Consider the following 56,161-nt stretch of genomic DNA (forward strand, 5'->3'; position numbering starts at 1 on the left):
TTTCGTCCATCGCCTTCAGAACGGGCACCTGGCAGCCAGGGAGAGACATCGTCCTAGATGCGGCGAGCCCGCTGGCGGCCACGCCCCGAATCGAATATCCCGAAAGCGATGATGCTGCTGTGCATCTTCATTGCGACGACAGCCGCGACCTTTCAGAAACCGTCCTGTTCCCGATCCTCGAGCGGCAGCGTGGCGGCATTGAGGATCTTCGGCTCACGAGCCTCGAAATGGAGGACGGGTCGACACTGTTTGCAGGGACGTACACGGCGGTCGGGGGACGAGGAATCGCCCAGGAGCTGCTCGCCACCCGAAACTTCATCGACTTCAAGATGCACCGGCTCGAGGGACTGATCGCCGCCTCGAAGGGAATGGCGCTGTTTCCCCGCCTGATCGAGGGCCGTTACGCGATGCTCGGTCGGCACGACAATGAGAATATTTGGCTTCTGCTGTCCGAAAACCTGCATCACTGGGACGGCGGCATCAGGATCGTAAACCCGCGATGGACATGGGAGTTCACACAGCTCGGCAACTGTGGATCGCCGATCGAAACTGCCGATGGTTGGCTCGTCTTCACGCATGGCGTCGGAGCGATGCGGGAATATTGCATCGGTGCGTGCCTTCTCGATCGATCGGAGCCCAGCCGTGTGATCGCCCGCACACGCCGGCCGCTGCTGCGCCCGTCCCCGGAGGAGCGATACGGCTACGTTCCGAACGTCGTTTATAGCTGCGGCGCGCTGCTGAGCGGGAACGACATATTGCTCCCATATGGCGTCGCGGACAGCTTCACTGCCTTTTCGACCTTGAGTCTTGATGCTCTGTTGGCCGCGATGGACTAGGCGGTAGCGCAGGGTGACGGCCGTCGCAGCCCTCCGGCTGACATGGGTCAGCCAGCCAGACGGCTTCACCGTTTACAAAGCACCACGTTTTCGGCGCCGCCGACGCGCGATCTCGTGGAGCTGCCTGCGTGCCGCACACCTTGCCCCTTTGCCTGCTCCGGTCAGCACTTCTGATTGCGCTTCCGCTTAGCGGTGCTGGCGCGCTTGCGCAGGACGGGAAGCCTCAGCAGCCGGTCGGGGAGATGTTGGACCGCGCGGGCAAGATTGTCGTGCAGCCCGCCCACGATGTGGGTGTCGCCAGGACCGAGATTCCGCCGGTGCTCCTCAAGGCCGCAGAGGATCCATATAGCGTGGAGAAGCTTGGAACCTGCCGCGAGCTCACAGAGGCGATCAAGGAACTGAGCAACGTCCTGGGCCCTGATTTCACCACTGCGCGCCAAAGGCGAGAAAATCGGGCCGGGAGAATAGCCGAAGCCGGCGGCAGGTCCGTGGTCAATGCCTTGATCCCCTTCCGCGGCATCGTCCGGGAGATAACAGGCGCCGCTCCCGCGCAGCGGCGCCTGAATGCCGCAATTGACGCGGGCTACGCCCGGCGTGGCTTCCTCAGAGGGCTCCATTACGCCCGCCACTGCCGCTCGAACTTCTAGAAGGGGAGGGGACGCCTTGCCGGTTTTCCGATTGGTGACAAAAACGGTCAGAAAACCCTGGGGCCGGCGGTCGCTTGGATCTGGGTTCGACGACGTAAGCGCGGGCGAGGAGCCCATCGGCGAGATCTGGTTTGAGGTTCCGCACGGGAGCGGCCTTGGTGAACCAGAGCTGCTGGTCAAGCACTTGTTCACAAGCGAGCGGCTCTCTGTCCAGGTTCATCCTGATGACGCCGCCGCGAAGGCGCACGGGCTCCCCCGGGGCAAGAGCGAAGCCTGGCAGATCCTCGAGGCAGAGCCAGGGGCGAGCATTGCCATGGGATTGCGCGAGCCGATTACGAAAGACCGGCTGCGCGCCGCGGCCAAGGACGGCTCGATCGTAGCTCTGCTCGATTGGAAGCCGGTAAGAGCGGGTGACTTCTGGTACGCGCCGGCAGGCACGATCCACGCTATAGGCGCAGGGCTCAGCCTGATCGAAATTCAGCAGAATGTGGACGTCACCTATCGGCTCTACGACTATGGTAGCAATCGCGAGCTCCATCTTGACGAGGCGGTGGAGGCTGCCTGCCCGGCGCCCTACGAGGCTCCATTCGCCCCATTCGAACTGGCGCGGGGCAGGCGCGTGCTTGCCGCCGGAGGGTCGTTCGTGGTGGAACGCTGGGCCGACACTTGTACCGGCATTCTGGCGCCGCGGCGAGGCGAGCCGGTTTGGTTGATACCCCTCCGGGGCGAAGCGGTCGTGGGATCGGAGCCGATTGAGCCCGGCGGCGTGTGGATCGTCGCTGGCGATGCCGGCGTCAACTTCACCGGCTCGTGCGAACTTCTCGTCGCCTATTCCGGCGGAGCGGTGCACGAGGCGCTCATCAGCTGATCCTGGAATGGACCGGCAGTCCTGAGGCGGGCTCCCCATCGAACCGAAAATGGCTTGGTGAAATGAGCTAGATCAGTGCCGGACGGAGGCCCTGCGCATAGCGAAGCCGATGATCCCGCCTCGGTGGGCTTCTCCAAGGATGGGCTTTGAAATGCCTGCTAGCCCGCTTCGCCGCGCCACAATCCTGACATTGCTTCTCGCGTGCGGGAATCCCGCGATTGCCCAGACTTCCACCGCTTCGTCTTCAAGCCGGACCGAAGGCCGCAGTGAGCAGTACAATGTGCCCCCGCCGCCTGGCTACAAGCCGTCTCCTGGCCGGTTCGTGCAGTCGGACCGCGAGCGTGAGGAGGATGATCGCTACAGCCGCGAAGCCGAACGGTGGGCGGCAGAAAATTGCATAGCGGACCGTCGGAGCAACGTCGCGGCAGGCGCGGTGATCGGCGGGCTGATTGGAGCGCTTGCCGGTTCAGGGCTCGCGGGTCGCTACGATAGAGCCCCGGCAACCGTCCTTGGCGCGGGTGCAGGCGCGGTCGCGGGCAGCGCCATCGCGAGGAACGCCAGCCCCGACTGTCCGCCCGGGTTCGTGGTCAAGGCAACGCCCGAGCCTTTCTATCCGCCACCCGTCTATCCGCACGTCTATGTGGCGCCGCCGTGGTATGATCCCTGGATTTGGTACGGGGGCCACTGGATCTACAGGCCCTATCCCTATCACCGATACTGGTACAAGCGCCACTGGCGACGCCGCTAAGTGCCGGAGGAGTCACAAGTCCTTGGTGTGCCTGAGCCGCTATGGCATGGGTTTGCCACTCCGGAGCATTTGGCCGAGAGCCTGGTCCGAGAGGTGTCGGGCATCATCACCGATCGTCTGAATACGGAAGGCGCCGCATTCGTCGCCTTTCCAGGTGGCAGGTCGCCTGCACGCGCCTTCGAGTTCCTTGCCCCGCGCGCGAGCGGGTGGCGTGGGGTCACGGTCATCCCCACCGATGACCGCCTCGTGCCGCCGGGCGACCGGCTGTCCAACTATGGTCTGCTGGAGAGATATTTCGCGGCGGGGCAAGCACAGCTCATCCCTCTCGCAAGACCACCATTCGATGATCCTGCCGCGGCGGCAGACGCAGCCGAGCTGAGGCTATCGGACCTGGCTTGGCCGCTGGATCTGGTCTGGCTTGGCTTCGGCTTGGACGGTCATGTTGCCTCGCTCCTCCCGGGACCCGACCTTCCCGTCGCGATGCGTTATCCTGACTGGAGGCGCATCGCCGGCGTCAGGCCGGTGCCGCTTCCGGCCGAGGCGCCGGTGCCCAGAGTGACGTTGACGCTGAGCGCCATTCTCTCGGCAAAGCGACTGCTGATTTTCGGCAGCGGCCGGGACAAGCTGGAAGTCGTCAAACGGGCCTTGGACGAGGGTGCGGAGTCGCAGATGCCGCTGGGCATCGTCTTAGCTAAAGCGAAGTGCCAGCCCGATCTGTTCTGGAGCCGATAGCGTTGAACTTTGCCGCTGGATCGGGCTCGGGCCGCGACATCTCTCGTGAGGGACCGGCTCAGTAAGCTCCTTGCGAAGACGCGTGGCAGCGAAATGCTGGGAGTCGTGGAGAAGATGTCGGGGCTCGCACCTTTTCCGAGCACTGACAAAGATCAGCGTTTCGCCGAGCCGGCACGCTTAGCTTGCCCAGGTCTTTGGAGCTCGATCGGCTCGCCGGAAGGCTGATCGAGCTGATCGACAGGAGATCCTGGATGCGGAGGTTCGTTTTCGTTCCAGCGTTGTTGCTGGCGGTCGCCTGCGACACGCGCAGTCACGCCCAGACGGCACCGCTGAATGCGGACGGTTCCGGTCGTCTGGAGTCGCAACGTGGCGCGCCCCCGAGCTTCGCCGATCTTGCCGCCCGTCTCTCCCCGGCTGTCGTGAACATCTCGACGACGTCGCGTGTCAGGGCGCAGCGAATGCCCGACTTTCCGGGCGGCTTTCCGTTTGGCGGCCTGTTTCCCTTTCCGGAGCTGGGCCGGCCGCCCGCTCCCCGTAACGCGACGTCGCTCGGATCCGGATTCCTCATTTCGGCAGATGGCTACGTCGTCACGAACAACCACGTCGTGGCGGGTCGCGGCGCGGGCGTGCAGGTCCAAGCGATCAAGGTCACGCTGACCGGCGGGCAGGAATATCCGGCTCGCGTGGTCGGGCGTGACGAAGCCTCAGACCTCGCTGTCCTCAAAATCGAAGCCAATAACTTGCCCTTCGTGCGCTTTGGTGACTCGCCGGGCGCGCGCACCGGCGACTGGGTCCTGGCAATCGGGAATCCCTATGGCCTTGGCGGCACGGTGACGGCCGGAATCGTGTCCGCCCTTCATCGGGACCTTCGCTCAGGGCCTTATGACAGCTTCATCCAGACCGATGCCTCGATCAACTCCGGCAATTCAGGCGGCCCGCTCTTCGACATGCAGGGCAATGTGATCGGGATCAACACCGCGATCATTTCTCCCACCGGGGGCAATGTCGGGCTCGGTTTCGCGATCCCGGCCGAGATCGCAAAGCCGGTCGTCGATACGTTGAGAGCCGGCGGTCGCGTCCGCCGTGGCTATCTCGGCCTCCTGCTGCAGCCTGTCACCGAGGATGTCGCTGCCGCGCTGGGCTTGCAGAAGGACCGCGGCGAAATCGTCGCGGAAGTGCAGCCTAACCTGCCGGCGGCGCGTGCGGGCTTGCAGCAGGGCGATGTCATCTTGCGCGTGAATGGGACCGAGATCACGCCGGAGAACTCGGTAGCCAGGCTCGTCGCAGCCGCTCCCGTCGGCTCGCGAGTAACGCTCGAGGTGCTTCGCGAAGGTGCCAGGAAAGCGCTGACGGCTGTGGTTGCCGAGCGGCCGGCAGAAGCGAGCCTCAACGGCGAGGACGAAGAATTCGACCTTGACGACGATGGCGAGAGTAAGGCGAGCGCCTCCGCCGGGCTGGGCCTTTCCGTCCGGCCGCTCACGCCCGCGCTTGCGAGCGAACTGCGGGTCGATCCTGGAACCCAGGGTCTCGTCATCGTGCAGGTCGATCCTTCCAGCGACGCCGCGGCGAAAGGGCTGAGCGAGGGCGACATCATCCTATCGATCAACCAGCAGGCTGTGCGGACCGCACAGGAGGCGGTGAGCTTGATCGCCGCAGCGAGGAAGGCGGGACGAAAGCAGGTGCTTCTGTTGGTGAAGCGCGGATCGGTGCCACCGCGCTTCGTCGGCATCGAGCTCTCCGGGAAGCCCTGAGAGATGGCGAGGGGAGGAGGACTGGCGCGCGGCACTTCTCCTCGCCTTGCGTGTTGGACGAGGCGGCTGATGCTTGCTCCGATCGGAATCGGACGCGACCTGCCGATCGATGCGCCGACGGAAAGTCCGCGCGCGAGGCCTCCGCTCGCTCCGCACTTCCGCCGGCTCTGTTTGTCGAACAGGAGGAATCGGAATGAACCTTGAGAAGTACACGGACCGCGCGAAGGGCTTTCTCCAGTCCGCGCAGACCGTCGCAATCCGGCTCAATCATCAGCGCATCACGCCGGAGCATATCCTTAAAGCCCTGCTCGAAGACGAGCAGGGCATGGCAGCCGGCCTGATCCGCGCCGCCGGCGGCAATCCGGACCTGGCAACCGGCGAGGTCGACGCTGCACTGGCCAAGCTGCCCTCGGTCACCGGAAGCGGGGCGTCCCAGCCTCCCGGGCTCGACAACGATGCCGTCCGTCTCCTCGATCAAGCCGAGCAGATCGCCCAGAAGGCGGGGGACAGCTACGTAACGGTCGAGCGGTTGCTGCTGGCGCTTACCCTTGCGACAGGCGCGGCGGCTGGCAAGGCGCTGGCGCGAGCGGGCGTGAAGGCGGAGGCGCTGAACGAAGCGATCAACCAGCTCCGCGGCGGGCGCGCGGCCGACACGGCAAGCGCCGAGGATCGCTACGATGCGCTGAAGAAATTCGCCCGCGACCTCACCCAGGCTGCCAGGGACGGGAAGCTCGATCCGGTGATTGGCCGGGACGAGGAGATCCGACGCACGGTTCAGATTCTGGCGCGTCGGACCAAGAACAATCCCGTGCTCATCGGCGATCCCGGCGTGGGCAAGACCGCGATCGTGGAAGGGCTGGCGCTCCGCATCGCCAATGGCGACGTTCCCGACACGCTCAAGGACCGCAAGCTGATGGCGCTCGACATGGGGGCGCTCATCGCCGGCGCGAAATACCGCGGCGAGTTCGAGGAGCGACTCAAGGGCGTGCTCGACGAAGTGAAGGGGGCCGAGGGCGACATCATCCTCTTCATCGACGAAATGCACACGCTGATCGGCGCGGGTAAGACGGAAGGCGCGATGGATGCCGGCAACCTCTTGAAGCCCGCGCTTGCCCGCGGCGAGCTGCACTGCATCGGCGCGACCACGCTCGACGAATACCGCAAATATGTCGAGAAGGACGCGGCGCTCCAGCGCCGGTTCCAGCCAGTGTTCGTCGGCGAGCCGACGGTGGAGGACACAGTCTCCATCCTCCGGGGCCTCAAGGAAAAGTACGAGCTGCACCACGGCGTGCGGATCACGGATGGGGCGATCGTCGCGGCGGCGACGCTCTCCAACCGCTACATCACCGACCGGTTCCTGCCCGATAAGGCGATCGACCTGATGGATGAGGCGGCAAGCCGGATCCGCATGGAGGTCGAATCCAAGCCGGAAGAGATCGAGACGCTCGACCGGCGCATCATCCAGCTGAAGATCGAGCGGGAAGCGCTCAGGAAGGAGTCGGATGCCGCATCCAAGGATCGCCTGACGCACCTCGAGCATGATCTCGCGCAGCTTGAGCAGCAGTCGGCGGAACTTACACAGCGCTGGCAGGCGGAGCGGGAGAAGATCCAGGCCGAGGCAAAGCTCAAGGAGCAGCTCGACCAGGCTCGCCTCGAGCTTGACCAGGCGCAGCGACGCGGCGACCTCGCCCGCGCTGGCGAGCTGAGCTATGGCGTCATACCGGGTTTGGAGAAGCAGCTGGCCGACGCTCAGACGGCGAGCCAGGGCGCGATGCTGCGCGAGGAGGTCACCGCCCAGGACATCGCGGCGGTCGTCTCCCGCTGGACGGGCATCCCGGTGGACAAGATGCTCGAAGGCGAGCGCGAAAAGTTGCTCCATATGGAGGAGGCGCTCGGCAGGCGGGTCATCGGCCAGCGGCAGGCGGTCACGGCGGTCAGCCGCGCGATCCGCCGTGCCCGCGCGGGCCTGCAGGATCCGGACCGGCCGATGGGCTCGTTCCTGTTCCTCGGCCCGACCGGCGTCGGCAAGACCGAGCTCACCAAGGCGCTTGCCGGCTTCCTGTTCGACGACGACAGCGCGATGGTCCGAATCGACATGTCGGAGTTCATGGAGAAGCACTCGGTCGCGCGGCTGATCGGCGCCCCGCCGGGCTATGTCGGCTATGAGGAAGGCGGCGTGCTGACTGAGGCGGTGCGGCGGCGGCCCTATCAGGTGATCCTCTTCGACGAGGTGGAAAAGGCGCACAACGACGTCTTCAACGTGCTCCTCCAGGTGCTCGACGACGGGCGGCTGACGGACGGACAGGGCCGCACGGTCGATTTCAAGAACACGCTGATCATCCTCACGTCCAATCTCGGTAGCCAGTACCTATCCAACCTGGCGGAAGGGGAGACGGTCGAGAGCGTCGAGCCGCAGGTGATGGAGGTGGTGCGCGCGCATTTCCGGCCGGAATTCCTCAACCGGCTCGACGAGATCATCCTGTTCCACCGCCTCGGCCAGGCCGACATGGGTCCCATCGTCGACATTCAGGTCGCGCGCGTCCAGAACCTCCTCAAGGACCGCAAGATCACGCTCGACCTCACGGATCGCGCGCGTGCGTGGCTCGGCCGCGTGGGGTATGACCCGGTCTATGGCGCCCGTCCGCTGAAGCGCGCGATCCAGCGATATCTTCAGGATCCCCTGGCGGACCTCCTCCTGCGGGGCGAGGTGCCGGATGGCTCGACCGTCACCGTCGATGAAGGCGACAGCGAGCTGACATTCTCAACCCAGGTATCAAGGCCTGCCGAGGCGCAGGCTGCTTGAAAGGGCCCATCGCGGCGGCGACCCGCTGCCGCGATGACCTGCAGCGAACGAGGATTCATCGATGGCCGAAAAGCGTCGGGTCGTCTGCCCCCATTGCGATGCCACCAACGCGGTGCCGGCCGACCGTGAGCCGCTCGTCGCAAAATGCGGGCGTTGTCATCAGAAGCTGTTCGAGGGCGCCCCTGCCGCTCTCGACGCTGCGCGAGCGCGCAAGCATATCCGCAATTCGGACCTGCCGGTGATCGTCGACTTCTGGGCGGCCTGGTGCGGCCCGTGCCGGGCGATGGCGCCGATCTTCGAACAGGCGGCGCGCTCGCTCGAACCGAAGGCGCGCTTCATCAAGGTCGATGTCGACGCAAACCCCGACATCGCGTCCGAGTACGGCGTCCAGGGGATTCCCGCGTTGCTCGCCTTCAAGAATGGCAATGTCGTCGCGCGCCAGGCTGGCGTCACTGATCTAGGCACGATGAGAGGGTGGGCCGAGCGGTTCAGCACCTAAATTCCAGTGCCGCGGCGGCTCGGTCTGCATCGGGTGCGGCAGTGCTGAGCGGCCGCCGCCTGGGATGCCGCACGATACAATGTCAGGAGCGGTCCCGCGCCAAGGTGACGTCGGGCCATCCCGCGATCGGCGCGTCGTCGAGCTGGAAGCGCTGCTTATTGACCGGCTCGGTATGAGCGCGCGGAGGCTCATGCACGTCGTAGGGCAAGTTCAATCGCTCGCAATATCGCTCTGCCGCCTCGCGGGTTGGAAAGCGAAGGTCGACCTGAACCAGAGGATCCTCACCACCGGTCCACCCCATCAGCCAATCTACAAACGGTTTCTTCCTTTGCGGGAAACTGAGCCTCCACTGCCCCTTCCGCGCGCGCCCGCCCTGGTTCGTGGCCGTTGGGAGCGGCTCGAGGACGGCCCGCGCATCCTCTGGAAGCGCGCTCAGGTAGCGGAGCCAGGAGCGGTCATCCTGCGAATTGCGGCCGGACCTCACCTCTTCATGGGCGATCAGCGGCCGTGGGCGCAGTTGCCGGCGCGAAACACGGGCAAGCCTCGCCCTGAAGCGGGCAGACGCTGCCGCGCGGGCCTTCGCGAGTCGCGCAATCATAAACCGTCTCCTTCCAAGTGCGCGCCACCGGCCTCTCGATGGCGCGCAATCTCTTAAGCCTGGGCCTGGTCCTTCTCGGTCGTGGATACCGGCTGGGCCGTGGTGGAAATGTCGAGTTTGCGTGGCTTCATCGCCTCGGGCACCTCACGCTTCAGCGTGACGGTCAGAAGCCCATTCTCCAGTGCGGCCGACTGCACGATGACGAAGTCGGCGAGCGGGAAACGACGCTCGAAGGAGCGCGTCGAGATGCCTTGATGCAGGTACGTGGCCTGGGGTTCTCCCCCGGGTTTGCGTCCGCTGACGGTGAGCATGTTCTGTTGCGCCACCACTTCCAGTTCGTCCGGTCGGAAGCCGGGAACTGCGACCGAAATACGATAGGTGCCGTCTGCGCGCCTTTCGATGTCGAACGGCGGGTAGTGCTCGGCCGCATCAGGCGCGGCATTGTTCATCAGGTCGAGAAGCCGGTCGAAGCCGACGGTAGAGCGTCGATAGGGCGCCAGATCTAGATAATTCGCTGCTCTCATCGCCAAATCCTCCTCGTGAGCAATTTGGACATCTGAGGCGTCGGAGAGAGAGCCGACGCCCTCTTGTCCTGCCGGGCCCGCAGAGGCACCCGGCACAATTTAGCTAGTACTGGTGAAGTCGTGTTCAAGACGGCGTCAGGCCGTTTGAGCGACATTTTCGCTTTCGGGCGCGAGCGCAAAGGATGCGGGAGCAGTGCGGCCGCGATGGCTGATTTATATCAGGGCGTTTCGAGCGGAGACCGGCGAGGCTTGGAGTATTCCGGTCATCAGTGGAGCGCAGCGTGCCGCAAGAGTCGGAGCAGAGCATTGTCCAAACCGTCCGGGCTCGGGAAGTCGTCGGCACCGTGCACAATCTCGAACTGCTCGAGAGCATGGTCGTCGCACTCAGCGCCGCGGGCTTCGACAAGAGCGATATCGACCTGATGGCCAGCCGCGAGGCGGTCCTAAAGAAGCTGCCGGCGATCTATGCTGATCCCATCTACCTGGCCGAGATACCTGAGCTGCCACGACGCGAGCTCGTAACGCGCGATGAAGGGACGACGGTCACGGGTCTGGTGTTCGGGACGTTGATCTCGCTTGCCGCGCTCGGGGCAGCTTTGCCGGTCGTCGCATCCGGCGGCGCACTCGCAGCGGTGCTTGCCGCTACGGCCGCCGGCGGCGCGGCCGGAGCGGGAATTGCGAAGGTCGTCCGCAGCGCAATCCTTGGGGGCGTTGGCGCGGAGGATTTGGAACGCGATTTGCGTGGGGGAGGATTGGTCGTCTTCGTTCGCGCGCGCGATGCCGCCGCGGAGGAAAGGGCTCAGCAGATCATGCGGAAGTCAGGAGCTCTCAACGTGCACGTGCACGAAATCGAGCTGAAGAAGACGCTGGACGAGTTGCCCCTTGCCACGATCCAACCCGATCCGTGGCTCGCCACTTAGTCCGCAGGGGCCTGGCGGCCCGGCGCGCTTGAGAAATCAGACCGGGGGGGCCGATCTAACCCTGAGCCCGTTGGGTCGTACCTCGGGCGTTTGGCCGTAACCACTCGTGTGGCGGCCGCGGCATCATGCTCAGCCGCCTATAAGATACGGGCGCGCCGTAGATTTGTTGGTGGGGAAGGGCACCGGACAGCGTGACGGGCGGAGTGATAGCATCACGCTGCCCGGTGCGACGGCTCGCCGGCCGGGGGGGGGCGAGTGGCCAGTGCGAGCCGTATTCCTAAAGCTAACGGTATCCGGCGCGGGCCAGCGCCCATTCGAGTTCGCGCATCGAGGGCTGCACGAGAACCTGTCCCCCGAGCTTGATCGTCGGACTGGCTAGCCTGCCTCCGGCCAGCCATTCGAGCTCCGACCGCACTTCCGGATGGGCTTCCCAGTCGACGAAGCGATACGGGATCCCGGCTCGATCGAGATACCGCCGGACCATCATGGTGATGCCGCACCAACGGCTTCCATAGATGACGATCGGAGCGGCAGCCGAGCCGCGTGCTCGATACGCGGACGCCATTATTCGCGTCCCCCAGTTGCTGGCGTTCCAACAATCTCGTCGAGCTTGGCGAAGAGCTCATAGATGTCGGGAACATGCTGGAGCTTCGGCGAGACGTGGGCGTAACGGATGACGCCCTCTCCATCGATAATGTAGAGCGCGCGCTCGGAAAAGCCATCAGCGTCGCGCCATACGTTATAGCGGCGCGCGACTTCTCCCTTGGGATTGAAATCCGCGAGGAGAGGCATCGAGAGTCCGCGGGCGGCGGCCCAGGCGCCGTGGCTGTAAAGGCTATCTACGGAAATCCCGACGATCTCCACGTCGCGCTTCTCGAACTCGCTCCATTCCTGCTGATAAAGGTCCAACTGCTTGCTGCAGCCCGGGCTCCAGTCGAGCGGATAGAAGACGAGGACGATCGCCCGTCCCGCATAGGATGAGAGGGTGACTTCCCGGCCGCTAGCGTCCAGCAGGGCGAACTCTGGCGCTTTCGCTCCCACGCTGAGAGGGGAATTGATCGCATCTCCCTCCATCGCGGGCGCATGCTCGTGGAGGCTTTTCAGATCATCCAGAGTCGCGCCGGCCGGTGCCTCGAAGGCAGGGCGGGCCGAGCCGGCGGAGCGCCACAATTCCTGAATCATGCCGTGGAGCAGCGATAGAGCCTGCTTTTCCGGGCCGTCCGGAAGCTTGGGCGCCAGCGCCGCGAAGTCGGTGCTGAGCTGTTCCAGTCGACTTGGCTGGGGGTCCAGTGTGCCTGCGTTTCTATCCAAGTTGAGGGCTCCTTGCTGGCAACGTCCGTCTTCGCGAGGAATGGCGCGACGAACCGCTCTGATGTCGCCGACTCAACCTAGCCCGGTCGCCCGGTGGCGGGCTGAGATAGATCAGAGCCCGGATCGCCCTTGCGACTAACCCAAGATCGCCGCTCGACGTGGCTCGGCCGCAGGAGGTCGGTAGCCCCGTGAGGCGCGGCGACCACCGATGAAGGGGCGACGATCAAACGCATAGAGCAAGAGGTTGAGGTGAAGATGAAGGCAATCAGGGCTGCTCTCCTGCCCGCAATGCTTCTTGGCATAGCCGGGTGCACCACCACGGGGTCCGGCATCGGCGTTTCGAGGGGCGGGTCGACGACAGCGACCTTCGTGTGGAAATCGAGCGGTGCCCGATCGGGTACGATGACCGCTAACCTGAGCACGGGCGCGACCTATGCAGGCCCGTTCTTCCAGATCACGAGCGAGACAACCATTGAAGAGCTCGGCCCACTGTGGACCGGGTGGGGCAACCGGTGGAGATGGCGCGGCTGGGCCTATTGGGGTCCCACCCAGAGCACGCTCACCCATTATAGCGGAAGAGTCCTGGCCAACCTAGGCGGGCCGGACGGGCAGATGCGGTGCCATTTCCGGCTGATGCGGCCCGGCGCAGGCATGGCTGGCGGTGGCCAAGGCCGCTGCCAGTTGCCGAGCGGGACGATCATCGACGCGACGTTCCCGCCGACCTGAAGGGCTCTTGCTCAATCCGTGCGCAAGGTTGCGCCGGTCGGCGATCGGTTCGTGCAGGTCGATGCTGCGCAGCCGGCGAAGGCGGGGATAGCCAAAGCCATCCCCGCCGATTGCATCAGGGCAGGATCCTGATCTGATTGTCGACGCTCGACACGCCGGGCGCGGACCAGGCCGATCGCTCGGCTTCCTGGCGCTCCGCCCAGGTCCGCACGGTGCCCTTGAGCGTGATCTTGCTGCCGTCGACCTCGACCTGGACGCGCTGCGCGTCAACCTGCGCGCTGCGCACGAGCGCGTCCTCGATCTTCTTCTTGACGTCGCCAGGATTGACCCTGGGCTGGACCGTGATCGTGTTGGTGACGCCCTTCACGCCAGCGATCGATCGGACAGCGCGCTCTGCCCATTCCTTCTGATAGTTCCATTCTACGTGGCCCTCGAGCGTGAGCCAGCCGCTCTTGACGACGATCTTGATCTTGTCGGCGCTGCTGGGCAGCTCGCGCTTCAGCGACTTGACCGCCTCCTCGGCAATCTCGGGATCGAGGCGCTCGGTCGAGAGCTTGACCTGAATCTCGTTGGCGACCGCCTTGACCCCGGAAACTCGCTTCGCCGCCTTCTCGGCATAATATGAGTCCATGTAGCTCTTGGTGACGCCGCTGAGCGTCACGATGCCGTCCTTCACGGCGACGGCGATCGTGTCTTCATGCTGGATCGACGGATCGTATTGGATCTCGCTCTCCACGTCCTTCTTGATCGTGGCGTCAGTGCGGAAAAGTGAAACCATCTCGGATCCTCCTGTCTGCTACGGGCATCCAAGCCCAACTGGTACTCCGCCACGGTTCACCTATTCTGCGAGTCGACCGCGCGCACTGACCCAGGTCAGCCGAAATCCGGGACCTCGAAGGCAAAGCCCTTCCCGAGCAGCGACCTTGGGGCGCACGTCTGATCTGGGTCAGTTTTGTCGCGCGCTTCGTGGGCTAAAGTTGGCGCGACCTCAGGAGCTGCGTACGTGGCCGAGGGTGGCATAGGAGCTGCGACCGCATCGGCGGAATAGTGACCGCGGAGGCGGCGCCATTTGCAGGACAATTCGAATGGCCATGAATATCGGAATTGACGAGACAAAGAGGAAAGAGGTTACCGGGGGCTTGGCACGCTTGTTGGCCGACACCTACACCCTTTATCTGACGACCCATAACTTTCACTGGAACGTCTCGGGGCCGATGTTCAACAGCCTGCATGCGATGTTCATGGCGCAATACACCGAATTGTGGAACGCCGTTGATCCGATTGCCGAGAGAATACGTTCTCTTGGTGAGCCGGCCCCGGGGTCCTATGCGCAGTTCGCCAGGCTCACCTCTCTTGCCGACGCGCCCGAGACGCCCCCGAAGGCCGAGGCCATGATCAGGATCCTGGCCGAGGGTCACGAGGCGACTGCCCGGTCGGCTCGCAGCCTCTTTCCTGTGGCCGATGAAGCGGGCGACCAGGCGACCGCGGATCTCGCGACGCAACGCGTGGCGGTTCACGAAAAGGCGGCCTGGATGCTCCGCGCGCTCCTCGACGAGTGAGCTGACCTCCGCAGTCCACCCTCCAACGGGCGGCAGCGATCGGCGGGCGCCGCGTCTGACCTATGTCAGCGTCCGCAATCCTTCCGCTGCTTACCCTTCTGCTGCTGCGGCCATTGCCTTTCGGCCGACCACGCAATCGAAAGGATCGGTAGATGAAAACAGGATTGCTCCACGTGGCCGAGGACAGGGGCGGAGACGCGCGGCTTGACGCCGCGGTCCAGCTTGCCCGGGCATTCGACCTTCATCTGACGGGCGCGCAGGCTGCGCCGCTGTCGGCCTACGCAATGGCCGACCCCTTCGGCGGGGTTTACCCATCGGTGAAGCTCTTCACGGAGCATGAGAAACGACAGGATGCCACGCGCGCGGCCGTGGAGGCCAGACTGCGCGACGAGGGCGTGGCGTTCGACTGGCTCCGCGGAGCTGGTTCTCCCGCGACGGTGCTTCTCGATCAATCGCGGCTGAGCGACGTGATCATCCTCAGTCATCTCGAAAGCGACGAAGGCGGCTGGGACGCGGAACTCGACCTCGTCGGCGATGTCGCAGTCCATTCGCGTGCTCCGATCCTCTCGGTGCCTTATGACAACGGAGCGCTTGACCTCGAGGGCACTGCGCTCGTCGCGTGGAACGCTTCGTTCGAGGCCGCGCAGGCGCTGCGTTTCGCGGTTCCGCTCCTGAGCCGGGCGGCGCGCGTCCAGATCGTGACGATCGGGGACGACGCTTCCGAGTTTCCCGCCGCCGGCGCTGCCGCCTATCTCTCACATCATGGCATCCAATCGGAGTTGCTCTCGGTGCCCCGCGGTGAGCTCAGCGTGGGAGAGGAACTGCTGAACGTCATCATCGACTCGCGGTCGAGCTTCGCGGTTCTCGGCGCCTATGGGCATTCGCGCATTCGCGAACGTATCCTCGGTGGGGTCACGCGCGAGATGTTGCTGCGGTCCCCGAAGCCGCTGCTGCTGGCCCATTGAGCAGGGGAGAACGATCGATGCGCCGGTTCCTCGCGGCGACCGCCTTGTGCGTCGCACTCGCTGGATGCGGAACGCAGAAGCCCGAACAGCCTGCCGCCGGCCAGACCGCCACGAGCGACGGGATAAACAATTATCAGCAGGCGGTGATCAACCTCAACGAGGCATCGCGGAAGGCTGTGCTTTTCCGTGCGATCCGAGATGCCGGCCTTCCGTGCCAGAACGTCATTCAAGCCGAGCGGCTGCCCGACGAGAAGGACGGGCCGGTCTGGCGCGCGCAGTGCGAGGACAAGTCATATCACCTCATCATCGTCCGCGCTGACGGAACAGCCTATGTGGTGAGCCGAACCCGATGACCGCACGAGGCGAGCGCGATGTCGACGCACTTCGGACGGTGGCAGCGTGAAGCAGCTGATGGCGTTCGATCTCGATGGCACGTTGGCCGAGAGCAAGGCCCCGCTCGATGACGAGGTAGCCGGGCTGCTTGCCACGCTCTTGTCCTTCGCGCAGGTGGCGGTGATTTCCGGGGGCGACTGGCCTCAGTTCAAGAAGCAGGTCGTCGATCGGCTGCCGCCGGGTGCCGAGCTGGGGCGGCTGTGGATCCTGCCGACGGCAGGAGCGAAGCTTTTCCGGTTCGCCGGAGAGTGGCGCCAAGCCTATTCGGAGGCAATCACGCCGGCCGAGAAGGCCCACATACTCAAGGAGCTGGACCGGGCGATCAAGGCTGCCGGGCTCGATCGCGATCCCGCATGGGGGCCCCGGATCGAGGACCGCGGCACGCAGATCACCTATTCAGGAATTGGGCAGAAGGCGCCGCTCGAGGCCAAGGAGGCCTGGGATCCGGATCGGCGCAAGCGGCTACAGCTCCAGGAGATGTTGAGGCGGACCCTGACAGAATGGTCGGTCAATATCGGAGGCACCACCTCGATAGACATCACCCGGGCAGGAATCGACAAGGGTTTCGGGCTTCGCAAGCTCGCCGCGGAGAGCGGCGTTCCTTTGGAAGACATGGTCTTCCTCGGCGATTCGATTTTCCCTGGTGGCAATGACTATCCCGCCGTTACCGTCGGCGTCGATGCAGTTGCCGTTCGCGACGTGCCGGAGACAAAGACCATTCTTCATGCTTTGACGCTGTGGCTAGGCCGTTGAGGCCGCCAGACGATGGTGGGGCGGCCTAGCTCGATGGCAGCCGCGGAGCCTCGGGACGAACGGATGATTCTGACGGAACGATTTGCCATCTCATCTGCAGCGCGGGGCGATCGCAGGCGATGAGGGGCCGGGACAGGGACTGAATAGAATGGCGGATCCATACCAAACCCTAAACGTCCCGCGCGATGCCGACGATGCCACGATCAAGAAGGCATACCGCAAGCTCGCCAAGGAGTATCATCCCGACCGTAACGCGGATAAGCCGGGGGCGGCGGAACGCTTCGCTGCCGTGACCGCGGCCTATGACCTGCTCACCGACAAGGACAAACGAGCGCGCTACGATCGCGGCGAGATCGACGAGGACGGCAATCCGAAGGCTCCCTTCGGCTTCTCCGATTTCGATGGCGCCGGTCCTTTCGCCCGGCGCGGCGGCTTTCGGGCGGGCGCCGATGGCAGCACGACAACCTTCGAATTCAGCGGAGACGAGGCGGACTTCGCCAGTATCTTCGGCGACTTGTTCGGCCGCGGGGAATCCGCGGGTGGAGCGCGCCGGCACGCGTCGTATCGCGCTCGCGGAGCGGACGTCGCGTATCGGTTGAATGTCAGCTTCGAGGATGCCGCGGCTCTTCGACCGCAGCATATCGACCTGAGGGGTGGGAAGGCTCTCGACCTCAAGCTGCCGGCAGGGTTCGAGTCCGGCACCCAGCTGCGTCTTCGCGGGCAGGGTGAGGTTGGTCCCGGAGGCGCTGGCGATGCGATCGTCATCCTCGAAATTCAGCCGCACCGCTTCTTTGCGCGCGAAGGCGACGATGTATTGCTGGACCTGCCGGTGCGCTGGGACGAAGCCGTGCTCGGCGCCAAGGTGCGGGTCCCGACCGTTGACGGGAGGGTGTTGCTGACGATCCCGAAGGGGTCGAGCTCGGGCCGCACGCTACGGATCAAGGGCAAGGGGTTCCACCGGCGGGACGGTTCACGCGGCAATCAGTTGGTCCGCCTGATGGTGCATCTGCCTTCCGGAGACGCCGAGCTTGAGGAGTTCGCCCGGAGCTGGGCTCAGCGTCATGACGAGAATCCGCGTGCCTCTATGGGTGTCTGAGGCGGCCTTGCGCGACAACTGATCCAGGTCAGGACTCACGAGCGCGATACTCTCCATCGTCGATGTTCGATTTTCTCATTCGGAGGCTGGCATGGCGAAAGCAATCGGCATCGATCTCGGCACCACCAATTCCTGCGTCGCGGTGATGGAGGGCAAGGAGCCCAAGGTCATCGAGAATGCCGAAGGTGCCCGGACCACCCCATCCATGGTGGCCTTCCGCCCTGATGGCGAGGTGCTGGTCGGAGCCGCCGCGAAGCGTCAGGCCATTACCAATCCGGAGCAGACCCTCTTCGCGATCAAGCGCCTGATCGGACGCCGCTACGATGACCCCATCGTCCAGAAGGACAAGGGCATGGTGCCCTACAAGATCGTCCCCGGCGCCAATGGTGACGCCTGGGTCGAGGTGAATGGGAAGAAGTCGAGCCCCAGCGAGATCTCCGCGCACATCCTGCGCAAGATGAAGGAGACTGCCGAGAAATATCTGGGCGAGCCGGTCACCGAAGCCGTCATCACCGTTCCGGCCTATTTCAACGACGCCCAGCGGCAGGCGACCAAGGATGCTGGGACCATCGCCGGTCTCGAGGTTCTGCGCATCATCAATGAGCCAACGGCTGCCGCCCTTGCCTACGGGCTCGAAAAGAAGAAGGCAGGCACGATCGCGGTCTATGATCTTGGCGGCGGCACTTTCGACGTGTCCATTCTCGAACTCGGCGATGGCGTGTTCGAAGTGAAGTCGACCAACGGCGACACCTTTCTCGGCGGCGAGGATTTCGACAAGCGGATCATCGACTTTCTCGCGGACGAGTTCCGCAAGGAGCAGGGCATCGATCTGCGCCAGGACCGGCTCGCGCTCCAGCGGCTGAAGGAGGCGGCCGAGAAAGCGAAGATCGAGCTCAGCTCGGCATCGCAGACGAGTGTCAACCTGCCCTTCATTACCGCGGATCAATCCGGTCCGAAGCATCTCGACATCAGCCTAACGCGCGCCAAGCTCGAGGCGCTGGTCGATGACCTCATCTCCCGCACCATGGGGCCGTGCAAGGCGGCGCTGGAGGATGCAGGGCTTAATGCCGATCAGCTCGACGAAGTTGTGCTGGTCGGCGGGATGACCCGCATGCCGAAGGTCGTCGAGGCGGTGAAGACTATCTTCGGGCGCGAGCCGCACCAGGGCGTCAACCCTGACGAGGTCGTGGCACTTGGCGCAGCGATCCAGGCGGGCGTGCTGAAGGGCCAGGTCGAAGACGTGCTGCTTCTCGACGTCACGCCATTGTCGTTGGGCATCGAGACGCTCGGCGGCGTGATGACCAAGCTCATCGACCGGAACACGACGATACCTACCAAGAAGAGCCAGACCTTCTCGACGGCGGAGGACAACCAGCCCGCTGTGACCATCAGGGTCTTCCAGGGCGAGCGGGAAATGGCCGAGGACAACAAGCTCCTCGGCCAGTTCAATCTCGAGAACATCGCACCGGCGCCCCGAGGCGTGCCGCAGATCGAGGTGACGTTCGATATCGATGCAAACGGCATCGTGAACGTTTCCGCGACAGACAAGGGGACCGGGCGCGAGCAGAAGATCACCATCCAGTCGTCGGGCGGACTGAGCGAAGAAGACATCAAGCGTGCGGTCAGGGATGCCGAAGAGCATGCCAGCGAGGACAGGAAGCGGCGCGAACTGGCGGAAGCGAAGAACCAGTCCGACGCTCTGATCTTCCTCTCCGAAAAGATGCTTGCGGATGCAGGAGATCGCGTTGCGGCCGCGGATCGGCAAGCCGTCGAAGAGGCGGTTTCGAACCTGAAGACGGCCATGCAGGGCGACCAGATCGAGGACATCCGCGCGCGCGGCGAGGATCTGCAGTCTGCGACGCAGAAGGTCGCCAGCGCCCAGCGCTCCGAGCCGGGCAGCACGTCGTCGGCTGACGACGGGATTGTGGATGCCGAGTTCGAGGAGGCGGACGACGCGAAGAAGTGATCCGGTCCGTTCCGCTGATCACTGTTTGGTGAAGTGGCGCCTGCCGCTTGCACGGATGAATGAAGGCTCGGTCAAATGAACCAGGACGACATCGCTGAAGGAGGGCAGTCTCCGGAGCCGCAGGAGCAAGGGGTGGAGAAGCCGGAGTCCAAGCAGGCGGCCGCGTCGGAAGCCGACGAGATGCGGGAGCGGCTCCTGCGTGCGCTGGCCGATGCCGAGAATGCCAGGAAGCGCGCCGATCGCGCGCGTGCCGAGGGGCGCGAGAGCGGGATTGCAGACCTGGTCTCGAAAATCGTTCCCGCTCTCGACAGCCTCGATCTCGCCATCGAGGCGGCCAGCCGGACCGAGGAAGGATCCCGGCCGAGTGTCGATGCCCTGCTAAACGGGCTCCGGGCGACCAGTCGCGCGTTTCTCGATGCGCTGATCAAGGTGGGCGTCGAGCGAATATGCCCCGGCACGGGCGAGGCGTTCGACCCCAACATCCATGATGCGATCTCATCGCGATCTGATGACGAGACAGGTGACGGCCTGGTCCTGGAGACCCTCCAGCCCGGATACAGGGTTGCACGCCGGCTTGTGCGGCCCGCGCGCGTCGTGATTTCAAGGGCGAGCTGAGCTGGGAGGCGGATCCGATGGTACGGTTCGCCTCCGCCGCTGACGCCTCCGGAACACGGCAGTGCTTCGGCCGGCTGCTGCGACGCTCGGCCCGGTCCATCCAGGGCAACTGGTGGTGCGGCGTGCTCACCCTCGTCTCGGCCGCGCATGTCGACCCGGCGCCCGCGAAAAGCGAGCCCCAGCTCCCGACTTTCGAAGTCCGCGAGGTCGGCAGCGGCGATCGGCCGAGCTATGAAATCGCAATCCTCGCCCCGACTCGCTGGCCTGACCGGTCGGTGCGGACGGGCTTGCTGAGGAAAGCGGCGCAAGTCGCTGCGGGCCGAGGGGCGCGCTGCTTTGCGATCGAACGCGCGCAGTTAAGCCGCGATGTGTCGTATGTGCCGCTCCGATCCGGCCATATGACCATTTCGACGAGCGGAAGCGCGGCCGAATGGCGCCGTTACTGGCGGCTCTATCAGCATGTGCTCGACAAGCCCGGCGTTCATTTTGGCCTCGGATCCGCGCCTCGAATCGGAAGCAAGGTAGTCGAGGGGCGAATGATCATTCGTCTCTGCGGACCTGGTGTCGAGACATCGGGCGATCTCTTCGAAGTGGAACAGATTTTGTCAGGCATTCGCACTTCCGACCCAGCCGGAAGCCGTTGATGGTCTGATCCTCTCTCTGCGACCTCGTCTTTGCAGATGTTCTCGCGAGTCAAGGTGGCGGAATAGGCGTATGTCCGTTGTCGTCCTGATGATCGAGCACCTCGGTAAGGTCTTCCTGTCGACGCACCCGAACCATGCAATCGCCTGGTCCACCCTTTTGTCCTACGTGAACGGCGCCTGGGTTGAACATTTCCCCGATCGGCCGCCTCCAGACAACGAGGAAGAACGCGTCACGATGTTCTTCGCGCGGGAGGGGGACGAGTATGTCATCGCGGAGGCGGACGTCGAGACCGACACGACGCTGCATTAGGCAAGTGCCTGCTGGTGCGCGACTGACGTCCGCTGCCCCGTCAGAGCGAAGGATCACGCGTCCGTTCGGTCCCGGATTGCCTCCACATCGTGGGCGAGTGGGGACCGGGCGCCAGCTGGCGGCGACAGCATCGCCAGCAATTCCGCCAGGTCCATCGACGCGAAGCTCACGGAACTGTCCGCCACGCCATACGGCATGATCAGGCGGCCGGCGTGCGCCAACGCCCCGCAGGTGTAGACGACGTTGGGAACATAGCCTTCGCGTGCTTCATCCGAGGGCGAGAGGAGCGGCACTGCTGTTCGGCCGATGACGCGGCTGGGGTCATCCCGATCGAGCAGCAGCGCCCCGATGGAATATTTGCGCATGGCGCCGACGCCGTGGGTGAGCACCAGCCACCCTTCTTCCAGCTCAATGGGTGATCCGCAGTTGCCGATCTGAATGAGCTCCCAAGCATATTCGGGGCGGGCAAGAAGTTCGCCATGCTCCCAGCGATTGAGATCGGAGGAGCGCAGCAGATAAAGGCTTTCGCCATCCTGCCTGCCGATCATCAAATAGTCGCCGTCGAAGCTACGCGGGAAGAGCGCCATACCCTTGTTGCGTGCGGCGCTGCCCTGGAGCGGGCGAAGCTCGAACGTCTCGAAATCGCGGGTCTCGAGGATTTCCGAGGAGATCGCCTTGCCGCTGTAGGCGGTATAGGTACCGTAATAGGTAAGGCCGCCATCATCCTGCTCGAACCGTACGAGGCGTAGGTCCTCCAAGCCATTGCGCTGCGCGGGCGTGAATGGAAACAGCACCATCTCGTCGAGACGGTTGCTGCAGTCATGGCGGCGAAAGACGACTCTGCCATCGTCGTGGCTCTCGGCTTTGGCGGCGACCGCAAGATCCGGTTCCGGTTCGAGTTCGAGCGAACCGTCTGAGAGGACAATGCCTTGGCGGAACGTCACCGACGAGATGTGCCCCTCGCCGACGGCGCGCAGGGACAGGATGAAGCGCAATGCGCCATGCGGGAGCCCCGTCTGGTCAGGATGAGGTACGATGCTCGGGTTCATGACCGCCGCGGCACCGAACGAATATTCATGACAAAAATAGGCGCCGATAAGCTGCCGCTGCGAACGGTCTAACGAACCGGTGAGACCCATGTCGCTCGCGACCTGATCATAACGCTCTTCGAAAACCTTGCGAATCTCACGGTGCCGGCTCTCGAAATCCGCAAGCACGAGGGCAAGCTCCGCTTGGGTCGTGCGGCCGTCCATCGCCCGCACGGCAGCGATGATCCGGCGCATCCGATCATTATCGACAGGGTTGAGGTCCCGCGGCTCCGAAGCGATCTGCAAGGGCCGAACGACCACCCTGGAAGGGTTCGGAAGGAGGTGCAGGCTGGATTGGATCAGCGGCATGCCTTGCCTCCGGACGCGGCAACCGGGCGCTCCTCACTTATGTCAGACGCGGCCGCCTTGTTGCGCAAGCGCGCGATCGCCAGGGCTGCAAACTGGTAGGCGAGGATGGATTCCGCGCCTTGGTTGAGGTTCACCCGATCCACCTGCAGGCCATCGTAGCAACCGCCATCGGGGCTCGCGATCCGCACGCCGAGGTCATTTGCGCCAAGATACCAGGCAAACGCGGCTTCGGCATGGTCCCGCCAGCGGCGATCGCCGTCCTGCGCGAATGCGAGCGTGCAGGCATCGATCGTCGCCCAGGCCTCGAGCGGCTGCTGATCGAAGGCACGCGGCGGTTGAAAGGCCGCGCCGAAGCTTTGGGTGCCGACCGGCCGGAAATGGCCTTCCGGAGCGGTCTGCTGGCGCCGGAGCCAGTCCAGCGCCTCCAGGGCGTCCTGTCGCATGTCCGTGCGACCGAGAACGGTACTCGCCAGCAGCAGTGCTTCCGGCAGGCGGGCATTGTCATAGGCAAGGACCGGCTCGAACCACGTCCAGGCGTCCCGCCTTACTGTACGAAGCAGGTCGAGCAGCTCCCCGGCGAACGATTCAAGTTGAAGCCTTGCCGGTCGGTGGCCCGGGTACACGCTGAGATGCGCTGCTAGGCCGAGAATGGCGAAGGCGCGGGCGCGGGGGCTGGTGAGGAATGCGCTTGCCGGGATCACCTTGTCTGCGAGCGCCGTCGCCCAGAGCTTGAGACCGTGATTGCGGGTGAGCTCGGCCGTACGGCCGATCGCCCAGACAGCGCGGCCGAAGCTGTCCTGCGAGCCTTCCTGTTCGAGCCAGTTCCGGTTGAAAGCCATGAAGTTGCGAAAGCGCTGTGACTGCTCGTTCCAGGCAAGGTCGACGAACGAGGCGTAGGTAGGCGCCAGGGCAAGCGCGCGCTTGGCCTCGATTCGCTCTGCTTCGAACTGCGTGGCGAGCATCAGCGCGCGGGCGTTATCATCGAGGCAATAGCCATGGCGCCGGTCGGGGACGGTGGACCGACTGTGCTGCAGCATACCGCACCCATCGGTCAGCCGCGCCACGGCGCTGAGGCTTGGCTTCGGCGGCTTCGACTTGGAGGCATGGAGCTGCACGACGCCCGGCTTACCAAAGACCTCGATGCGCGCCCGCTGAAAAAGCGTCGTATAGCGCTCCGCCACCACAGGCCAGATCATGTCACGGCCGGCTTGATAAGCGTTGCGCCGCATCTCGTCGCGAAGGTTCCTGTTGGACAGAACGGCGCCCACGGATCCGGCGAGCGCCTCGGGCGAACCGAAGGGGACCAGCTGACCGCGACGCCCGGCGAGCAACTCCTGCGCGTGCCAATAGGGGGTAGAGATCACCGCCTTGCCCAAGCCGACAGCGTAGGCGAGCGTTCCGCTCGTGATCTGCGCCTCGGAGAGATAGGGCGTCACATAGATGTCGCAGGCCGAGAGCCACGCCTGCAAGGTCGGCGCGTCGACATACTCGTTCACGAAGCGCACATGGCTCTCGAGACCGAGGCGGCGGACGCGACTTGCCAGCTCGTCGCGGTAGCGTTCGCCCTCGCGCGCCGCCAGATGAGGGTGCGTCGCGCCGAGGACGATGTATACGAGATCTGGATGGTCCTTCACGAGGCGATAAAGCGCTTCGATCATCACCTCGATGCCCTTGTTTGGGGAAAGCAGGCCGAAGGTCAGGATGACGCGATGGCCGTCGAGCCCGAAGCGGTGCTTGTGGAAGGCTGGGTCCAGGAAGGGCAGATCGGGGATGCCATGCGGGATCACGGCGATCTTGCCGGCCGCCACCTCCATGTCACGGGTAAGAATCGTTCGGCCCATCTCGGTCATGACGACCAGGCGGGATGACCGCTCGGCGAGAGCGCGCATCACCCGTCGTTGATCCGGGTCGGGCTGCGTCAGCACCGTGTGAAGCGTCGTCACGACCGGCGCCCGAAGCCTCTCGAGCATCGGCAGCAAGTAGCCGCCTGCCTTCCCACCGAAGATGCCGAATTCATGCTGAACGCAGATGACGTCCGGATTGAGCGCATTGAGGTGGTCCGCAGCCGCCAGGTAGGCGTCGGGATCGTCCTGCGCGATCTCGTAGCCTACTTCCTCCGGGTAGCGGTGCCGCGTCCCAGGATCGTTCATCGCGACAGTGGAGAGACTGGCGTCGGGCGATATCTGGCGCAGCGCGTCGTGCAGATCGGCGGTGAAAGTCGCGATGCCGCAGCGTCGAGGAGGGAAATTGCCGATCAGCGCGATGTGGCGAACCGGCGGCGTCAGAGCATAGCCGTTCATCTTACTCTCCATTCCGGGCGTCTTCGAGATCCGTGTCGCCGATCCCTTTTCCTGCTCACGAGGCGGCGGGCGTGGCGATCGACAGGGCGGCGGTTCGCTGCGGTCGTCGCGGTGGCGGAGGCGTCGCTTGACTGGCGCGTTGCACCAGTCGTCGTACCTCCTGGGCACGCTCCCGCGGGATCACCAGCACGACGTCATCCGTGGCAACGATGACGAGATCGGACACGCCCAGCGCGGCAACTCGCGGCCCGCTCGTCCGAATAAGGCACCCGTGGCTTTCCAGCGCTAGGACATCGCCGTGCAGCGCATTTGCGCTGTCGTCCTGCGCTTCGATCTCATGAAGCGCATCCCAGCTCCCGATGTCGGACCATCCCACCTCGACGGGGACCACCGCCATGCGCGCGGCGTGCTCCATCACGACATAGTCGATCGATTTCGCCTCCACGGACGCGAAGGCGGCTCTATCGGGAATCACTCGATTGCCCTCGCGATCGGCGGTCGCCAAAGCCTTGCGAACCGATCCGAGAAGCCCCGGCGCGTGAACCGAGAGTTCCTCAATGAGGCGGTCCGAGCGGAGGAGGAAGATGCCTGCGTTCCAAACATATCGGCCATCGGCAAGCATGCGTTCCGCGCGTGCCGCCTCCGGCTTCTCGACAAACCGGTTCACCCGGCAAATCTCGCCGGAGAGCGGCTCTCCCATGTGGATATAGCCATAACCGGTCGCGGGGCGGTCTGGAGTGATGCCGAACGTCACCAGCCAGCCATCCTGGGCCAGGGGAAGAGCCCGATGCACGGCTTCGCCGAAGGACTCCACGTCCCTGATCACATGATCGCTCGGCATGACCAGCAACAACGCGTTCTCGTCCGTGCATTCGAGCGCCGCCATGGCGAGGGCGGGGGCGGTGTTGCGCCCGATCGGCTCGAGGAGCAGCCGGGAGGGTGGGCATCCCACCGCTTCGAGCTCTCGGAGGATCTGCCGCTCATGGTCCTGGCTGGCGACGACGACGGGGGAGCTTGCTTGCGCGATGCTCCTGGCGCGCAAAGCCGTCTGCTGAAGGAGGCTTTCTTCGCCTGCCAGTGGAAGGAACTGCTTCGGCGTCTGCTCTGTGGAGAGTGGCCACAGTCTCGTCCCTGCGCCGCCGGAAAGGATGACGGGGATGAGCTGCATGAATCAGGCCCTTGTCGCGAAGTCCCGCCATGGGAGCAGCGCGCTCCAGGGACACTTTTCCGATTTCCTTTCAGCGTTGGGCGCGATCCTGATGGCCGCACCCGCCGCCAAGGCTACGTGAGGGTAAGGAGGGCGCGGCTGCCCCGCCCTGCGCTAGATCAGTCGTAGCATCACTGCCTGCTCATGAGGCCGGCTGTCGCGAGCGGCGGCGCTCTGGATCAGAGAAACCGCTGGCCGGCATGGTCGCGGAACCGGTCGGCCGAGCGGACATAGTCCGAGAGGACTTGCACCGTCTTGTGGCGGCTGACCTCCTGCATCTTGAAGATCGTCGCGCCCTGACTGGCTGCTTCGGTCAGGAACCCCGCGCGCAGCGAGTGACCGGAGAATTTGGCGGCGTCGTAGCCGGCGGCACCGGCATAGCGCTTGACCAAGCGCGCGACTGCCTTGTCGGACATCGGCTCGCCGGTAAGTTGGTCGCTGCGGGTGAGGCGGCGGAACAGCGGGACCGTCGCTTCCTGCGCGGGCGTGCGGACAACTTCGGCCTCCAGCACCCGCACGGCGCTGATCCATTCGAGCAGCAGCGCCTTCGGGCGCAGCCGGGTGCCTTCGGGGATCGCGATCGTCGTGCCTTCGCCGGCTTGGTCCGTTTTGGTGGTGCCGAGGTAGAGTTCGATCCCGTGGTCGAGGATGCCGACATTCTCGAGCGTCAACGCCACCAGCTCGGAACGGCGCAACGCGGCGGCCATGCCGATCGCGAGCGCGGCACGATCGCGACGGGCGCGCAGGCCATCGCCCTTGATCTGCGCCAGCATGTCGCGGAGCGCGGTGGCGTCTGCGGGCTCCTTGCGGGTTTTCTTGGCCCGCTTTTCGTTGCGGATGCCGGCAAGCGCCTCGCGCAGGCCGCCCGCTTCCGGGTGCGCGGCCGGCGCTGGATAGTTGCTTGTGCGATGATGGTGGCCGATCGCGGCCACGCGCCGTTCGATGGTGCTTGGCTTAAGACCGGACGCGGCCTGGTTCGCGACGAACGCGGCAATCTGTTCCGGATGTGCCGGCATCGCTACGAGGCCGCGCGTGCGACACCAGTCGGTGTAGATGATCCAGTCGGAGTTATAGGCGCGATGGGTCGCGGCGGCGCGCGCGGCTTTCTTGTAGGCGGCCGCGCGTTCGAGATCCTCGTGGAGCACGGCAAGCATCGCGGCGTCGGGCGCCAGCGCCGGCAGCGTGACGGGCTCGGGCTCGGCTTGGTCGGGACTTGGGTCGTGCAAGATCGGTGCCGCAGTTCGATGGACTGTCAGCGCCGGTTTGCCACCTGTAGGTTTTCCTTAAATGGTGGACGGCATCTGCCCGGCGGCAAGCTCCCGAAATAGTGGATTTGTGCCTGAACTGGACGTCACCATCTTCGCCTTAGGATCGAACCCACATCGGCGTTAGTCGGCGCTCATGGCATCAGATGTAGTGCCGAAACGGCAGCGGCGGTGCGGTAACGGTATGGGGCGATGCCATCAGGATCTCACCCACCCGGTCCGCGAACTTGAGCGTCACGGGCAGGGCGCTCGCGAAATCGCAGGCGTTGTAGTTGACCTTGGTGAGCGCAAGGATGTCGCCGAGCACCTCTACGATGTCCCCTTCGCCATGCGTCACGTCGACGGTGAGCGGCTTGGGTGTCTCGAACCCTTGATAACCTGCCAGCCGGGGTACGAACCCCCGCGCCCAAAGGTAACCTGACCAGTCACCCACGGTAAGGGCCGTGCCGCGCAGGACCGGTGTCGACGCGGAGGGGCGGAACAGCCGAACGTCATCGAGCTGCTTGATCCTGACTCCTACCAGCTGTGTTTCAGTGGGTACTGCGCTGCAAAAGCCGTCCCACTCATCGTCGGAAAAGCGGTGACGCCCATGGATGAACAGCTGGTTCGGTGGCTTGCCGTGCTTGAGCTTATAGCCCTCGACCACCGAGGTCATCAAATTCGCCGCCGCGCTCCTCGACAGGTGATATTCCTTGCGCTCGTCGGAGTACCAGGGGCCAAGGGCGCCGCGAAAGACGAGGCCGTCGCCTGAGTTGAGGAACATCTGCGCGGCGCAACAGGCCTCGCCCGTTGCCGCAGGCGTGTCGTCGTTCTTGAACACCAGTCCGACGTAGCACACGCCAGGCCGGACATGGGCTAAGGCCCAAGGCTTCGCGTCCATCTTGAAGTAGAGCGTGGTGCAGAAGTTCCAGGCAACCGTGGCCTCGTCCTGAAGGCCGCGTCGGCGGTCGTTGGCTATGTTGAGGTTGCGGTCGACCAGCGTGCTTTCGAGGATCAGCTGGAGGACGACGCCGTCCTGCAGCAACTCGGCTTTCAGCTGGTGGTGGAAATTGTTCGAGAACAGGTAAGTTTCGGCATCCCGCACCGTGTCGGGGAACAGGTCGCCGCCCATCTGGAAGAAGCGTTTGGCGTCCTTGAAGCTCGTGATGTCGGAGGGGGTGCGCTCGTCCTTGGGCGGTGGTGCGACCTGGGGGCGTCCATAGCGATAGACGACGTCCGGAACGACAACGAGCCAGACGTCGGGACGGCGCTCCTCGGCGCGGATGTGCGCGCGGATCGCGTCGGCGAACAGCAGCACCGTGGAACGAACCGCGTCGGCGCGATTGTTCTTCTTGATGCAATGATCGATGTCGCCGCTCTTGACCGCTAGCTCGACCATGCCGCGGGTCGGCAGCGGGATGCCGAAGCAGGCCTCGAAGCCCGGCCATGCGGGTGCCCATAAGACGGGCTTGCCCTTCGCATCGACTTTGCCGGGTATATGCAGGCTGATCCGCTCTAACCAGCGGCGGGATAGGCCGACGCCGCTCTCCGTCCCGATGACGCCCAAGCGTACCTGGGAGCGGCCATCTGGACCTTCGAGCGGCCCGAAGAGGAAGAGCCCATCTTTTGGCGCTTCCATCTGCTGCCCGTGACCGAACTCGAGCAAAGGCTCGGCGATGCGGTGCGTGAGGATGCTCATGCGTCGGCCTCCTCCGGTATCTCATCCCGGTCAAAGGCCGTTTCGAAGTCCTCTGACAGAGTTATCTGGCCTCCGTCGTCTTCCTCGGCTCGGCGGTCTTCTTCCGCGGCGAAGCTGACTGGAAAGTCGAAGCTCATCGGTAAGCTAGCGACGGTGAGGCGCTCACCGGACGCGGCAATGTCTAGTGCCGCTTCACCTTCGGCAAGCCAGCCCATCGCGGCGAGCAGCATGTCGCGCCATTTGTCATTGAACCAGGACCGCGTGAGGCGCAATCGGATGCGCTGCAGCTGTTCACCCGGGAGCGGGGTTCGGCCGTCGGTCGTCACCGCAACATTGGCATGGACCCGGAAGAGAGCATCCGGCCAGAGCTTGGGTTGAGCGACAAGGCACAGGTGCCAGCGCCGATCCTTGAACTTGCCGCTCAGGACACGGTCGACCCGATGTCCATCGCTCAGCGTCAGCTTCACTCTTCCGTCGATGAGTCCGTCGGGGAAGAAGCGGCCTCGGGCGCCCGAGGCGAAATCGACAGGAAGTAGCCCGAGACGATGCATGGCCAGGTCCCAGTGCTGACGCATCAAATTGACGGCGATCCGCCGTGCATTGGAACGCTCACCGAAGTGGCGGCTATAGGTACCGTCGATCACGCCGTTGAATGGCAAGCTGGCGCGCGCCTTCAAAGGCGGAGCGCCGTTGTCGAGACGCTCGATAGCATCGGGTCCGCAGAAGGCGATGGCGCCTCCCTCGTGAAGCACATGGGGAACACGCGTAAACTGGCTCCAGGCTTCCAGCTGCGCAGTCGTTCCCTTCGCCTCCAGGATCCAGACGTCGGGCCTCGCCCGGAGTTCGAACCAGTTGCTGTAAAGCGTCTCGGGATTTGGAGTGACCAGCTTTCGACCGTCCTCTTGGGCAGCAACGATCATCGCAAGCTGCTCGGCGTCCGGATGCTCGACCTTCAGCACACGTGAGGTGTCGAGCGTTTCGAGCAGGGGCTGAAGACAGGCCGCCCAATTAGGGAACGCATTGTGTGCGTTCTGGCGGAGGATCTCTGTTGGGAAATCGCCGAAATCCACGTCGGCAATCCGGATCGGAATCATGAACTCCGCGTCGCCGAGCTTGCGACGCATGACGTCGCCGAGAGCGAGCTCCTTCTTTACGCCTTGCTTGCCGATATGCTCGGACACCACGACGATCTGCTTGATGGCCTCGTGCCGCAGCACGTGCTCGATCTTGTCCCAGAAATCGTCGCCACCCCGAAGCGCGCGAACGTCGACCCAGACCTTGTATCCGGCCGTGGTTAGGCGCCCGGCAAGCCACCGGGCGAAGCAATTGTCCTCAGGATTGGCGTGCGTGATCAGAATTGTGTCGCGCACCGGTGTCGGAGCGGTAGTCATGGGAGTCCCCGCCAGCAGAGTGCCGTACCTAAAAGCACGAACGTGCGACTACTCTGCCAGAGGGCGCACGTTGGTGATGGTGATGCCTACATCGGCACTCGCAAGTGGCCCGTCCGTTGTGAGCATCTCGGCTTGCAGGTCGATCGCCAAAGCAAGGCACGTCCGATCGCCGAGAGAAAGACCGAGCGCCTTCGTGGCTGGCCGGAGGTCGCCTACTATGAGTGCCTGGGCAGGAGTGAGCGGCCGGACATCAAGATGCAGCCCGCCAAGCGCCTCACGCACCTCGTCGAGCGGCAATCCCCGGTCCCGTAGCTTGGAGACGACCTCTGCGAGGTTGGCTGTTCCGATGATGCTGCGGGTCAGGACGTCGACTACCCTATCCGCCCCGGGTTCATCGTTCAGAAGACAGAGCAGGGCGGAGGCGTCGAGTACGACTTTGCTACTCACGCTCCGCCTCACGCCGACGCTCCGCGATCAGCTCGTCAGCCAAGCCGACGCCTTCGGGCACATACTTGCGCAGGATGGCGCGAGCACGCTCAAGTGCCTTAGGTACGGAACGTACCCGCAATTCGCCATCGTCCACATCGACGAGAACGGTGTCACCCGTGGTGATCCCGAGCTCACGGCGCATTGCCGCCGGGATCACGAGCTTACCACCGTCCACGATTTTGACCCTCTGTGCTTCCATCTGCACCAATCCCGCTGCTCTGACCTGTCCAACGGCTTTATACCGGAGGGCAACGTCGGACGCCAGCGTGCAGGGAGGGATCGATGCACGGCTGGTCACCGAAATATCGTTCATCAATAATGGAGCAGCTACTTAGACCCGGTCTGCTTAGCTAGGCTCCGTAGGACCGGCACTTGCCGTTCTGAGCCGCCTGCTGCATGATTGGCTCACAAGGGTGTACCTAACTAAGCCGGGCAGGAGTAACGACCACGTGAAAGGCAGCGAGGTACGGGCGGCGCGGGTGTACCTGCGGGTGAGCACGGACGAGCAGGATCTGACGCGGCAGGAGAGCATCGTTGCTGGCGCGCGGGCTGCCGGCTTCTACGTCGCGGCGGTCTACCGGGAGAAGGCGTCTGGCGCGCGACCTGACCGGCCGGAGCTGTTGCGCATGGTGGCGGACCTGCAGCCGGGCGAAGTGGTGGTCGCTGAGAAAATCGACCGAATCAGCCGCCTGCCGCTGCCGGAAGCCGAACTGCTCGTGGAGGCGATAAGGGGCAGGGGGGCGCGGCTGTCAGTGCCCGGGATCGTCGATCTGTCCGATCTGGTGGCGGACAGCGCGGGCGTGGCGCGCATCGTGCTGGAGGCGGTGCAGGACATGCTGCTGCGCGTGGCACTCCAAACAGCGCGCGACGACTACGAAACCCGGCGCGAGCGGCAGCGCGAGGGCATTGAGATCGCGAAGAAGGCAGGGCGGTACACCGGTCGCAAACCTGACCTAGCCCATCACCGCCGCATCGTAGGCTTGCGCGAGGCTGGTATGAGCATTGCGAAGACGGCTGAGCTCGCTGGGTGCAGCATCGCTCACGTCAAGCGGGTGACGGCGATCCATCGCGCTAGATCAGCACCGCCTTCAAGTGCGTCAGCCGACAACAGTAGGTAGCCAACTGCCGCCATAATCCTGATCGGTGATCTGACACGGGGTTCTGACACCTGCAAACCTTGGAAAGGCTGGGGCAGCGGGACGGCGTCACAACCGTCCGGTTGTGACACCCGAGCCTGCGGAAATTACTGCCGAACTTTAATTTCAAGGCAACCGGTTCACGCTATCGTATTTCGATGGCGATTGCCGCACCTTACCCTCCGAGCCGCATGGCCTCGCTCTCTGTCGCGGCCGTGCTAATCCTGCTGCTGGGTTACGGCGCGGCGTCATTGGCGGGCCTTATCGAGCGGTGGGGCGCGTCGCCGGGCGGATTGGGCGTGCTGGCAGGCTGGATGGCGCTGGCCGCGCTCGCGCTTCCTCTGATGCGTGCGCGACCTACACGGCGCGCGATGGCGATGCTCAGTTCTCATCGAGCGATCGTTGAGCGCGTACACCAGCGGCAAGACGGAAGCTGCATTCGATGCGGAAGGGTTCACGTTCACCCTCCATGCACGCCTTGAAGACGTCTCGATCAATGATGGAAACAATTAGTGGGCCAGCGTAAGCCGATTGCGAACAAGACGATCCTGATCGTGGAAGACGAAGCCATCCTCAGGTTCGATCTGGTCGACTTCTTCGAACATGCAGGTTGGAAAGTGTTCGAGGCCACGAATGCCGAGAGCGCCATCGAATTGCTCGATCGTCACAGGGAGATCGGCGCTGTTCTGACGGACGTCAACATGCCTGGGTCGATGGACGGCCTTGCACTCGCTCATCACGTGCGCGGGCGCTATCCGCCAACCGTCCTGTTCGTGGTGTCGGGCAACGTGCCCCTGGACAGCGAGGATCTGCCGGTCCGAACCGCGTTCATGCCCAAGCCGTTCGATCCGCATCGCCTGCTTCGCGAACTGGAGGCGGCAAGTCTGTGACGGGGGGCTAACCTTAACTGCACAGGACTCCGGCGGAGGAAGGCGTTCACGCCGGTGCCAGTGCCGTCACATCGCCCGCGCCATTTCCCGGTCGATCTGCTGGACCGCGGTGACGAAGGCGAACAGCTTCTGCGGGTCGAGCTGACCACCCGTCCGGACGCCGGAGCACAGGTCGACACCATAGGGGCGAACCTGCCCGATCGCTTCCGCCACGTTAGCGGCGGTCAGGCCCCCGGCAAGAAACACCGGCTTCTCGGTCGCACGGACGAAAGCGGCGCTGACCGCCCAGTCATGCGCGCGGCCGGTTCCGCCCAGCTCAGCGACCGGGGCGTTGGGCCTGCCGGAGTCGAGCAGGAAGGCATGAACGCAAGGCTCATAGGCCGGGATCAGCTGTAGCGCTTCCGGCCCTTCGACGTGGATGACCTGTATCCGGCGGACGTGCGGCTCCAGCGCTGCCAGCTTGCCCGACTCCGCGGGATCGATGTGCGACACGATCTGGACCGCCGACGGAGCGGTCGCGCGGACATGGGCGGAGATGGCGTCGGCGGTCGTCTCGGATGTCAGCAGGAAGGTGGCCACCGGCGGTGGCACGAGCGCCGTCACCTCTGCGATCGCCCTGTCGGAGATCGGACCGGGACCAGAGGGCATGCGTGCTACCAGCCCCAGCGCATCCGCCCCCGCGGCGATCGCGATCCGCGCTTCATCCGGCGAGGCGATGCAGCAAATCTTTATACGAGTTCTCATGGGATGGAGACATGCCGCCAGGCCGATGCAAGGGCAATGCGCCGGTCCGTGCCGGTTGCCGTCGTGAGGTCGGGCGTCCTCTATCGTGGAGCAAGGCGGATCGTGGCCGTGCCGCGCCCCCATACGGGAAGGTACACGCCTTGCCCCGCCGCCTTCAGCTGGCCCGTGCGCACGTCCGTGATGTGGGCGCGCACGATCAGGTCGCCGATCCGCTTCTCGTCGATCGCACGGGTGATCTTGGCGAGCAGCTCGTCGAAATCCTTTTCGAAGTTCTGCGTCAGCGCGGCGGACACGGTGCTGGAGATGCCGGGGGCGTTGACGAGCTTCAGAAGCAGGCTTGTTCGGACCGAGTCGGTCACACCTGCGACGGTGAGATCGTCAAACGCGACACGGCGATCATTGACGGCGTTGCGCGGCGTGGCGGTAAGCCAGATCGTGCCCCGCGAAGGCTCCCCGCCTTCGGCTGCCGCACTGAAGCGGAGCCCGACCGCGATCTTGCCGCCCGTCGTGCCGTAGATGGTCACCTGGTAAAACTGCGCGCGCACCGCACCGACACCGGGCACCTCGAAGGGGCGGCGGGAACGCTTCACCAATGCCTTTGCGAGCACCGGCTCCAGCTGACGATAGTCGGCGATGACGGGTATGGCGAACAGGATGCGGCCGGGTCCAGGCTGCATGCGCGTCATGGCGGGGAGCGGCTGGCGCTGCGGATCAGGCGGCCGATCGCCGACAAAGGTCTCCGTCCCCGCCGTCAGCCCCAGCGCCAGGTTCACCCGATTGCGCGAAATAGTGTAGCCTCCGTAGCTCAACTGTCGGGGAGTGATCCGCATCCACACCGGCGGGTTCGCCCGGTTCAGCTGGACGGAGGTGAACGCCGCGCCCCACACCTGCGCGATCTGCTCGCGCAGCTGCAATCTGCCGAGCTCCTGCGGCAGAGTGTGCTCCAGGCGCGCGACGACGCCGGCGAGCTTGGCGTCGGCCTTGCTGGTGAACTCGATACGCTGGCCCAGGAAGTCGACGTGCGGCTCGTCGGTCCAGTCGTAGGCGATCGATACCGTTGCGCGCGGCGACCAGTCGCCGGCGATGTCGAGCCTGGCTACTGCCCGAACGCGGGCGTCCGCCTCGGCTGTTTCCCGGCTGAGCACGCCTCCCACGTCCCGGGCGCTGATCGCGGCGTGAAGCGGCATGGTGACGGTGATCGTTTTGCCCGAGCCCTCCAGCACCAACGGCCCTCGGACTACGGTGCCCGTGATGCGGCACCGGATCGCGGGCGTCTTAATTCTCGCAAAGAGGATCTTGACCTTCTTCGGCGGGACGCAGGTCTGCTCCGGCTTGTCGATTGACCAAAGGCGACGCGGAACCGCCTTTTCGAGAGTTGCCGCCAGCTTGCCCAGGTCCGCGACGATCGGCACGTCGATGGTGGAGGTCTGCGGCGGTACGCTGATCGTGTCCTTCGCTCGCGGAGGCGCCTCGCGAGGAGTTCGGTCGCAGCCAGTGAGGATGGCAACGCAGAGCAGAGCGAACACGATCGAGGCGCGGGAGACGTCGCTTTTGCGCAAGGAAAACCTCGCAATTCGGTCTGCCGCTTCAGATTTCGACTTAACCGGCATTGGAACGGCTTCAAGAGCCGCCATGTTCATCATCGCCGCGTACCTCCAGACGTCCGAGCGGCCACCTCTCCAGCAGAGCGCCGAGGTGCGTCGCAAGAAAGGGAACCGTTCCGTTTCCTTATCGTTCGACCCGTTGATTTCGGTCAATGCCTGACAACACCAACGGAGAACCTCGATGAAGATTGCGATTGTCGCTGCGCTGCTCACCCTGGCGCCGGTACCAGTGCTGGCGCAGGCCGTTTCGCCCGCCACTTCGGGAACAATGACCAGCGCTGACGTCGGCGTCTCGCCGATCGCGAGCCAGAGCGGACCCAATTACGTGCTCGCTGCGGCCGATGCGAACCTTTACCAGATCAAGGCCGCGCAGCTTGCCGCGACGCGCGCGCAGAGAGACGACGTCAAGGCCTATGCAAAGCGCGTGCTGGCGGAAACGCAGAGCAGCCACAAGGCGCTGCTGGCGGCGCTGAAGAATGATCAGCGCACGATCAAGGCGCCGTCCTCGAGCCTGTCCGCCGACCGCGCTGCCCTCCTCAAGCTGCTCCAGAAGGCGCCCAAGAGCGCCTTTGACAATCTGTATCTGACGCAGTCCGCGCAGGTTCAGCAGGCCGCCTGGGCCGTGCACAAGGGTTACGCGCAGGACGGGACCGACCCGGCGCTGCAGCAGGTCGCCGGCACCGCGGTCCCGGTGCTGGAAAACGAGCTCACCACCGGCAAGTCGCTTACTCCCTCCGGGCTTGCAGGATAGGTGATACCCACCGGGCCAGGTCGATGAAGCCCCCTTTAGACCTGGTCCGGTACCTGTTTATGGCGATTATTGACGGGAGTGCAGCCTGCGGAACTGGTCCCGTGCTTCACCGCGCATGAGATGCTGCATTACGATCCAGTAGCCCGTGACGGCTGTCTCTCCTGCCGCCTGATACGCGTTCGCCATGTTACGCCTGAGCTCCTCGAACAGCGCGTGCTCGAGCGCACGTCCCTCGTCGGTGAGCGACAGCAGCTTCTGCCGTCGATCGCGCTCCCCGACACGTCCGCAGACTAGCCCGCGGTCTATCAAATCCCGCATTACCCTGCCGAGCGATTGCTTTGTGACGCAGAGAACGTCCAGTAGTTCGCTGACTGAGATTTCCGGGTACCTGCCGAGGAAGTACAGGGCGCGGTGATGCGCCCGTCCGAGGGTACGCGTTGCCAGCTCGGCGTCGGCATGCGCCAGATGGGATCTGTGGGCAAAGAACATCAGATCCATTCCTCCCCTGATCGCGTCATCACGCAGATACTGGGCAGGAGGCGGCAGAAGCGGAGCCGTCACGCGGTCGGTGCCCTCCCCTCGCATCGCTGCAAGACTGTCACTGCTGGCTCCATCCAAGTCCCATCGCCTTTTGGAGGGCGATAAAGGCACGATCAAGTTCGCCGGTCGCTTCCAGCACTGACTGGTCGGCAGCCAGCGCCGCGCGTTCGGCATCGATGGACGTGGTCAGCGGTATCGCTCCCTGTGCATATCGCTGCCCGGCATAGGTCGCTGACTGTCTGGCACCGTTACGGCTCGCGACAGACGAAAACAGGTTACGGCGCTGATTGCCGAAGCGGGTCAGGCTGGTTTCAGCATCAGACAGCGCGCCGAGAACCGCCTTGCGGTATTGTGCTTCCGCCTCGTCTCGGTCAGCCCGCGCCTGCTCGACCCGGGCACGATTACGGCCGAAGTCGAGAAAGCTCCAGCTGATCCGCGGCAGGAGCAGGCCCGCGACGCTGTCAGGATCAACCACATCGGCGATATTGGGACCACCGAGCCCGATGATCCCCATAATGCTGACCGATGGGAACTGCCGGGCGACGTTGACCCCGATCTGCGCGTTCGATGCCGCCAGCTGCCGCTCGGCTGCGCGAATGTCAGGCCGGCGTCGCAGCATCGCGGCCGGGTCGCCGATCGCGACAGTTCCTGGGATCATCGGGATCGGGGCAGGAGTGGACAGCAAGGCATCGTGTGTTCCGGGCTCGTCGCCGGTGAGCAGGGCAAGCTGGTCGAGCGTGGTCGCGATCTGTCCCTCGAGCGGCAACAGCCCGGCCTCCGTGCGGGTCAGCTCGGTCTTCAGCCGAACCACCTCGTCGCGCGACGATGCACCGCGTTGTTCGCGCTGTTGAAGCAGGGCGAGTGATCGCTGTTGAAGCTGCGCGGAGCGGCGAGCCAGGATCAGGCGCTGCTGAAGTTCGCGCAGAGTCACATAATTCTGGGCAACCTCCGCCGACAGACGAACCTGCGCATCAGCTTTATTGGCTTCGGCCGCCTGAGCCTGGGCCTCGGCACCTTCGGCAGCGCGGCGTCGCGCGCCGAACAGATCGATCTCCCACGATGCGTCCAGGCCGGCATTATAGAACTCGGCCCTGATACGATCGGATTGCTCGCCTTGCGTCGGCAGCGCGAGCGAGCCTGCGGGAAGATCGGCGACGATCGCAGTGCCTGACGCCGACACGGTGGGAAGCTGGTTCGCGCGCTGTTCGCGCAAGCTGGCGCGCGCCTTGCGGATGCGCGCCTCGGCGATCGCCACGTCCGGATTGGAGGCAAGCGCGCGGTTGACCAGGGTCGTGAGCTGCGGGTCGCCCATGCCTTCCCACCAGCGTGCGATAGGGAGCTGCGGTGACGTGACTGCCTGATCTGCGCGGCGAAATGTCGATCCGGAGCGCTCCCCACTCGCGACGCCCGGCGGCCCTCCATAGTTGGGCCCGACGACGCATCCGGTCAGGAGGGCGGGCAGAATGGCCCAGCTGAGTCGCTTCATCAGTGCATCGCCATCTGCGTGTCGGAGGAGATCGGGCGGAGGAACAGTGCCAGCGGCGTCGTGACCGCGATCGCAACGCCGAGCGCGAAGAACAGGTCATTATAGGCCATAACGGTGGACTGCTCCAGGAGTTGACCCGCAAGCTGCCGATAGGCGCCGGCTTCGCCGGACGGCATGGCCATAGCCTTCGCGAACCATTCCTGCGTGGTCGCTGCATTGGCCGACACCGTTTCGCCCAGCCGATTGAAGTGGAGAAAGGTCTGCCGGTCCTGGAGGGTCGCCATCATGGCAAGGCCGATCGATCCGCCGAGATTGCGCCCCGCATTGAACAGCGCGGACGCATCACCAGCATCCTCGGGTGCTACAGCGCTGATCGCTGCCTGGTTGAGGAACATCATGGCGAAGATCTGCCCGAAGCCCCGGACGAGCTGTGAACCCGTCAGGTCGCCCCCAGCCGACTGCGCGGTGAGGTGCCAGTCCATGGCGCAGCTGACGCCGATCAGCGTCATGCCGACGAAAACCGCCAGGCGAACGTCAAGATATTTGAACGCTAGCGGCAGGAACGGCATCAGCATCAGGGCGGGGATACCGGAGACGAAGACCACCTTGCCCGATTGCAGCGCGCTATAATCCGCCATCGACGAGAGGAACTGGGGGATGAGAAAGGTCACGCCGTAGAGCACGACGCCGATGATGAGGCTGAGGACGAATACGCTACCGAAGGAGCGGCTGAAGATCAGCGACAACTTGAGCACGGGATGCGCGGAGCGGACCTGTCCGATCGTGATGAGCGCGAAGCCGAAGACCGTGGCGATCGCGAGTTTCACGATCATGGCGGACTCGAACCACATCTCGCGCTGCCCCTCCTCGAGCATGACGGTGAGCGCACCCAGGCCGATCGCGAGTCCCGCGATCCCGAACCAGTCGGCATGGCGTAGCTGGTCGAGCCGCAGATGCTCGTGCTTGAGCCCGAACAGCAGGAGGAGGACAAGCCCTGCACAGACCGGCACATTTAGAAAGAAGGCGTAATGCCAGCTGTAATTGTCGGTGAGCCAACCGCCGATGATCGGCCCGAGCACCGGACCAAGGATTGCGGTGCCGCCGAACGCGGCGGTGCCGATCGGCTGCTGCGACGGCGGCAGCCGTGTCGCGATGATGGTCATGGCGGTCGGGATCAGTGCACCGCCGGTGAAGCCTTGGCCCACGCGGCCAGCGATCATCATCGGCAGCGTCGTCGAGATCCCGCACACGATGGAAAAGCCAGTGAAGCTGACCGCTGCCCCCAGAAGGAAGTTGCGCAGGCCGAACAGGCGCACGAGAAAGGGGCTGAGCGGTATCATGACGATCTCTGCCACGAGATAGGAGGTCGCGACCCAGGTGCCCTCGGTGCCGCTCGCGCCGATCTCGCCCTGAATGGTGGGCAAGGCCGCATTGACGATCGAGATGTCGAGCAGCGCCATGAAGGACCCAATCGTGCCCGCCGCGACGGCGAGCCAGTCGCGCAGGCCGGCGCGTTCGGCCGCCATCAGCGCGTGCCCTGCGTCTCGCCGCGCTTCAGCCGCTCGGTTTCCTGCTTGATCCGGTCACGACTTCCCTTTGCGCTGATCGTGTCGACCGTGACCTCGACCGACAAACCGGGACGCAGCACCCAGCGCGACTCCGGCCCCGCTTCAATGCTGATCCGCACGGGCACTCGCTGAACGATCTTGGTGAAGTTCCCGGTCGCGTTCTCGGGCGGGATGAGCGAGAACTGCGCGCCTGTGCCTGGCGAGAAGCTCGCAACCCGGCCGCGCAGTTCGGCGCTGTCCAGTGCATCCACGTTGATGGTCACGGGTTGCCCGACGCGCATCAGCGCGACCTGGGTTTACTTGAAATTGGCCTCGATGTAGAGTTGATCGACTGGCACCACCGACATCAGCCGGGTCGCCGGCTGGACATATTGCCCGGCCCGGACCGCCTTGTCGGCGACAACGCCGTCGATGCTGCTGCGGATCTCGACCGCACCGAGGTCCGTCGAGGCGCGCGCAAGCTGCGCCTGAGCGGTGCCGCGTTGTGCTTCCGCCTGAACGATGCGAGCCGCTTGGGTCGCAACACTGCGACGGGCGGCAAGGTAGGCGGCTCGCTGTGCGCGCAGCTCCGCGGCGGCTCGATCGCGCTGCAGGACGAGGTTGGCGAGGCGCTCGCGCGATTCGGCGCCGGAGCGGGCGAGCGGCTCGTAGCGCTGGACCTCCCGCTCGGCAGCGACCGCTGCCGCCTCGGCGCTCGCGACCTGGGCTGCGGCCTGTCCGACTCCGGCCTGCTGCTCGTCGAACGTCCGCTGCGCGGCGCGGATGTTGGCTGCGGCCGCCGCGATCTGGGCCTGTGCCTGTTCGACATTGGCGCGGTAGTCGCGGGGATCAAGCACGGCCAGCAGTTGGCCGCGCCGGACGGGCTGGTTGTCGGCGACTAGGACGCGCTCGACATAGCCGCCGACTTTTGGCGAGACGGTCACGAAGTCCGCGCGCACATAGGCGTTGTTGGTCGACTGCAGGTACTGGCCGCTCGCGCGGTAGTTCATGTACCAGGCGATTGCAGCTATGATGCCGGCGACAAGCGCGGCGACAAAGACGTAGCGGACGATAGGATAGCGCTCGAGAGGGCTGAGCTTGTCGTCCTCGTCTGCGTTGTTGTCCTTCTGGTCGTCGTTCCCTGCCTCGGATCGAGGCTGGTCGGACCCCCGTTCATCTCGATCCTGCTTGTCGGATCCCTGCTTGTCGGACCTTTGCTCGCCGGATTCGGCCTGCGTGTCAGCCACTCTGCAACCTTGTAATATGTAAACCGTATCGTGTCCTAGCGGCGGGACAGGAGCGTTTCCACCACGTTTTCACGAACGGGTGGCCTCGGCGAGGACAGGCGGGACGATTTTAAGCCCGTGGCATTTTACGAGCCTTCACGGCGACACATGACGGTAAAGTCACGAACCTCGTAGCTGTGAATAAGCGGGTTCCATAGAAGCGTCGGATCAGCCGCGAGAGCCAGACCTGGAAGTCGGACGAGTTCTCCCAGGAAGATCGCAGCCTCCAGCAAAGCGACACTCGCCCCCGGGCAGCGATGCGAACCATCGCCAAAGGCCAGGCCGGGTCCGGGCACGCGCTCGGCTCGCTCCCGTGCGGGGTCTATCCGGAACGGGCACGCCCCCATGGCTTGCGCGTCAGTGTTCGCAGCGCGGACATCGATCGCGTATACCTGATCACCATCGGGCGTCTTGCGTCGCAGGGTCCCGACCACCGGCTCAAGGCGCAGGATTTCTTCCAGGATCTCGATCCGTACGCTCTCATCGGCCTCCACGAAACGGCAGCGCAGGTCTTCATCGCGCAGAATATGCCATGCCGCCATGGAGATGAATTCGCGTGTGGTGACCATCCCTGCCGCCGCGTAGGTCACACACTCGGTCAGCAAGGCGCGGGGACCGTACCCTTCCTTCATGAGATGGGAAATCACATCGTCCCGCGGTGCCGCGCGACGCGCCCGCTGCGCAGGAAGCACATCGCGGACAAAGAAGTGCCACATGCGGCCTTGAGCGCGCACGAACCGAGCAAGGTCGATGACCGTACCTCCCGACGTCGCCGCATCCTGCGAAAAAAGGTGTTCGAGACGCCATGCCATCGCAGCCGGATCGCTTTCCGTCAGGCCAACAATTTCCGCTGCCACGAATACAGCCAATCGTAGGGTAAGTTGATCAAGACGTCCCTCGCCGGTAGCCTGGAGGTCGGTGAGGAGGCGCCCGCTCTCCTTCAGGATAAGGGCCCGATATTTCGTGTCGACTGTTCGGGGAGCGAAGAACCGTGCGGTCGCTGCGCGCTGCGCGCGATGACGGTTTCCGTGTTGGAAAAGGATGGGAGCGAAGCGAGGATTGCCGAACCGCTCGATGAGATCAGCCCGAAAACCGGCCTGGCGAAGGCTGTCGTTGCGAAGCACGGCTCTCGCGTCTGCGAACTGGTTCACAGGTCGGTCGAAGACGCCGTTGATGACAGGATCACTCTTGCGATCGTCTCGCGTGATGGTGGCCATGAGGATGCACTCCTACCATGATATGACCGATCGCTCGCCAACGCCGATGAACGAAAGTCATACGATCCAGGTACAATCTATGAGACAGTGTGTATCATAAATGCCGAGAGATGCAAACCGTTCCCTAGACGCGCGCTTCCAGCGCTCCAGCAGCGCTCTTCGCGAGGCGCTGCTGCGTGTCCTCGATCGGGCAGAACTGGCGCACGTCACCGTCCAGATGATCGTCAAGGAGGCTGGCATCGGGTATGCCACCTTCTTTCGTCATCACCCCTCGCTTGAAAGCCTCCTGCTCGCGGTCGCCGACGCAATGATCGGCGACGTTGCGGCGCGCATCTTCCCAGATTTGGTAAAAGGAAATCAGGAGGGTGCTCTCGCGGAGTTCGTACTCTACGTAGAGCAGAATCGGAGAGCCATCCGAGCGCTGCTGGTCGGCGGGGGCGATCGCATCCGGCGTGAGATTGTCGTCCGGGCGACTGCCCAGGCAGGCGTTCTGCCGTTTCAGATCGACCCGACCCTGCCGCCGGAGTTAGCGATCCGTCATCTGGTGGCCGCTGGCATGGAAGTGATCGTCTGGCACCTTGACAGAGAGCCTGGGAGATCGGGGCCTTCAAAGGTTCTGGATGACCTCTCGCAATTGCTGAGGCGGCTGGCTCTTGCCCCTGTCATCGTCCCTCTGCATTGACGAGCCGTTTGACATGCTCCCGTCTTTTCCATCCGAGGTGCGTGTCGGTTTGCCAAGCAACTCGCCCGGGTTGCGCGGCAAAGCGGCGCCTGCCGCTTGATGATGATGCCCCGCGGCGGAGCGCTGACGGCCGTCAGCTTGATGAGCGCCATCGACGATCCTCGCCGCTTCCGACGCTCGCAGGATATCTGGGCCCGTCTCGGCTTATCCCTCGCTGCTACCAGTTGGGGGGGGGTCGACATCAACGCCCGCATTTCCAAGTGTGGAGATGGTCTCGCCCGCAAGCTGCTGTTCGAAGCGGCCCATGTCATGCTATCGCGGACCTCTCGCCCGTCGGCGCTGAAGGACTGGGCTGCCGCCGCCGGCGGGAGATCGGGTTTCTGAAAGGCGCGCGTTGCGCTGGCCCGACAGTTGGGGGTGACCCTGAGTCGGATGTGGCTTGAAGGGTGAGCCAGCGACCCGAGGGGAACTGCCACGACCTATTACCCGCTTCTCGAAATACCGCTCTCTCAGCGTGCAGCCACGACCGCCTCGTGACCCACTTCGTGACCGACTGAAACACGGAAGTCGCATCGAGAGGTCGGCGATCCGGCGCCAATGCTGAGGCTGGATCCGTCTCAACCTCGAAGACGACAGCGATGCGCGAAAGCAGCTCAACTACGAGCACCTTGGCAACGGCTTAACCCGACGGATGCACGCCGGAAGCTCGCATCGTGCCCGAGTGAAAAACCGGGGGACGGTCATCGGGGATATCGACGACGATAATGGCTCGGGGCCACGCCCGACCACTTCTTGTACGCCTGCGAGAAACTCGACGCATCACTGAAGCCTACGCGCTCCGCGATATCGGCGATGTTAAGCACAGTGTCATTCAGCAACTCCTTAGCAAGACGGTAACGAAAGTCGGCTGAGATTTGGCTGAAGCTCGTGCCTTCATCATGGAGGCGTCGTTTTATCGTGCGCTCACTGGTCCCTGCGAACAATGCAAAATCAGACAGGCTTGCTATGGCTTTGGGCGGCAGAGCGCTCAAAAAGTCGTGCGCACATGCCGATGTCCTGAATTCATTGCAGCGACGCTGCAGAAGGCTCGAGCACATCTGCTCGCACAAGGCAGAGGTCACGGGATCGGCATTTGGAAGTGAGCGTTCGAACGGAACAAGATCGAACACGAGGCTGTTGACGGCGCTGTTGACCTCCGCATCCATCCCGAACAGCATCGTGTCAGGTACTCGTTCCGGTGCGCGAAGAGTGAAGCTCCGGAGCGCGAAGTCGCCGCCGACCAATGCTGATCCGAGCGTGGCAGCAGCGGCCATGTCCCGCAAAGTCAGGAACGACCGTTCGGGCTCACCGATGGACGGCCCCGGATCATCGAAACGCAGCACGCCAAGTTGGTTTTCCTGATGAAAGGTGATGGGACAATAAGCGTAGGTGAGAGGTAGAAAACGTAGCGCCAATGCAATGGCCTCGAGCCCGGTGGCGCTGCTGATCAGTCCGTATCCCCACAGGCTGAAGGTGGAAAAGCGGTAGCGTCGCCCGACTTCAATCCCCAGTCTGACCGGATCGCCGCGTTCGAGTACGAGGTTGCTCACCACCCGCAACTCCTGCTTGGCAGTGATCTCGAGAGCCGGGTCAACCAGATCAGGCGCGCTCAGCCCCGTTCCCCTCAGCAGGGTCGCTGCTGGCACGCCCTGCTCCTCCCCGAAGGTCATTAGCAGCCTTACACTGGCAGTGCTTCGAGCGAAGTTCCAGAACGTCATCGTTGGTCCTCCTGCGCATCCCTCCGGGAGGAAGACGCCTGACGCGTAAAGAGCTTAGTCGGCCCAAAAGATAATGAAACCGTCCCAGATCATTATTTTCGAGCGTCTCACGTCGCAATAAGGTGACGTCCAGGCTCAAAGCGCGGGCATCGTAGGGATCAGCGGGAAGGAGAGGACGTCCGCGGCGGATGCACGAACCGCACGGATTGCTCGCAAAAAGCTCTCGTCCCCACGCCGTTCGGCGGGCTCGATTGATCGCACGTTCGAGCGAGATGGCGCGCGGCAGCCCAAAGGGGCGTCGACGGGGAGGAGAATGACGATGAACAGGTTTGAGCTTCTGACGAGCGCCGCGGTGATGTCTCTCGTCTGTCTGCCTGCGGCAGCACAAGCCGGCTCTGCGGCAGCCACAAATCCTTCTCCTCAAGGCACAGCGACGACCTCGTCCGAGGCCGTCACGCCCGCAAACGGCCCTGGCCAGGAAGCGCCGTCCTCTGCAGGCAGCGGAGCCTCGGAATATGCCGGCGACATCGTTGTTACCGCCCAGCGCCAGTCGCAGCGGCTGCAGGATGTGCCGATTGCGGTCAGCGCCTTCACCGCGGAAAACCTCGAGCGGCAGCAGATCGTCAACCCGGTTGCTCTTCAGCAGACGCTGCCCAACGTCACCTTCACGAAGACCAACTTCACCTCGTCCTCCTTCACGATCCGCGGTGTCGGCGACCTGTGCGTTGGCACTACCTGCGACTCGGCGACTGCGATCCACGTCAACGATATGCCGCTGCTCGGCACCCGCCTGTTTGAGGCGGAGTTCTTCGATCTGGAACGCGTAGAGGTGCTGCGCGGCCCTCAGGGTACGCTGTTCGGCCGCAACGCCACCTCCGGCGTGGTCAACTTCATCAGCGCCAAGCCGGACTTGTCTAAGGTTCGCGCAGCGGGCGAGTTCGAGTACGGCAACTACAATTCGATCCGCGCGCGCGGGATGTTCAATCTGCCGATCACCGACACGCTGGGCGTCCGGGTTGCCGGCACGTACCTGAACCGCGACGGATATACCAAGAACCTTTACGACAATTCGCGCATCGATGATCGCGATCTATACGCGGTGCGCGGCACGCTCTCGTGGGAGCCGACCAGCGATACGCGCGTCGACCTGATCGGCTACTATTTTCGCGAAAAGGACAACCGCAGCCGTATCCAGAAGCAGCTTTGCCACCGCGATCCCACCGGCGTCCTGGGTTGCCTGCCCGACAACCTGCGTTACGAGACACTGAACGGCAATTCGACGCTGGCAACCGTCCTATCTTCGCGGGAGTTCCTGGGCATCGCGATCGACCCCGAACTCGCCGCTGCCGGGACGCCACTGCGAATTGCACCCTTTGCCCTCGGCAGCGTCTACGGGGCCGACCCTTTCGGCGCGGTGATCAACCCGGCTGACGTCCGAACCGTCAACGTCGACACGGTCCCGACGTACTTCGCCGAGGAAGAGCAGTATACTGCGAAGATCTTCCACGATTTCGGCGAGATTTCGCTGAACGTGACGGGCGGCTACATGCGCAACACCGTGAGCTCGGTCTCGGATTACAACCTGGCGGTGGAGGCTCCATACGTCAACAATCCGGGGCTTCTAGCGCTCCAGGGTGTGACCACGCTAGGTTCGATGGCCTACAATCCCACGCTGGCCGCGCTGTTCGGGAAATTCGCACAAGCAGTGATACCGAATGGCGCCAACGGCGGCGTCTGTCAGTCTGCCGCAACCGAGGCCAATGTTGGCGTTTACGGCGGGGCGTCGGCCGGATGCTATCCTCAGAGTCTCGACTTCGATCGTTCGGCGGGCAAGGTGCGACAGTTCAGCATCGAAGCCCATGTGGACAGTAAGTTCGATGGGCCGTTCAATTTTCTGCTGGGCGGTATCTACTTTGACTCCAAAGCCACGGACGTCGATTATTACGTGAACAGTTTTGGTTTGGACTACGCATCCGGCCTGGTGGGTAGCACCCTCGGCGGCGGCAATGCCTTCACTGCGTCGCCGAACTACCGTAATGCGGCTCCGCTCTTCCGCCTCAAGTCCTGGGGTATTTTCGGAGAGAGCTATTTTGAGTTCAATGACCGGCTAAAGCTGACCGTGGGCCTGCGATACAACCACGACGACAAGTTTGTTCGGCAGCGGACGACGATCTTCACGGATGCGGCCGGCGACTTCACGATCGCGCCGATCGGCGTCGACAATGCCGATCCATATCTGACGAACTACGATTTCGACTCGACCCGAGCGGGTTCGCAGCCGTTTGCAGAGAACGAAGTATCCTTCTCGCGCTTAACCGGCCGGGCGGTACTCGATTACCGGATCACACCGGACAATCTTCTGTATGCGTCATATTCCCGGGGCTATAAATCGGGCGGCATCAATCCGCCTCTCTCCCCGATCTTCACTGTTCCGATATCCTTCGCCCCGGAGCAGGTTGACGCGTTCGAGATCGGATCGAAGAACACCTTCGGCAATGGCGCCTTTCGCCTGAATCTCACCGGCTTCTATTATAAGTACAAGGGGCTTCAGCTCAGCCGCATCGTCGCGCGGACATCCGTGAACGACAATGTGGATGTAAATATCTATGGTGTTGAGGCGGAGGCCATCGCCAGGCCGATCCCGGACCTCGTCGTCAACATGAACTTCAGTTACCTGAACACCGAAGTCGCAAAGGACAGGTTCATCGCGAATCCTCGGGATCCATCGGGCGGGCGCTCGGACGCGGTGATCATCAAGGACATCACCAACGCCTCAAACTGCGCGGTGGCATCCACTTCTGGTAACGTCGTCGGCGTCAACCAATTCGTCGGCGCCGTCAACGGCGCGGTCGGGCTGCAGGCGCCGACGCCGATCCCGGGCACCACCACCACGGGGGCGTTCAGCATCTGCTCGGCGCTGACCGCTCAAGCCTCCGCCATCGGCGCGGCGTTTGGCGGCATCCAGGTGCTCGGCTCGGGCGTCGAGGTCAACGTCAGGGGCAATGCACTGCCCAACGCTCCGACCTACAAGGCGTCCGCGGGTATCCAGTACACGATTGCGATCGGCGGCAGCGGCTTCACGGTCGTGCCTCGCGCCGACATCAACTACACGGGTGATCAGTGGGGCACAATCTTCAACAAGAGCCCGATCGATCGCATCCGCGGCTACGAGGTTGTGAACGCGCAGGTCCAGCTCAACGCGCCCGACGACCGTTTCTACGTGCGCGGATTCGTGCAGAACCTAACCAACAACAACGGCGTCACGGGCATGTACGTTACCGACCAGTCATCCGGACTATTCACCAACATCTTCACTGTCGAGCCGCGTCGTTATGGCGTAGCAGCCGGATTCAAGTTCTGAAAAATGTGCGGCTGTGAACTCCTGTGAGACCGGAAAGGTTTGGTGATGTAGCAGAGCGCAACGCGATCCGGGGCGGTCAGATTCGGATGCACGCATGCGCCGTTCTGCTGGCGCGCCCGTCGGCGATCCGCCGGGCAGAAATGTCGATGACGAAGGCCACGTTGTCGAACCCGGCAAGGTTTCAACGTAGGTAAAGTCGGACACTCGCTGCATGATACGGGCCGGCGTCCAGAACTGTCGGTCTCCCCATTCGACCGGGAATCATGCCGCCCTGCCGCTGTCGATGAAAGTGGCGCGGACCGGCTTGCCGCGAATCACGCCGGTTAATCCCGTCGCCCGAAACACTCCGCAACGTGAAAAAAGGCCGCCCTCGAACAGTCGAGGGCGGCTAGGAGAGGCTCGTGAATAGGCTGATTGTCAATCAGCCCTTTAAACTCGCCAAACTCTGTGTGACGTCGCCATAACCGGCATGGGCGGGTATGGTAAGTACGCGCTCTCCGTCCCGTATCTCGATCTGCGGGAGCACGGTGACCAGCGGACGTGCATCCGCTCTGGCGAGGCAATCCGCCGCGTTGTCGGCTTCGGCGAGCAGCTTCACATTCATCAAGGTCGGAAAGATCACCGTTCGGGTGCCGCTTCCGGCGAGGTCCAGGACCGACTCTGGCGCGATCCACTCGGCGTCGACCGTTTCATGTCCGTCGCAGATTGCGACTTGGTCGGCAGGAGCGTGGGCGGCGTAGAACCAAGTGTCGAACCGCTTCGGCATCATCTCCGGAGTGATCCAGCGGGCGAAGACGGTCAGGGCGGTCAGGGAGAGCTTCACCCCTAATCCTGCGACGACATCGAGGAAGGCGAGTTCGCCGGCATCGACCTGCCGCCGGGCCTCGGCGTCGCACACGCTGGAGAAGGCGCGACCGTCGGGATCGGTGGCCAGCAGGATCCCCGCCTCCTCGAACGCCTCTCGGATAGCGCCGATACGCAGCGCGCGCTGGGTCGCGTCGACCTCGTCCCAGCCGATCACGTGATCGCGCCAGCGCGGATCGTCGTCACCAGGGTGCATCTTGCCGCCCGGGAACACCAGCGCCCCCGACGCGAAATCGATCTGGTGGTGCCGTCGCACCATGAGCACCTGATATTCGGGCACATCCCGCAGCAGCAGGATCGTGCCGGCCGGTCGCGGCTCGGCCGGAGTGCGCCTGGCGTCCGCCGCCGAAGTCTCGCTGCTCATGATCTCTCCTGTCTCTGCACGGTTACGCCGCGATGCCGCCGTCCCGCATGAGGTACGAACCGCGACCGCTGGCGAGCAGCACGCCGTCGGGTGAGCGCACCTCGCTGTCCGCGACCGACAGCGTCCGTCCGATCTTGACGACACGCGCGTGGACGTGAAGCGGGCCGCCGCTCGCCGGGCGATGATAATCGACGTGGAGCGACGCGGTGGCGCTGACCGCGCGCGTCCTCGTCAGCAGGACATACATGCCGGCAAGATCGATCAGGCTGGCGAGCACGCCGCCATGCACGGACGGGATCCGCGGGTTCGATACGATCTCGTCGCGCCACGGCATGCTGAGGTGAAGGACGCCGTCATTGACGTCCTCGACGCGAAGCCCGAGCCAGGCGTGGAACGGCGCAATCGAAAGCGCGCTTTGCAATGCGGCTCCCGCCAGGCCGTCTGGGCTTGCCGAGGGATTTTCGCCGACCATCTTACCGCCCCCTGAAAACGGGTGCGCGCTTTTCCATGAAGGCGCGCGGACCCTCACGTGCATCCTCGGTGCGAAACACCGGCGCGGCGAAGCGCGACTCCAATTCCATGCCTTCGCTTTCCGACCGCCCGAGGCAAGCGCGCGCCGACGCGCGGATCGCCTGTACTGCGATCGGGCCGTTGGCGGCGATCCGTTGCGCCAGGTCGAGCGCCGCAGGCAGCACCTCCTCCGGCGCCACGACGCGGTTGACGAAGCCGTCGTCGAGCGCGGTGTCGGCATCGATCAGATCGCCGGTCAGCAGCAGTTCCATCGCGCGCGCATAGGGAAGCTGGCGCGGCAGTCGCACCGTCGATCCCCCGCCCGGGAAGATCGCCCATTTGACCTCCTGCACGCCGAAGCGCGCCGCGCTTGATGCGATCCTGAGATCGGTGCCCTGGACCAGTTCCATGCCGCCCGCGATCGCGTGCCCGTTGATCGCGGCGATCACCGGCTTGACGACGTCGAACGTGCGCAGCAGCGCGGTGCCGAGAATGTCGCGGTCGGCAAGCACGCGGCGATCCCACTCGTCCTCCGGCGGTCGCCCGCCGCTGACGAGCGGAATGAGACGGCCGAGGTCGGCACCCGAGCAGAAGGCGCTGCCGGTTCCGGTCACCACCGCGACGCGGATCTCGGCGTCGTCGCGCACCCTCGTCCAGCAGTCGGCCAGCTCCACCAGCATCTGCGGATCAAGCGCGTTACGCGCCGCGGGGCGGTTCAGATGGACGATGGCGACATGTCCAGCGGTCTCCATCCAGGCTACGCTGTCGGTCATCCAATCCCCTTCTGCTCTTTAACATTATACTCTTTGAGTAGCCGTGCAAGTCGGGGACGAACAGAATTCAGCACTGGACAGGGACAAAACAGTGGTTCAGCATCAAACCATGATAAGGGTTTTTCATGCTGGACGTGGCTGAGCGGGGTGAGGTGCCCTCGTTCGTACGGGGCAAGCGCGCGCTTCGCGTTGCGCAGGCGATCGTGCACGACATCGAGGCGGACGCGCGCCAGATCGGCGACCGACTGCCTCCGGAGCACGACATGCTCGCGCGGTACGAAGTCGCCCGCGCCACATTGCGCGAGGCGCTGCGTTTTCTGGAACTGCAGGGCGTGCTCCACCTGCAGCCCGGTCGCGGCGGCGGGCCGGTGGTCGCGCGGCCGCAGATCGGCGATTTCACGAGTTCGCTTGCGCTCGTGCTGCACTTCGTCGGCACCGACCTGCGCGCGCTGATCGAGCTGCGCGAGGCGCTCGCCCCGCAGGCGGCCTCCCACGCCGCCCGGCGCGCCACGGCGGCGGATCTGATGGCGCTGGCAAGCTGCTTCGCCGAGCTCGAGCAGCAGGTGGGATCGACGCTGTTCGAGGAAACCAACCGGCGCTTCCACGACCTTCTGGCATGGGCGAGCGGCAATCCGCTGTTCGGGCTGCTCACGTCCGCGCTGCACCTGCTGACCCGCGACCTTTCGCGCCAGCTCGGCTATTCCGAGCACGAACGCGAGAACCAGGTTCGTCGCCTCGCGCGCGTCGTCCATGCGGTGCGGCTGCGCGACGCGGTCACGGCGCGGCGCGAGATGGAACGGCTCGTCGAGGGATCGGCGGTATATCTCGGGCAGCGCAGCCCCGACCTGATGGATCAGAAGGTGCGCTGGACTCAGGCGTTCGAGGCGTAGCCGCCGAGATAGATCAGCAACGAAAACGATGTGGGAGAGACGGACAATGGCCCTAAACAGCCGGATCTGCGGGATGCTTGGCATCGACTATCCGATCGTCCTGGCCGGCATGGGTGGGGCCAGCGTCCCGCGGCTGGCGGCGGCGGTGTCCAACGCGGGCGGGCTGGGCGTGCTCGGCGCCGCAGCGTGCCCGCCCGAGCAGCTCCGCGCGTGGATCCGCGAGACGCGCGCGCTGACCGACAGGCCCTTCGGCGTCGACACGCTCCTGCCCGCCTCGGTGCGACGCGGCTCAGCGCCGCAGACTGGGGCGGCGCCAGCGGACCCGCGCGCGGTGCTTGCCGACTATCAGGCGTTCACGCGCGACTTTATGGAGCGTGAGGGGCTGGAGATCGTCGCGCGTGATGCCGGCCGCGATGCGACGGAGGGCGCGGCCAACGGCGGCGCGGCGCTGTTCTCCAAGGAGTTCTTCGAGGCGCAGATGGAGGTCGTCGTCGAGGAGAAGGTACCCGTCTACGCCGCGGGGCTCGGCAATCCGGGACCGTGGATGGATCGGCTCCACGCCAACGGCACGGTCGTCATGGCGGTGGTCGGCAAGGTGAAGCACGCGCTGCAGGTGGTGGAGTCGGGCATCGACGTGATCGTGGCCCAGGGGCACGACGGCGGCGGACACAATTCGCCCATCGGCACCATCTCGCTCATTCCGCAGGTGGTCGATGCCGTTGGGGACCGGGTGCCGGTGCTCGGCGCGGGCGGCATCTCCGACGGGCGCGGGGTGGCGGCGGCCTTCATGCTGGGCGCCGAAGGCGCCTGGGTCGGCACCGCCTTCCTCGCGACCGAGGAGGCGGGGATCGAGGATTTCCAGAAGGAGGCGATCGTCGACAGCGGCGATGCCGACACCGTGGTGAGCCGCTCGATCACCGGCAAGCCCGCCCGCATGATCCGCAGCAAGTGGGCCGACGCGTGGGTGGCGGCGGGGAAGGAGCCGCTGCCGATGCCATACCAGTCGATGATCGCCGGTCCGGTTATGGCGTCGGGCATCCGTGCGAAGCGCAAGGACATCATCCCGGGCTTCGCGGGACAGGGCATGGGTCTGATCCATGCCGTCCGCCCCGCCGCTGAGGTGATGCGTGACCTTGTCGCCGATGCCGAGCGCGCGCTCGGCCGCGCGGCGGGCCTGCGCTGAGGGTCGCGGCTGGTTACAGGAGGGACAGATATGACCTTCTCGGACAAGGCAGCGATCACCGGCGTCGGGGAAACCGATTACGTCAAAGGCACCGAGCGCACCGCGGTGGACATGATGCTGGAGGCGTCGCGGCGCGCGATCGCGGACGCGGGCCTCCGCCCGTCCGACATCGACGGCATGGTGCCGCCGCCCATCTACACCACGTCGGAGGAATTGGCGGCAAACCTCGGCATCGACGTGCTGCGCTATGCCGCGACCGTCCACATGGGCGGCGCGAGCCCGACGACTGCGCTTCAGCATGCGGCGATCGCGATCGCGGCCGGTCTGTGCGACCACGTGCTCGTCACGCTCGGGTGGAACGGCTTCTCAGCGCTGCGGCCCAAGCCGGGTGCTCCGCCCACGCGACCGATGAACATGAACACGCTGACCAATACCATCCGCGGCTATTACATGCCCTACGGCGTGTTCCTGCCGGTGCAGATGTACGCCTGGCTGGCGACCCGGCATTCGCAGCTCCACGGCGTCGGTCCCGAAGCCATGGGCGCGGTGGCGATGGCGTGCCGCCGCCATGCGCAACTCAATCCGAAGGCGTTCACCTACGGTCGGCCGCTCGATTGGGAAACCTACCACGACGCCCGGATGGTGTCGGAGCCGTTCCGACTCTACGACTGCTGCCTCGAGACCGACGGCGCGTGCGCGGTCGTCGTCTCGCGCATCGACCGCGCGCGCGATATGCCGCATGTCCCCGTTACCATCGCGGGCGCCGCCGAGGGACATCCCTATCCCGCCGACGACATCCCCTCGCGCCCGGATCCGTTCAAGATCGGGCTGAGCTATGCCGCGCCAAAGGCGTTCGAGATGGCCGGCATGGGCCGCGAGGAGATGGATTTCCTCCAGGTCTACGACTGCTTCACCTACGTCGTGCTGCTCCAGCTGGAGGCGATGGGATATTGCGAGCCGGGCGGCGCGCTCGACTTCGTGCGCGACGGGCAGATCGAGCTCGGCGGGCGCTATCCGCTCAACACCCACGGCGGGCTGCTGAGCGAGGCGCACGTGTGGGGGCTCAACCACGTCGTCGAGGCCGTGCGGCAGCTGCGGCACGATTGCGGGGAGCGCCAGGTGCCGGGCGCACGGACCGGGCTCGTCACCGGCTGGGGCGACCTGGGCGACGGCAGCATCGCCATCCTGCGGAGGTTCGCATGAACGACGACGACATTGCGCCCAAGCTGCGGACGCCCGCCGTCTCGCCCCCCAAGCCGTTGCCGCACCCGCAGGATCCGGTGGAGCAGGAGTTCTGGCAGCGTTGCCAGGGCGGCACGCTCCATTTCCAGCGGTGCGGCGAGTGCCGGACGTGGCGCCACCTGCCCCGCTACATGTGCGCGCGCTGCGGCTCGCCCTCGTTCGCCTGGGAGCCGAGCAGCGGGCGTGGACGGCTGTTTTCCTGGACGGTGACGCATCAGGCGCTGCACCCCGCCTTCGCGGCCGACGTGCCGTATGTCGCGGCGGTGGTCGAGCTGGACGAGGGCGTCCGCATGGCGACCCGGCTGACCGGCGCCGATCCCGCCACGCTCGCGCTCGACATGCCGGTGGCGCTGGCCTTCGAAACGATCGGCGACGGGTTCCGGCTGCCCGTCTTCACACCGGCTGCAGGAGCGTGAATCGATGGACCTGAGTTACGGCCCGGAATACGAGGCGTTCCGCGACGAGCTGCGCGCGTTCATCGCCGCGAACCGCCACCGTGCGCCGGCCGCGCCCGGCGCGGCGCAGCGCGCCGGGGCGGACGCGGTCGCGTGGCAGCAGCTGCTGCTCGAGCACGGCTACACCGCACGCACCATTCCGCGCGACTATGGCGGCTTCGGTGCCGAGCCCGACATCCTGACGTCGCGCATCATCGCCGAGGAGTTCGCTGCGGCGGGCGTACCCGGCGGGCTGTCGAACCAGGGCATCTCGATGCTCGTCCCGACGCTGCTCGAGCTCGGCACGGAGGAGCAGAAGCGCCGCTGGATCGCACCGACGCTGCGCGGCGAGATCGTCTGGTGCCAGGGGTATTCGGAACCGGGCGCGGGCTCTGATCTGGCGGCGCTGCGCACCAGCGCGCGCGAGGAGAACGGCGAGTTCGTCATCAACGGGCAGAAGATCTGGACCAGCACCGCGCATCAGGCGGACATGATCTTCTGCCTCGTGCGGACGGAAGCGGAAGCGCTCAAGCATGCGGGGATCAGCTACCTCATATTCTCCATGAAAACGCCCGGGATCGAGGTGCGCCCGCTGCGCACGATGACCGGCCACGCCGAGTTCAACGAAACCTTCTTCACCGACGTGCGCGTGCCCGTCGACCAGATCGTCGGCCAGCGCGGGCAGGGCTGGATGGTGGCCAACGCCACGCTCGGTTACGAGCGTGGCATGCTGGGCGACCCGGCGGCGCTGGAGAATCGCCTCGCCGCGCTGGTGCAGCTGATGCACGATGAACGGATCGACGGCGTGCGCGCGATCGACAACGCGGCATTGTGCGGCCGGCTGGTGGCGCTGCAGGCCGAAGTCGCGGCGATGAAGTTCAACGGATTGCGGCTGCTGTCCAATTCGCTGAAGGGCGAACCCGGCGGCCTCGCCAAGCTAATCGTCAAGCTCCAGTCGTGCGAACTGGCGCACCAGATCTCGGCGTTGGCGATCGACGCCATGGGGGAGCTCGGCCTGCTGTACGGCGGCAGCCGGCGCGAGCGGGCGGGCGGAAGCTGGCAGTGGAACTACATGTTCCAGCTCGGCCTCATCATCGGCGGCGGCACCGCGCAGATCCAGAAGAACATCATCGCCGAGCGCGGGCTCGGCATGCCGCGCGAGCCGAAGCTGGAGCACGCGCGCGCACCCAAGGCGGAGGCGGCATAGATGGATTTCGGTCTTTCCCCCGAGCAGCGGATGCTGCGCGACGCGGTCGATCGGCTGCTGCGCGAACATTGCCCGCTCGATCACGTCCGCGAGGTCGCGGAGGGCGGCGATGCCGTCAGTGCGGCGGTGGTAGCGGCGCTGGCCGAGCTTGGCCTTTCCGGCATCATGGTGCCCGAGGAGCACGGCGGCCTCGGCCTGGGCCTGCTCGATGCCTCAGTAGTGGCGGAGGCGCTCGGCGCAGCGGTGGCGCCGGTGCCGTTCGTGGCGCGCTGCGTCCTCGCCCCGCTTGCGCTGCGGCTTGCCGGCACGCCGGCGCAGCAGGCGCGCTGGCTGCCGCGCATTGCCGACGGCAGCGCGCGCTTCGGCGTCGGGCTGACCGAGGTCGTCAACTGTCGCGACGGCGGCGGCGTCACGGCCGCGGACGGCACGCTCAGCGGCTCCGCGCTGTTCGTGCTCGACAGCGCCGACGCCGATGCCTTTGTCATCGCCGACCAGCGCGGCCAATTGCATCTGGTCGCCGGCGAGGCGGAGGGGCTCGAACGCCTTCCGCTGTCCACGATCGACCTCACCCGATCGGTGGGCGAGCTGCGGCTGGACGGCGTCGCGGCCGAGCCGCTCGGCGATGACGATGGCGGGGCGGCCCGCCGGCTCGTCGCGGCGGGTCGCGTGCTGCTCGCGGCGGACAGCGTGGGCGCGGGCGAC

57 protein-coding genes (2 of these 57 running past the window's edge) are annotated in these 56,161 nt (G+C 64.7%); 31 read left to right on the plus strand and 26 right to left on the minus strand.

The window, feature by feature from the left end:
• A protein-coding gene (locus tag SCLO_RS19740; RefSeq protein ID WP_082731045.1) for a glycoside hydrolase family 130 protein crosses the window boundary here: on the plus strand, positions 1-836 show its 3' portion. The gene continues 454 nt to the left of window position 1, outside the view; the window shows 836 of its 1,290 coding nt (coding positions 455-1,290); its start codon lies off the left edge, out of view; it ends in the stop codon at positions 834-836.
• Between the two features lie 161 nt (positions 837-997).
• On the opposite strand, the gene SCLO_RS23605 is transcribed toward SCLO_RS19740, so the two are convergent.
• A complete protein-coding gene (locus tag SCLO_RS23605) occupies positions 998-1,453 on the minus strand; it encodes a hypothetical protein (RefSeq protein WP_156442250.1) in 456 nt (151 codons plus the stop codon).
• A 64-nt stretch (positions 1,454-1,517) separates the two neighbouring features.
• On the opposite strand from SCLO_RS23605, the gene SCLO_RS19750 reads away from it, so the two are divergent.
• The 6 genes from SCLO_RS19750 to trxC all read left to right on the plus strand — a co-directional run bounded on the left by SCLO_RS19750 (position 1,518) and on the right by trxC (position 8,884).
• Complete coding sequence (locus SCLO_RS19750; RefSeq protein WP_231923441.1) at positions 1,518-2,351, plus strand: class I mannose-6-phosphate isomerase; 834 nt, start codon at positions 1,518-1,520, stop codon at positions 2,349-2,351.
• A gap of 280 nt (positions 2,352-2,631) precedes the next feature.
• Positions 2,632-3,099: a glycine zipper 2TM domain-containing protein gene (locus SCLO_RS23065; RefSeq protein ID WP_169800551.1), complete on the plus strand. Its 468-nt coding sequence runs from the start codon at positions 2,632-2,634 to the stop codon at positions 3,097-3,099.
• A gap of 69 nt (positions 3,100-3,168) precedes the next feature.
• Positions 3,169-3,831 carry a 6-phosphogluconolactonase gene (locus SCLO_RS19755; RefSeq protein WP_231726490.1) on the plus strand — a complete coding sequence of 221 codons (663 nt, stop codon included), beginning with the start codon at positions 3,169-3,171 and terminating at the stop codon, positions 3,829-3,831.
• A 251-nt stretch (positions 3,832-4,082) separates the two neighbouring features.
• Positions 4,083-5,582 (plus strand): Do family serine endopeptidase, encoded by a 1,500-nt coding sequence (locus SCLO_RS19760; protein ID WP_082731049.1) that lies wholly within the window; start codon positions 4,083-4,085, stop codon positions 5,580-5,582.
• 193 nt (positions 5,583-5,775) lie between these two features.
• On the plus strand, positions 5,776-8,385 hold the full coding sequence (clpB, locus tag SCLO_RS19765; RefSeq protein WP_066516355.1) for an ATP-dependent chaperone ClpB: 2,610 nt from the start codon (positions 5,776-5,778) through the stop codon (positions 8,383-8,385).
• A 61-nt stretch (positions 8,386-8,446) separates the two neighbouring features.
• Complete coding sequence (trxC, locus tag SCLO_RS19770) at positions 8,447-8,884, plus strand: thioredoxin TrxC (RefSeq protein WP_066516356.1); 438 nt, start codon at positions 8,447-8,449, stop codon at positions 8,882-8,884.
• An 82-nt stretch (positions 8,885-8,966) separates the two neighbouring features.
• Here the strand turns inward: trxC and SCLO_RS19775 are convergent, their stop codons facing one another.
• Both SCLO_RS19775 and SCLO_RS19780 read right to left on the minus strand, forming a co-directional pair.
• The gene (locus SCLO_RS19775) at positions 8,967-9,482 is read right to left on the minus strand and encodes an NADH dehydrogenase ubiquinone Fe-S protein 4 (protein ID WP_066516358.1); all 516 of its coding nucleotides are present in this window, start codon (positions 9,480-9,482) and stop codon (positions 8,967-8,969) included.
• A 53-nt stretch (positions 9,483-9,535) separates the two neighbouring features.
• A complete protein-coding gene (locus SCLO_RS19780; RefSeq protein ID WP_066516360.1) occupies positions 9,536-10,006 on the minus strand; it encodes an Hsp20 family protein in 471 nt (156 codons plus the stop codon).
• A 269-nt stretch (positions 10,007-10,275) separates the two neighbouring features.
• On the opposite strand from SCLO_RS19780, the gene SCLO_RS19785 reads away from it, so the two are divergent.
• Positions 10,276-10,926: a hypothetical protein gene (locus tag SCLO_RS19785; RefSeq protein WP_231726488.1), complete on the plus strand. Its 651-nt coding sequence runs from the start codon at positions 10,276-10,278 to the stop codon at positions 10,924-10,926.
• A gap of 283 nt (positions 10,927-11,209) precedes the next feature.
• On the opposite strand, the gene SCLO_RS19790 is transcribed toward SCLO_RS19785, so the two are convergent.
• Positions 11,210-11,491, minus strand: a complete 282-nt coding sequence (locus tag SCLO_RS19790) for a glutaredoxin family protein (protein WP_007406284.1) — start codon at positions 11,489-11,491, stop codon at positions 11,210-11,212.
• A complete protein-coding gene (locus SCLO_RS19795) occupies positions 11,491-12,237 on the minus strand; it encodes a redoxin domain-containing protein (protein ID WP_066516364.1) in 747 nt (248 codons plus the stop codon). The genes SCLO_RS19790 and SCLO_RS19795 overlap by 1 nt, the downstream gene beginning before the upstream one ends.
• A gap of 402 nt (positions 12,238-12,639) precedes the next feature.
• Here SCLO_RS19795 and SCLO_RS19800 point away from each other — a divergent pair, with 402 nt between their 5' ends.
• Positions 12,640-12,963 carry a hypothetical protein gene (locus SCLO_RS19800; protein WP_231727515.1) on the plus strand — a complete coding sequence of 108 codons (324 nt, stop codon included), beginning with the start codon at positions 12,640-12,642 and terminating at the stop codon, positions 12,961-12,963.
• 115 nt (positions 12,964-13,078) lie between these two features.
• On the opposite strand, the gene SCLO_RS19805 is transcribed toward SCLO_RS19800, so the two are convergent.
• A complete protein-coding gene (locus SCLO_RS19805; RefSeq protein ID WP_066516365.1) occupies positions 13,079-13,741 on the minus strand; it encodes a BON domain-containing protein in 663 nt (220 codons plus the stop codon).
• A 313-nt stretch (positions 13,742-14,054) separates the two neighbouring features.
• Here SCLO_RS19805 and SCLO_RS19810 point away from each other — a divergent pair, with 313 nt between their 5' ends.
• The 9 genes from SCLO_RS19810 (at position 14,055) to SCLO_RS19850 (ending at position 21,264) form a co-directional block, all read left to right on the plus strand.
• Positions 14,055-14,522, plus strand: coding sequence for a Dps family protein (locus SCLO_RS19810; RefSeq protein WP_197418042.1), 468 nt, complete (start codon positions 14,055-14,057; stop codon positions 14,520-14,522).
• Positions 14,523-14,674: 152 nt separating this feature from the next.
• Positions 14,675-15,487 carry a universal stress protein gene (locus tag SCLO_RS19815; protein WP_066516375.1) on the plus strand — a complete coding sequence of 271 codons (813 nt, stop codon included), beginning with the start codon at positions 14,675-14,677 and terminating at the stop codon, positions 15,485-15,487.
• Positions 15,488-15,504: 17 nt separating this feature from the next.
• Positions 15,505-15,840 carry a hypothetical protein gene (locus SCLO_RS19820; RefSeq protein WP_066516377.1) on the plus strand — a complete coding sequence of 112 codons (336 nt, stop codon included), beginning with the start codon at positions 15,505-15,507 and terminating at the stop codon, positions 15,838-15,840.
• A 46-nt stretch (positions 15,841-15,886) separates the two neighbouring features.
• Entirely contained in the window at positions 15,887-16,633 is a 747-nt protein-coding gene (locus tag SCLO_RS19825) for an HAD-IIB family hydrolase (RefSeq protein WP_066516378.1), read from the plus strand.
• 148 nt (positions 16,634-16,781) lie between these two features.
• Positions 16,782-17,729 (plus strand): DnaJ C-terminal domain-containing protein, encoded by a 948-nt coding sequence (locus SCLO_RS19830; RefSeq protein ID WP_066516379.1) that lies wholly within the window; start codon positions 16,782-16,784, stop codon positions 17,727-17,729.
• A gap of 91 nt (positions 17,730-17,820) precedes the next feature.
• Positions 17,821-19,695, plus strand: coding sequence for a molecular chaperone DnaK (dnaK, locus tag SCLO_RS19835; RefSeq protein ID WP_066516381.1), 1,875 nt, complete (start codon positions 17,821-17,823; stop codon positions 19,693-19,695).
• A gap of 75 nt (positions 19,696-19,770) precedes the next feature.
• Complete coding sequence (locus SCLO_RS19840) at positions 19,771-20,310, plus strand: nucleotide exchange factor GrpE (protein ID WP_066516382.1); 540 nt, start codon at positions 19,771-19,773, stop codon at positions 20,308-20,310.
• A 17-nt stretch (positions 20,311-20,327) separates the two neighbouring features.
• The gene (locus tag SCLO_RS19845) at positions 20,328-20,954 is read left to right on the plus strand and encodes a hypothetical protein (RefSeq protein ID WP_066516384.1); all 627 of its coding nucleotides are present in this window, start codon (positions 20,328-20,330) and stop codon (positions 20,952-20,954) included.
• Between the two features lie 88 nt (positions 20,955-21,042).
• Entirely contained in the window at positions 21,043-21,264 is a 222-nt protein-coding gene (locus SCLO_RS19850) for a hypothetical protein (RefSeq protein WP_145980682.1), read from the plus strand.
• A 53-nt stretch (positions 21,265-21,317) separates the two neighbouring features.
• On the opposite strand, the gene SCLO_RS19855 is transcribed toward SCLO_RS19850, so the two are convergent.
• The 8 genes from SCLO_RS19855 to SCLO_RS19890 all read right to left on the minus strand — a co-directional run bounded on the left by SCLO_RS19855 (position 21,318) and on the right by SCLO_RS19890 (position 31,304).
• Positions 21,318-22,547, minus strand: coding sequence for a glycoside hydrolase family 130 protein (locus tag SCLO_RS19855; protein ID WP_066516453.1), 1,230 nt, complete (start codon positions 22,545-22,547; stop codon positions 21,318-21,320).
• 104 nt (positions 22,548-22,651) lie between these two features.
• Positions 22,652-24,961, minus strand: coding sequence for a glycosyltransferase family 4 protein (locus tag SCLO_RS19860; RefSeq protein ID WP_066516390.1), 2,310 nt, complete (start codon positions 24,959-24,961; stop codon positions 22,652-22,654).
• Between the two features lie 55 nt (positions 24,962-25,016).
• Positions 25,017-26,129: a mannose-1-phosphate guanylyltransferase/mannose-6-phosphate isomerase gene (locus tag SCLO_RS19865; RefSeq protein WP_007406228.1), complete on the minus strand. Its 1,113-nt coding sequence runs from the start codon at positions 26,127-26,129 to the stop codon at positions 25,017-25,019.
• Between the two features lie 218 nt (positions 26,130-26,347).
• Positions 26,348-27,322 (minus strand): tyrosine-type recombinase/integrase, encoded by a 975-nt coding sequence (locus SCLO_RS19870; protein WP_042469324.1) that lies wholly within the window; start codon positions 27,320-27,322, stop codon positions 26,348-26,350.
• Positions 27,323-27,575: 253 nt separating this feature from the next.
• Positions 27,576-29,111, minus strand: coding sequence for an argonaute/piwi family protein (locus SCLO_RS19875; RefSeq protein WP_007406262.1), 1,536 nt, complete (start codon positions 29,109-29,111; stop codon positions 27,576-27,578).
• A complete protein-coding gene (locus tag SCLO_RS19880; protein ID WP_007406249.1) occupies positions 29,108-30,502 on the minus strand; it encodes a toll/interleukin-1 receptor domain-containing protein in 1,395 nt (464 codons plus the stop codon). The genes SCLO_RS19875 and SCLO_RS19880 overlap by 4 nt, the downstream gene beginning before the upstream one ends.
• A 48-nt stretch (positions 30,503-30,550) precedes the next feature.
• Entirely contained in the window at positions 30,551-30,949 is a 399-nt protein-coding gene (locus tag SCLO_RS19885; protein ID WP_037569483.1) for a type II toxin-antitoxin system VapC family toxin, read from the minus strand.
• The gene (locus tag SCLO_RS19890; RefSeq protein WP_202795898.1) at positions 30,942-31,304 is read right to left on the minus strand and encodes an AbrB/MazE/SpoVT family DNA-binding domain-containing protein; all 363 of its coding nucleotides are present in this window, start codon (positions 31,302-31,304) and stop codon (positions 30,942-30,944) included. Before SCLO_RS19890 ends, SCLO_RS19885 begins: the two co-directional genes overlap by 8 nt.
• A gap of 136 nt (positions 31,305-31,440) precedes the next feature.
• On the opposite strand from SCLO_RS19890, the gene SCLO_RS19895 reads away from it, so the two are divergent.
• Positions 31,441-32,109, plus strand: a complete 669-nt coding sequence (locus SCLO_RS19895; RefSeq protein ID WP_066516455.1) for a recombinase family protein — start codon at positions 31,441-31,443, stop codon at positions 32,107-32,109.
• Between the two features lie 530 nt (positions 32,110-32,639).
• Entirely contained in the window at positions 32,640-33,017 is a 378-nt protein-coding gene (locus tag SCLO_RS19900; protein WP_066516394.1) for a response regulator, read from the plus strand.
• 66 nt (positions 33,018-33,083) lie between these two features.
• On the opposite strand, the gene SCLO_RS19905 is transcribed toward SCLO_RS19900, so the two are convergent.
• Both SCLO_RS19905 and SCLO_RS19910 read right to left on the minus strand, forming a co-directional pair.
• On the minus strand, positions 33,084-33,761 hold the full coding sequence (locus SCLO_RS19905) for a phosphoribosylanthranilate isomerase (protein ID WP_083949045.1): 678 nt from the start codon (positions 33,759-33,761) through the stop codon (positions 33,084-33,086).
• A gap of 80 nt (positions 33,762-33,841) precedes the next feature.
• Positions 33,842-35,404, minus strand: a complete 1,563-nt coding sequence (locus tag SCLO_RS19910; protein ID WP_231923442.1) for a DUF4403 family protein — start codon at positions 35,402-35,404, stop codon at positions 33,842-33,844.
• Here SCLO_RS19910 and SCLO_RS24225 point away from each other — a divergent pair.
• Positions 35,394-35,525 (plus strand): hypothetical protein, encoded by a 132-nt coding sequence (locus SCLO_RS24225; RefSeq protein WP_255210224.1) that lies wholly within the window; start codon positions 35,394-35,396, stop codon positions 35,523-35,525. The two genes, SCLO_RS19910 and SCLO_RS24225, sit on opposite strands and share 11 nt — an antisense overlap.
• A gap of 21 nt (positions 35,526-35,546) precedes the next feature.
• Positions 35,547-36,116 carry a DUF4142 domain-containing protein gene (locus tag SCLO_RS19915; RefSeq protein WP_066516399.1) on the plus strand — a complete coding sequence of 190 codons (570 nt, stop codon included), beginning with the start codon at positions 35,547-35,549 and terminating at the stop codon, positions 36,114-36,116.
• Positions 36,117-36,182: 66 nt separating this feature from the next.
• Here the strand turns inward: SCLO_RS19915 and SCLO_RS19920 are convergent, their stop codons facing one another.
• From SCLO_RS19920 to SCLO_RS19940, 6 genes are all read right to left on the minus strand, one after another.
• Entirely contained in the window at positions 36,183-36,734 is a 552-nt protein-coding gene (locus tag SCLO_RS19920; protein WP_374297650.1) for a MarR family winged helix-turn-helix transcriptional regulator, read from the minus strand.
• Positions 36,715-38,142, minus strand: coding sequence for an efflux transporter outer membrane subunit (locus tag SCLO_RS19925; RefSeq protein ID WP_083949046.1), 1,428 nt, complete (start codon positions 38,140-38,142; stop codon positions 36,715-36,717). Before SCLO_RS19925 ends, SCLO_RS19920 begins: the two co-directional genes overlap by 20 nt.
• Entirely contained in the window at positions 38,142-39,668 is a 1,527-nt protein-coding gene (locus SCLO_RS19930) for a DHA2 family efflux MFS transporter permease subunit (protein WP_066516402.1), read from the minus strand. The genes SCLO_RS19925 and SCLO_RS19930 overlap by 1 nt, the downstream gene beginning before the upstream one ends.
• Positions 39,668-39,991 (minus strand): HlyD family secretion protein, encoded by a 324-nt coding sequence (locus SCLO_RS24025; RefSeq protein WP_231923443.1) that lies wholly within the window; start codon positions 39,989-39,991, stop codon positions 39,668-39,670. The genes SCLO_RS19930 and SCLO_RS24025 overlap by 1 nt, the downstream gene beginning before the upstream one ends.
• A gap of 15 nt (positions 39,992-40,006) precedes the next feature.
• Entirely contained in the window at positions 40,007-40,936 is a 930-nt protein-coding gene (locus SCLO_RS24030; protein ID WP_231923444.1) for an HlyD family secretion protein, read from the minus strand.
• 125 nt (positions 40,937-41,061) lie between these two features.
• Positions 41,062-42,192 carry a cytochrome P450 gene (locus SCLO_RS19940; RefSeq protein ID WP_217998848.1) on the minus strand — a complete coding sequence of 377 codons (1,131 nt, stop codon included), beginning with the start codon at positions 42,190-42,192 and terminating at the stop codon, positions 41,062-41,064.
• 100 nt (positions 42,193-42,292) lie between these two features.
• Between SCLO_RS19940 and SCLO_RS19945 the strand changes: the two genes are divergently transcribed.
• Both SCLO_RS19945 and SCLO_RS19950 read left to right on the plus strand, forming a co-directional pair.
• Positions 42,293-42,874, plus strand: coding sequence for a TetR/AcrR family transcriptional regulator (locus tag SCLO_RS19945; RefSeq protein WP_066516404.1), 582 nt, complete (start codon positions 42,293-42,295; stop codon positions 42,872-42,874).
• Between the two features lie 99 nt (positions 42,875-42,973).
• Positions 42,974-43,258 carry a transposase gene (locus tag SCLO_RS19950; protein ID WP_096362244.1) on the plus strand — a complete coding sequence of 95 codons (285 nt, stop codon included), beginning with the start codon at positions 42,974-42,976 and terminating at the stop codon, positions 43,256-43,258.
• Between the two features lie 356 nt (positions 43,259-43,614).
• On the opposite strand, the gene SCLO_RS19955 is transcribed toward SCLO_RS19950, so the two are convergent.
• Positions 43,615-44,631, minus strand: a complete 1,017-nt coding sequence (locus tag SCLO_RS19955; RefSeq protein ID WP_066516407.1) for an AraC family transcriptional regulator — start codon at positions 44,629-44,631, stop codon at positions 43,615-43,617.
• A gap of 319 nt (positions 44,632-44,950) precedes the next feature.
• Here SCLO_RS19955 and SCLO_RS19960 point away from each other — a divergent pair, with 319 nt between their 5' ends.
• On the plus strand, positions 44,951-47,992 hold the full coding sequence (locus SCLO_RS19960) for a TonB-dependent receptor (RefSeq protein WP_066516461.1): 3,042 nt from the start codon (positions 44,951-44,953) through the stop codon (positions 47,990-47,992).
• A 421-nt stretch (positions 47,993-48,413) separates the two neighbouring features.
• On the opposite strand, the gene SCLO_RS19965 is transcribed toward SCLO_RS19960, so the two are convergent.
• From SCLO_RS19965 to SCLO_RS19975, 3 genes are read right to left on the minus strand one after another with little or no spacing between them, the layout of a single operon-like run.
• Positions 48,414-49,220 (minus strand): NUDIX hydrolase, encoded by an 807-nt coding sequence (locus SCLO_RS19965; RefSeq protein ID WP_066516408.1) that lies wholly within the window; start codon positions 49,218-49,220, stop codon positions 48,414-48,416.
• 22 nt (positions 49,221-49,242) lie between these two features.
• Positions 49,243-49,692: a PaaI family thioesterase gene (locus SCLO_RS19970; RefSeq protein ID WP_066516409.1), complete on the minus strand. Its 450-nt coding sequence runs from the start codon at positions 49,690-49,692 to the stop codon at positions 49,243-49,245.
• Position 49,693: 1 nt separating this feature from the next.
• Positions 49,694-50,503 (minus strand): enoyl-CoA hydratase-related protein, encoded by an 810-nt coding sequence (locus tag SCLO_RS19975; protein ID WP_066516410.1) that lies wholly within the window; start codon positions 50,501-50,503, stop codon positions 49,694-49,696.
• Positions 50,504-50,628: 125 nt separating this feature from the next.
• On the opposite strand from SCLO_RS19975, the gene SCLO_RS19980 reads away from it, so the two are divergent.
• The 6 genes in view from SCLO_RS19980 to SCLO_RS20005 are tightly spaced (at most 46 nt apart) and all read left to right on the plus strand, a layout consistent with a single transcriptional unit that may run on beyond the window.
• A complete protein-coding gene (locus SCLO_RS19980; RefSeq protein WP_231923445.1) occupies positions 50,629-51,393 on the plus strand; it encodes a FadR/GntR family transcriptional regulator in 765 nt (254 codons plus the stop codon).
• 46 nt (positions 51,394-51,439) lie between these two features.
• Positions 51,440-52,576, plus strand: coding sequence for an NAD(P)H-dependent flavin oxidoreductase (locus SCLO_RS19985; RefSeq protein WP_066516411.1), 1,137 nt, complete (start codon positions 51,440-51,442; stop codon positions 52,574-52,576).
• 30 nt (positions 52,577-52,606) lie between these two features.
• A complete protein-coding gene (locus tag SCLO_RS19990) occupies positions 52,607-53,779 on the plus strand; it encodes a thiolase C-terminal domain-containing protein (protein WP_066516415.1) in 1,173 nt (390 codons plus the stop codon).
• On the plus strand, positions 53,776-54,234 hold the full coding sequence (locus SCLO_RS19995) for a Zn-ribbon domain-containing OB-fold protein (protein WP_066516418.1): 459 nt from the start codon (positions 53,776-53,778) through the stop codon (positions 54,232-54,234). The genes SCLO_RS19990 and SCLO_RS19995 overlap by 4 nt, the downstream gene beginning before the upstream one ends.
• 4 nt (positions 54,235-54,238) lie before the next feature.
• Positions 54,239-55,459, plus strand: coding sequence for an acyl-CoA dehydrogenase family protein (locus SCLO_RS20000; protein ID WP_066516421.1), 1,221 nt, complete (start codon positions 54,239-54,241; stop codon positions 55,457-55,459).
• Positions 55,460-56,161: the 5' portion of an acyl-CoA dehydrogenase family protein gene (locus SCLO_RS20005; protein WP_066516426.1), read on the plus strand. It continues 393 nt past the right edge of the window; only the first 702 of its 1,095 coding nucleotides appear in the window; the start codon lies at positions 55,460-55,462; the stop codon falls past the right edge of the window.

This window comes from Sphingobium cloacae, assembly GCF_002355855.1.
Classification (GTDB): Bacteria; Pseudomonadota; Alphaproteobacteria; order Sphingomonadales; family Sphingomonadaceae; genus Sphingobium; species Sphingobium cloacae.

Coding starts and splice junctions, on each gene's coding strand:
- SCLO_RS23605 (WP_156442250.1), bottom strand. CDS start 1,453: ATGGAGCCCTCTGAGGAAGCCACGCCGGGCGTAGCCCGCGTCAATTGC.
- SCLO_RS19760 (WP_082731049.1), top strand. CDS start 4,083: ATGCGGAGGTTCGTTTTCGTTCCAGCGTTGTTGCTGGCGGTCGCCTGC.
- clpB (WP_066516355.1), top strand. CDS start 5,776: ATGAACCTTGAGAAGTACACGGACCGCGCGAAGGGCTTTCTCCAGTCC.
- trxC (WP_066516356.1), top strand. CDS start 8,447: ATGGCCGAAAAGCGTCGGGTCGTCTGCCCCCATTGCGATGCCACCAAC.
- SCLO_RS19775 (WP_066516358.1), bottom strand. CDS start 9,482: ATGATTGCGCGACTCGCGAAGGCCCGCGCGGCAGCGTCTGCCCGCTTC.
- SCLO_RS19780 (WP_066516360.1), bottom strand. CDS start 10,006: ATGAGAGCAGCGAATTATCTAGATCTGGCGCCCTATCGACGCTCTACC.
- SCLO_RS19790 (WP_007406284.1), bottom strand. CDS start 11,491: ATGGCGTCCGCGTATCGAGCACGCGGCTCGGCTGCCGCTCCGATCGTC.
- SCLO_RS19800 (WP_231727515.1), top strand. CDS start 12,640: ATGACCGCTAACCTGAGCACGGGCGCGACCTATGCAGGCCCGTTCTTC.
- SCLO_RS19805 (WP_066516365.1), bottom strand. CDS start 13,741: ATGGTTTCACTTTTCCGCACTGACGCCACGATCAAGAAGGACGTGGAG.
- SCLO_RS19810 (WP_197418042.1), top strand. CDS start 14,055: ATGAATATCGGAATTGACGAGACAAAGAGGAAAGAGGTTACCGGGGGC.
- SCLO_RS19815 (WP_066516375.1), top strand. CDS start 14,675: ATGAAAACAGGATTGCTCCACGTGGCCGAGGACAGGGGCGGAGACGCG.
- SCLO_RS19820 (WP_066516377.1), top strand. CDS start 15,505: ATGCGCCGGTTCCTCGCGGCGACCGCCTTGTGCGTCGCACTCGCTGGA.
- SCLO_RS19830 (WP_066516379.1), top strand. CDS start 16,782: ATGGCGGATCCATACCAAACCCTAAACGTCCCGCGCGATGCCGACGAT.
- dnaK (WP_066516381.1), top strand. CDS start 17,821: ATGGCGAAAGCAATCGGCATCGATCTCGGCACCACCAATTCCTGCGTC.
- SCLO_RS19840 (WP_066516382.1), top strand. CDS start 19,771: ATGAACCAGGACGACATCGCTGAAGGAGGGCAGTCTCCGGAGCCGCAG.
- SCLO_RS19845 (WP_066516384.1), top strand. CDS start 20,328: ATGGTACGGTTCGCCTCCGCCGCTGACGCCTCCGGAACACGGCAGTGC.
- SCLO_RS19850 (WP_145980682.1), top strand. CDS start 21,043: ATGATCGAGCACCTCGGTAAGGTCTTCCTGTCGACGCACCCGAACCAT.
- SCLO_RS19855 (WP_066516453.1), bottom strand. CDS start 22,547: ATGCGCCGGATCATCGCTGCCGTGCGGGCGATGGACGGCCGCACGACC.
- SCLO_RS19860 (WP_066516390.1), bottom strand. CDS start 24,961: ATGAACGGCTATGCTCTGACGCCGCCGGTTCGCCACATCGCGCTGATC.
- SCLO_RS19865 (WP_007406228.1), bottom strand. CDS start 26,129: ATGCAGCTCATCCCCGTCATCCTTTCCGGCGGCGCAGGGACGAGACTG.
- SCLO_RS19870 (WP_042469324.1), bottom strand. CDS start 27,322: ATGCTTGCCGTGCTCCACGAGGATCTCGAACGCGCGGCCGCCTACAAG.
- SCLO_RS19875 (WP_007406262.1), bottom strand. CDS start 29,111: ATGAGCATCCTCACGCACCGCATCGCCGAGCCTTTGCTCGAGTTCGGT.
- SCLO_RS19880 (WP_007406249.1), bottom strand. CDS start 30,502: ATGACTACCGCTCCGACACCGGTGCGCGACACAATTCTGATCACGCAC.
- SCLO_RS19890 (WP_202795898.1), bottom strand. CDS start 31,304: ATGAACGATATTTCGGTGACCAGCCGTGCATCGATCCCTCCCTGCACG.
- SCLO_RS19905 (WP_083949045.1), bottom strand. CDS start 33,761: ATGAGAACTCGTATAAAGATTTGCTGCATCGCCTCGCCGGATGAAGCG.
- SCLO_RS24225 (WP_255210224.1), top strand. CDS start 35,394: ATGTTCATCATCGCCGCGTACCTCCAGACGTCCGAGCGGCCACCTCTC.
- SCLO_RS19910 (WP_231923442.1), bottom strand. CDS start 35,404: ATGATGAACATGGCGGCTCTTGAAGCCGTTCCAATGCCGGTTAAGTCG.
- SCLO_RS19915 (WP_066516399.1), top strand. CDS start 35,547: ATGAAGATTGCGATTGTCGCTGCGCTGCTCACCCTGGCGCCGGTACCA.
- SCLO_RS19925 (WP_083949046.1), bottom strand. CDS start 38,142: ATGAAGCGACTCAGCTGGGCCATTCTGCCCGCCCTCCTGACCGGATGC.
- SCLO_RS19930 (WP_066516402.1), bottom strand. CDS start 39,668: ATGGCGGCCGAACGCGCCGGCCTGCGCGACTGGCTCGCCGTCGCGGCG.
- SCLO_RS24025 (WP_231923443.1), bottom strand. CDS start 39,991: ATGCGCGTCGGGCAACCCGTGACCATCAACGTGGATGCACTGGACAGC.
- SCLO_RS19940 (WP_217998848.1), bottom strand. CDS start 42,192: ATGGCCACCATCACGCGAGACGATCGCAAGAGTGATCCTGTCATCAAC.
- SCLO_RS19945 (WP_066516404.1), top strand. CDS start 42,293: ATGCCGAGAGATGCAAACCGTTCCCTAGACGCGCGCTTCCAGCGCTCC.
- SCLO_RS19950 (WP_096362244.1), top strand. CDS start 42,974: ATGATGATGCCCCGCGGCGGAGCGCTGACGGCCGTCAGCTTGATGAGC.
- SCLO_RS19955 (WP_066516407.1), bottom strand. CDS start 44,631: ATGACGTTCTGGAACTTCGCTCGAAGCACTGCCAGTGTAAGGCTGCTA.
- SCLO_RS19960 (WP_066516461.1), top strand. CDS start 44,951: ATGAACAGGTTTGAGCTTCTGACGAGCGCCGCGGTGATGTCTCTCGTC.
- SCLO_RS19965 (WP_066516408.1), bottom strand. CDS start 49,220: ATGAGCAGCGAGACTTCGGCGGCGGACGCCAGGCGCACTCCGGCCGAG.
- SCLO_RS19970 (WP_066516409.1), bottom strand. CDS start 49,692: ATGGTCGGCGAAAATCCCTCGGCAAGCCCAGACGGCCTGGCGGGAGCC.
- SCLO_RS19975 (WP_066516410.1), bottom strand. CDS start 50,503: ATGACCGACAGCGTAGCCTGGATGGAGACCGCTGGACATGTCGCCATC.
- SCLO_RS19980 (WP_231923445.1), top strand. CDS start 50,629: ATGCTGGACGTGGCTGAGCGGGGTGAGGTGCCCTCGTTCGTACGGGGC.
- SCLO_RS19985 (WP_066516411.1), top strand. CDS start 51,440: ATGGCCCTAAACAGCCGGATCTGCGGGATGCTTGGCATCGACTATCCG.
- SCLO_RS19990 (WP_066516415.1), top strand. CDS start 52,607: ATGACCTTCTCGGACAAGGCAGCGATCACCGGCGTCGGGGAAACCGAT.
- SCLO_RS19995 (WP_066516418.1), top strand. CDS start 53,776: ATGAACGACGACGACATTGCGCCCAAGCTGCGGACGCCCGCCGTCTCG.
- SCLO_RS20000 (WP_066516421.1), top strand. CDS start 54,239: ATGGACCTGAGTTACGGCCCGGAATACGAGGCGTTCCGCGACGAGCTG.